A 57671-nucleotide genomic window follows, 5' to 3' on the forward strand; every position below is an offset into this window, starting at 1 on the left:
GATGTGAACGTGCATTCCACGCAGAACACCCACGACAGCAGTTCGACCACCGAGACCCGAGGCTTCGATGCCTACGCCAAAGAGCAAACGCCGGAGCAATACCGCGCCGGAGTGCACTACGAAGACAAGCAGCAGACCGTCACCCGTAACGACGTCAACCAGCAAGGTTCGAGCCTCAGCGGCGCCAGCGTGCAAGTGAAGGCCGGCGGCGACCTGACGATCAAGGGCGGTGAAGTCAAATCCACTGCTGGCGATACCACGCTGGGTGGCAAGAATGTGTCGTTGCTGGCCGAACAGGACAGCCACAAAACTTCGACCGACACCTCCAGCACTGGCGGCGGTTTTTACTACACCGGCGGCCTCGACCGCGCTGGCAGTGGCATTGATTTCGCCCACAGCACCGCGCAAGACAGCAGCAGCAAAACCACCGCGCAAACCACCCACGTGCAGAGCAGCGGCAGCCTGAACATCAACGCCGACAAGCTGGAGACCGAAGGTGCGCAGCTCAAGGCTGGCAACGGTCTGAACGTCGCGGCCAACGCGATCGACAACCGCGCGGCCAGCAACACCGAAAGCACCACGCACAATCAGAGCAACTGGTCGGCGGACATCGGCGCCAACGTCGAGTACAAGGACATCGCCCGGCCGATTGCCGGTGCGGTCAAGGATGTGCTCAACGGCAAGGTGCCGGACAAGGAAGCCCTGAGCAATCTCGGCCAGCCGAACGTCGGCCTCGACGTGGCGATCGGTCACGGCAGCGCCGACAAGACCGAGCAGAGCAGCAACGCCGTGGTCAGCCGTTTCGACGGCGGCAGTGTCGACGTGAAAACCGCCGGCACCCTGCACGACGACGGCACCCAGTACAGCGCCAGCAACGGCAAGGTCAACATCAGCGCTGACAAACTGGTTGCCGATGCCGCGAGCAACACTCACAGCAGCACCGATAACTCGGTGGACGCCAAGGTCGACGTGCGCGTTTACACCAAGACCGGCGAAGACGTGAACGTCGCCGGCAGCGGCGCGGGCGGCAACAGCTACGCCAGCAAGGACAGCAGCACGGCGGTGGTCGGCGGCTATGCCGGCAATCAAGGCGTGAACATCAACGTCGGTGCTGACGCGCAGTTCGCTGGCAGCCGTTTCGACGGCGGGCAAGGCGGTGTGAGCATCAAGGCTGGCGGCGATCTGGCGCTGAATCAGGCCAACGACCGCCAAAGCAGCAGCGACTCCAGCCTGCGCGGCAACGGCTCGCTGACCGTCGGCACCTTGCCGGGCACCGACGGCACCAACGTCGACCTCGGCGCGGGCTTCCAGCTTGATCACACCGGCAAGCAGACCTCTGACACGCAGGCTCACGTGGCGAGCATCAGCGGCAACGGCCCGGTGCAACTGAGCAGCGGTGGCAATCAGGTTCAGCAAGGCACCAAGATCGACAGCGCCGACGCTATCGATCTGCACGCTGACGGCAAACTCGATCTGCAAGCGGCCGTTGATACCCACACCGCGACTGGCAGCAATCTCGGCGGCGGTTTGAAGGGCGGCGGCAGCAAATCCAGCAGCGAGAAGAGTCGTGATCAGGGCGGCAATCTGAGCGGCAACTTCAACATCGGCCGCATCAACGCAAACTCGCAAACCCTGACCGGTGGCCAGCTCAACAGCCAGAGCCAAATCGCCTTGAGCGGTGACGCGGTGCACCTGCAAGGCACGCAAGTCGGCGCGCCGAACGTCAGCATCGATGCGCAGAAGGGCGGTTACGTTCAAGAGTCGGCGCAGTCCACCGAGAGCCGCAACAACTGGAACGTTGCGCTGAATGCCGGTGGCAACCTCAGCAGCAAGACGCCGACCGCAGCCGATGAAAAGGCCAGCAGCGATCACGGCTTCAATGCCGGGGCCAAGGTCGGCGTCGACTACCTGCAAGGCACCACACAGCAGAACAGCCAGATCAAGGCTGACAGCGTGGTGCTCAACAGCGCAGGTGATGCACGGCTGTCGGGCGCGCGGATCGACGCGAAAAATGTCAGTGGCAAGGTTGCCGGTGACCTGACCGTCGAAAGCCGTGAGGACGCGAAGACGCAAGCCAAGGTCGATGTCGATCTGGGCCTGACGGCGAAGAAGAACCCACCGAGCGATAAGGAAAAACTCGCCGGCACTGACTACAAACCAACGTTGAAAGCGCAGGGCGAATACGCGCACAAGGACAGCGTGGCGCAGGCGTCCGGCATCAGTGGCAATCAGGGTGTGAAGTTGAACGTTGGTGGTGGCACGCAGCTGACCGGCGCGCGGATTTCATCGACTGAAGGCAAGTTGGATCTGGGCGGTTCGAAGGTCGGTAGCAGCGATCTGGTCAGTCGTGAGTACGGGGTAAAAGCCGGACTGGATCTGCCGCAGAAAACCGAGGAGAACGCACCGAAGGTGTCGTTCGATAACGGCAATCTGAAAGTCGGTCCGGTGACCCTGAGCGGCAATCTGGACAGCCAGACCCTGCAAGCCGGGATCGACGAAAAAGGCTAAGCATCACCGCTGTAAAAACTGTGGGAGCGGGCTTGCTCGCGAAGGCGGTGATTCAGTCGATAAATTAGCTGACTGAATTGACGCTTTCGCGAGCAAGCCTGCTCCCACATTGGTTTCTGTCTCGACCAGATCCGGCGATCAGTTCGAAGCCTTCGTCTTGCCAGCGCTCATCAGCACGACCACCGCCAACAGCGCGGACAGGATCGAACCCAGCAACACACCCACCTTCACCGAATCGACCAGGTGCGCTGCGCCCGGGAACGCCAGTGCGCCGATAAACAGGCTCATGGTGAAGCCGATCCCGCAGAGCAGGGCGACGCCGTACAGCTGCAGCCAGCTCGCGCCTTGCGGCAGCTGCGCCAGACCACTGCGAATCGCCAGGGCGCCGAGGCCGAGGATGCCGATCTGCTTGCCGAACAACAGCCCGAGCGCCACGCCCAGCGGCACCGGCTCAAGCAGGTTGCTCGGAGAAATGCCGGCCAATGACACACCCGCGTTGGCGAAACCGAAAATCGGCACCACGGCGAACGCCACCCACGGATGCATTTTTTCTTCGAGGTACAGCAGCGGCGAGTTGTGCTCGTCTTCCGGGTTACCCAGCGGAATGCACAGGGCCAGAATCACCCCGGCGAGGGTCGCGTGGATCCCCGATTGCAGCATGAAGAACCACAGGAAGGCGCCGGCGATCAGGTATGGCCAAAGCTTTTTGACACCGCAGCGGTTGAGGATCACCAGCAGTGCAATCACCGCCAACGAGGCCAGCAGCATGCTTATCGACAGGCCGCTGGTGTAGAAAATCGCAATGATCACCACCGCGCCCAGGTCATCGAGGATGGCCAGCGCCGACAGGAAGATTTTCAGCGACACGGGTACTCGTTTGCCCAGCAGCGACAGCACGCCCAAAGCGAAAGCAATGTCGGTGGCTGCGGGGATCGCCCAACCGCTCAGGGTCTGCGGATTGCCCCAGTTGATTGCGACGTAGATCAAGGCTGGCACCAGCATCCCACCCAAAGCGGCGAAACCCGGCAGCGCACGCTGACCCCAAGTCGACAATTGACCGGCGAGCATTTCGCGCTTGATCTCCAGGCCCACCAGCATGAAGAAGATCGCCATCAGGCCATCGTTCACCCAGTGCTCGATCGACAAGCCAGCGACTTTGATATGCAGGGTAGAGAAATACGTGGCCGCCCACGGCGAGTTGGCGACCAACAGTGCGGCGAGGGCCGCGGCCATCAGGATTAGACCACCGGCGGACTCGGCGGCGAAGAATCGGGAGAGAAAGGCCAGGGCAGACGGCGAATCCTGGCGGGCAGGGGCAGCATGCAGGCGTGACGGATCGTGGCTCATAGGCACGGCAACTCCGCGCGGCGGCCCGACCTGCGCTGAATTAAACCTGCCCTGCCGCGTTGTTGCGGTGGCACCCGGGCGGCATTTTACACAATAGGCGGGACGGCTGCGAAAAACTCGACGACGTGGGTCGCTGCCCGGCAATTTCTCGATACGTGGAAATTGGCTTCCTGATGTGTGCTTAGCTGTGCGCCGTCCGTTTCAGCCTCTGACCCTCTATAAAAATGAAAACAACCCTCGTCACCTTATTCGCTTTGTTATCAGTCATTCAGACCTCCCTGTCCGTTGCGGAAAATGTCAACGGCAAAAATCTGTATGTCCAGCGATGTGCTGTGTGCCACGGCGCCGATATCAAGGCAACCGGGCCATTGGCCAATAAAAGCAATCCGCCAACGCCTGACCTGACAACAGCCACCTTCAAGAAACGCCTTAGGGATTATCCGGGCGTCATCGTGTCCTCGATCATCCTTCGTCCCAATGGAAACCTGATTCCAAAAACCTTGCAGGACAACGGCGTGAAGATCGCGCCGCACGCCTGGAGCGTTCAGGATTTTCGCGATCTGCATCAATACATGAGTGAGGTGATTGCAAAAGCACGATGACCTGGAGATGAACGGCGGATCGGGTCTCCAAGGAATGAATTGCCGGGCTTAATAGGAAGCATTACTATTCACGCCCCTTTCCACCGCACGCTGTCATGAACCCCATGCTGCCCCGCAGACCCGGCTTTTTCGAGCATTACGAAGAGTTGATCGGCACCTGGACCCGGCGTCTGCGCAATCGTGCGCAGGCCGAGGATCTGGCGCACGACACCTTTGTGCGGGTGCTTGAATCCGATTCGGCAGCGGTGCAGCAGCCACGGGCGTATCTGCACCAAACCGCACGCAACATCGCGGTCGACGGTTATCGGCGTGAGGATCGGCGGGAAGCCATGGAGTCGCAGGCGATCGATCACAGTGTGTCGTCCACCGGCGACCCGGAGCATTACATGCAGGCGATCCAGCTGGCCGACTCCATCGAACGGGCGCTGCAGGAACTGCCGCTCAACTGCCGGAAGATTTTCGTCTGGCAGAAGATCGAAGGCCTGACCCAGGCGGAAATCGCTGAACGTCTGGGGCTGTCGAGGAACATGGTCGAAAAGTATATGATCCGCACCCTGCGCCACTTGCGCGATCGCCTCGACGGCATGCAGTCATGAGCGGCCGCCGCTTTTCATCCTCAGCCCGACAGGACATTCCATGATGGATACCCGTGATTGCGCGTGCGGGCAAACAACGGTGCGCGATGAAGCGGCAAGCTGGTTTGTGCGTTTACAGGAACCGCTGATCAGTGCCGATGAACAGCAGCGCTTCGACGACTGGCTGAACCAGCATCCGCAACACCGTGACGAATTCCAGTTGCTGCAAGGCTTGTGGACAGCGGCCGATCTGCTGCCGGCGCCACGCCTCAAGGCCCTGGTCGAAACCCAGCCAACCCGCCGCGAACGTCGCCCGCTGCTGCGCTATGCGGTGGCGGCCAGTGTGCTGGCGGTGGCGCTCGGCCTCGGTTTGTTCAGTGGTCTGAATCACCCGGACGGCTATAGCGCCGAGTTCGCGACGGCGTTGGGTGAGCGCAAGCATGTGGCGCTGCCGGACGGATCGGTGATCGACCTGAACAGCCGCAGCCGTCTGCAGGTGCGTTTTGAGAAGGATCGGCGGCTCATCGAATTGAGTGAAGGCGAGGCGATGTTCAGCGTTCAGCACGACACCGCGCGCCCGTTCGTGGTCGAGGCCGGCAGTGGCAAGGTCACGGTCACCGGCACGCGTTTCGATGTGCGCCGCGATGTCACGCAAACCCGGGTCGCGGTGGAGCAGGGCACGGTCAAGGTGCAGGGGCGCAATGCAGCGGACAATCAATTCATCAACCTGACCGCAGGCCTCGGCACCCATGTCGATGCCGAGGGCAAAGTCGCTGCCGCCTACGCGGTCAATCCCGCCGAACTGACGGCCTGGCGCAGCGGCAAACTGGTATTCAACAACGCCAGCCTCGGCGAAGTGGCGGCGGAAGTTTCGCGTTATCGCGACAAGCCACTGACGGTCAGCAACCCGGCCGTGGCCAGTCTGCGCCTGACCAGCGTGTTCAAATCCGACAACACCGACGCCTTGCTCAAGGCCCTGCCAAACATCCTGCCGGTGGCCGTCCGCACCCTGGCCGATGGCAGTCAGGAAATAATTTCAAAATAAAATTCAGGTTTTTTTCGAGTTCATCGTCTTCCTGTTCAACTGCAACTGGTTTGCATTAACAGACGCACACTCTTGCGATCCACAGGACTACGTTCGACGTGAAAAACACCTCAGCCCACAACAAAAAATCCCCTTGGCTGCCGCTGGCCCTCGCGCTGGCGGTCAATGCGGCGATGCCGCTGGCCTATGCCGCCGAGGCCATTCACATCCGCGCCCAGCCGTTGGGCCAGGCCCTGAGCGAGCTGGGTCAGCAAACCTCGCTGCAGGTGTTTTTCAGCCCGGATCTGGTCGCCGGCAAACAGGCTCCGGCGGTCGATGGCGACATTTCTCCCGAGCAGGCGTTGCGCCAATTGTTGCAGGGCAGCGGCCTGGACTATCAGATCAACGAAGGCTCGGTGACCCTGTCGCCGGCCGCAACTGCCGCCAGCAATGGCCCGCTGGAACTGGGCGTGACCGACATCAAAGTGGTCGGCGATTGGCTCGGCGACGCCGATGCCGCCGTGGTGCAGAACCACCCGGGCGCACGCACGGTGATCCGCCGCGAAGCCATGGTCGAGCAGGGCGCGATGAACGTCAGTGACGTGCTCAAGCGCGTGCCCGGTGTGCAGGTGCAGGACTCCAACGGCACCGGCGGCAGCGACATTGCGCTGAACGTCGGCGTGCGTGGCCTGACTTCGCGCCTGTCGCCACGCTCCACGGTGCTGATTGACGGCGTGCCCGCCGCGTTCGCACCGTACGGCCAGCCACAACTGTCGATGGCGCCGATCTCCTCGGGCAACCTCGACAGCATCGACGTGGTACGCGGCGCCGGTTCCGTGCGTTACGGCCCGCAAAACGTCGGCGGGGTGATCAACTTCGTCACCCGCGCCATTCCGGAAAAAGCCACCGGGGAAATCGGCACCACGCTGGAGACCACCCGTTACGGCGGCTGGAAGCACATCGACACGGCGTTCCTCGGCGGCACCGCTGACAACGGCATGGGCGTGGCGCTGTTGTATTCCGGGGTCAACGGCAACGGTTACCGCGAGCGCAATAACGACAACGACATCGACGACGTGCTGCTCAAGACCCATTGGGCGCCGACCGATCAGGACGATTTCAGCCTCAACTTCCATTACTACGACGCCAGTGCCGACATGCCCGGCGGCCTGACGCAAAAGCAGTACGACGACAAGCCGTACGACTCGGTGCGCGATTACGACAACTTCAGCGGCCGGCGCAAAGACGTGTCGTTCAAGTGGATTCGCCAGATCGACGAGCGCACCCAGGCAGAAATCCTCACCTACTACACCGACAGCTTCCGCGGCAGCACCATCGCCGCCCGCGACCAGAAAACCCTCAGCTCGTACCCGCGTTCCTACTACACCCTCGGTGTCGAGCCGCGTGTGTCGCGGGTCTTCGACGTCGGCCCGACCACTCAGGAAGTCAGCGTCGGTTATCGCTACCTGAAAGAGGCGATGCACGAGCAGTCGAGCCGTCTGGCGCTGGTCAACAATCAGCCGGTGGCCACCCCGACGTCCGACGGCCATGTGTTCCAGGACCGCACCGGTGGCACCGAGGCCAACTCGGTGTATGTCGACAACAAGATCGACGTCGGCAACTGGACCATCACCCCGGGCATTCGCTTCGAGCACATCAGCACCGACTGGCACGACCGCGCCGTACTCGACACATCGGGTAAGCGCGTTCCGGAGAAAAACCGCAGCATCGAAAGCAACGAACCGCTGCCGGCGCTGAGCGTGATGTATCACCTGTCGGACGCGTGGAAACTGTTCGCCAACTACGAAACTTCGTTCGGCAGCCTGCAGTATTTCCAGCTCGGCCAGGGCGGCTCGGGTGACCAGACCGCCAACGGCCTGGAGCCGGAAAAAGCCAAGACCTACGAGATCGGTACGCGCTACAACGATGACGTGTGGGGCGGGGAAGTGACGCTGTTCTACATCGACTTCGATGACGAGCTGCAATACATCAGCAACGATGTCGGCTGGACCAACCTCGGTGCGACCAAGCACCAGGGCATCGAAGCGTCGGTGCACTACGACCTGGCGGCGCTCGATCCGCGTCTCGACGGTCTGACCGCCAACGCCGGTTTCACCTACACCCGCGCCACCTACGAAGGCGAGATTCCGGGCTTCAAGGGCCGTGATCTGCCGTTCTATTCGCGGCAGGTGGCGACCGTGGGCTTGCGTTACGACATCAATCGCTGGACCTACAACATCGACGGTTTCGCCCAATCGAAACAGCGCTCGCCGGGCACCGGGGTCAACGCTGATGGCAGCTTCAACGGCAATTACATCACCGAAGGCACGGCCGACGGGCAGTACGGCGACATCCCGGGTTACGTGACCTGGAACGTGCGCGGCGGGTATGACTTCGGGCCGCAGGTGTCGAACCTGAAGCTCGGCGCCGGGGTGAAAAATGTCTTCGACAAGCAGTATTTCACCCGCTCCAGCGACAACAATTCGGGGATGTATGTGGGCGCACCGCGCACGTTCTTTGTACAGGCCAGCGTCGGTTTCTAATGACGCCTGACCCTGTGGCGAGGGAGCTTGCTCCCGCTGGACTGCGCAGCAGGCCCGATTTTTTGGGGTCGCTTCGCAACCCGGCGGGAGCAAGCTCCCTCGCCACAATGATGGGTGTTCAGACCTTGAGGACTTTGCCGCCAATGGCCACCGCCACCAACAACACCGCCATCAAGCCAAACGCAAAACTCAAACTGCTGGCATGCGCGACAAAACCGATCACCGCCGGCCCCGCCAGAATCCCCGCATAACCCAGAGTGGTAATGGCCGGTACCGCAATGCTTTCCGGCATCACCGTCTGCTTGCCCACTGCGGTGTACAGCACCGGCACAATGTTCGAACAGCCGGCGCCGACCAGCGCATAACCCAGCAGCGCGGCTTCCCAGCTCGGGGCGAAGGTCGCCAGAAACAGGCCTGCCGCTGCCAGCAACCCGCCAAACAGAATCACCCGTGTGGCGCCCAGACGCCGGACAATCCGGTCACCCATCAAACGTCCGGCCGTCATGGTCAGGGCAAATGCGGCGTAACCCAACCCCGCATACGCCGTGTCGATCCCGCGTTCCTGCGCAAGGAACACCGCGCTCCAGTCCAGCGCCGCGCCTTCGGTGAGGAACACGATGAAACACATCCCGCCGATGAACAGCACGATACCGTGGGGAATGGCGAATGCCGGGCCGGAACTTTCACTGCCGTAGGGCAACATGTGCGGCACCGCTTTGAACAGTGCGCCGATCAACACCGCCACCACGACCAGCATCGCTGCCAGCGGTGTCAGCCCGAGGCCGAGCAGGGCGCTGACACCGGCCGCGCCGACGATCCCGCCGAGGCTGAACAGGCCATGAAACCCCGACATCATGTGCTTGCCGCTGGCCCGTTCGACGATCACCGCTTGCAGGTTGACGGTCGAATCCACCGTGCCCAAACCGGCGCCGAACATGAACAGCGTGGCGATCAGCGCCGGTATCGACGACACCGTTGCCAGCAATGGCAGCGCCGCGCAAATCAGCAGGGTGCCGCCCGTCGCGACTTTGCGGCAGCCGAAGCGCGTGGCCAGAATCCCCGCCAGCGGCATCGCCAGAATCGAGCCGACTCCCAGGCACAACAGCAACAGGCCCAGCGTGCCTTCATCGAGCCCAGCACGGGCTTTGGCGTACGGCACCAGCGGCGCCCACGCGGCAATCCCGAGGCCGGCGATGAAAAAAGCGATGCGCGTCGACATCTGTTGCAGGCGTCCGGGGACGAGGGTGTCTTGGGGGTTGAGGCTGGTCATATCGATCCTTGGCAAAAAACGTCGCGTCCCCGAATGACAGTGATCGCGCGTCGAGGTTCGATCGCAGGTCTCAGGGCGGTGCAACCGACATCCTAACCTGTAGGGATGAGTCTGCTCGCGATAGAGGTGTGTCAGCCAAAGAATATAGTGACTGACACACTGCCTTCGCGAGCAAGCCCGCTCCCACATTAAATGGCGGGCGCTCACAAATCTGCTGTCATGCGCAGATTACTGTGGGAGCGGGCTTGCTCGCGAAGGCGGTGGCTCAGGCAATGACCAGGGCGCCTGACACCCCGCTCTCGCGAGCAGGCTCACTCCTGCAGGGGATCGCGGTTTACAGTGAGGGCTTCGACAAGGTGAGTGAGGCCGGTGATGACGCAGTTCTACGATGCGCGGGGCAATATTTACGGGGTGATTTCGCCCCAGGCACTTCGTGAGGCGGGGATCGATTTGCCGGTCGGTGCGGCGCAGTGTGCTGTGTCGAGACCGGCATGGAGCCACGCAGCCATTGCGCTGTGCTGCGACTGGCCGGAGGGCCAGCGTCCGGCGGGGAGCAAATCGCACCGCAGCGATGGTCTGTTGATCGGCCCGTTCCAGTCAGCGCCGCCGTTCGACGTGCTGATCGTCAACACCGACGGCACCTTGGCCGAGCGCAGTGGCAACGGCCTGACGATCTTTTCCCAGACGTTGTTGGAGCAGGGGCTGATGCCGGCGGAAGGGGCGTCGCTGCGAGTGCATCACGACAAGGGTGATGCCGTGGAAACCTCGGTGAAACCGGCCGAAGTTGAAGGCGTGAACGGCTTCTGGCTGAACCTCGGTCAACCGGGCTTCGGGCCTTCTGCAGTGGGTGCGCAGCAGGTTGAAAAACGCACCTTCAATGACAAGGACGTCAGCCACGTAGAGCAACTGGCCGGGCTCAACCCAGCGTGGCAGCACAGCCAGTTCGTGCGCATTGGCAATCCGCATTGTGTGACGTTGTTGAGCGACGTCGCCGATCTGCCGAGCAACCCGCAAATGCGCGAACCGCCATGGGCCGAAGGCCTGACCCGAATCGCCTACGCGATGCCGACCGGCGCCGGCCAGCCATGCCCGGCGGGCGTCAATCTGCAATGGGCGGTGCTTGAGTCAGCGCAGCGTATCGTCGCCCGGGTGTTCGAGCGTGGCGAAGGGCCGACGGCGTCTTCCGGCACCAGCGCCAGCGCAGTGGCGTGTGCGGCGTGGGCGGTGGGCTGGGTGTCGAGTGGGGAAGTGCAGGTGGTGATGCCGGGAGGAACGGCGCCGCTGTTGCTTGAAGAAGAGCGGGGCGAATTGGTGCGGGTCAGGTTGTTTGGTACGGCTCGATTGATCGGCTGAAGCGGCAATCGCCTTGGCTGGCAAGCCAGCGCCCACAGGGTTGTGTGGTGAACACAAATCACGCGTTCACTGCTGAATACTGTGGGAGCTGGCTTGCCAGCGATGAGGCCATCAGCCTGACAACAATTTCAGATCTGTCCGCTGCTGAACGCCACTACCGGCATCTGCCGCTGCATCAGCACCTTGCCGCCACGAATCGAATACAGCGGCAGGCCCTGGCTGCGGATCATTTCGTAATCGCTGTCCGCCGACAGAATCAGCAGGTTGGCCGGGCGTCCTTGTTCCAGACCATAACGCTCGCCCAGATGCATGGCCTTGGCACTGTTATCGGTGACCAGATCCAGCGCATTCTGCAGGTTGCGATAGCCGAGCATGTGGCAAATGTGCAACCCGGCTTCGAGCACGCGCAGGATGTTGCCGTTGCCCAGCGGATACCACGGATCGACGATCGAGTCCTGGCCGAAACACACGTTCATCCCGGCCTCCAGCAGCTCGTTGACCCGAGTCACGCCACGGCGTTTCGGGAAGTTGTCGAAGCGCCCCTGCAGGTGAATGCTTTCGGTCGGGCATGAGACGAAACTGATCCCGGAATGCCCGAGCAGGCGGAACAGTTTGGCGCAGTAAGCGTTGTCGTAAGAGCCCATTGCCGTGGTGTGGCTGGCCGTGACCCGCGCGCCCATGTCGCGGCTGCGTGCCTCTTCGGCGAGCACTTCGAGAAAGCGTGAGTGCGGGTCGTCGGTCTCGTCGCAATGCACATCGACCAGGCAACCGGTGCGTTCGGCCAGGTCCATCAGAAACTTCACTGAACTGACGCCCTGATCGCGGGTGTATTCGAAATGCGGAATGCCGCCGACCACATCGGCGCCCATGCGAATCGCTTCTTCCATCAGCTCGCGACCGTTGCGGTACGACTCGATGCCTTCCTGCGGGAAAGCGACGATTTGCAGGTCGATCAGATGCCGGGATTCTTCGCGCACTTCGAGCATCGCCTTGAGCGCGGTGAGCTGCGGATCGGTGACGTCGACGTGGGTGCGCACGTGCTGGATGCCGTGGGCGGCCAGGGCCTGAATGGTTTTCTTGGCGCGGGTCTTGGTGTCTTCTTCGGTGATGGTGACCTTGCGCTCGCCCCAGCACTCGATGCCCTCGAACAGCGTGCCGCTCATGTTCCAGCGTGGCTCGCCGGCCGTCAGCGTGGCGTCGAGGTGGATGTGCGGCTCGACGAAGGGCGGCACCACCAGATTGCCGCCGGCATCGAGGTCGCCGGGGTTGAGGGTCGGGGCTTCGGTCTGGCGACCGATGCTGCGGATCAGACCGTCTTCCAGGTGCAATTCGTGCAAACCTTCCTGGTTGCGCAGTCGGGCGTTGATGATGTGCATCAGGCGAATCCTTCTTATAGGTCTTGTAATGGCACGGTGGCGCGACGGGCGCCGAGCAGGCCGGTGACGATGACATACGTTAGCGCGGCGGCAGCAATCCCTACCAGCGGCGCAACCCACGGCGATTGGAACGCAGCGAGTGTGCCGACCGCGTAGGCCCCCAGCCCTGGCCAGTTGAACGCAGGCAGCCGTGCGTCGGCCAGTCGCGGATAGCGCCCGCGCCAACGGAAGAAAAAGTCAGCCATGATCACCCCGCCAATCGGCGGAATCACCGTACCCAACAGAATCAGGTACGGCACCAGCATGTCGTACATGCCCAGCAGGGCGAGCAGGGTGCCGATCACCGCGCCGGCCAGGGTCACGGTTTTGCGTCGGCCGGTGCGCAGCAGGTTGCAGCCGGCGACGGCGAAGTTGTAGATGGTGTTGTCCTGGGTGCTCCAGATATTCAGCAACAGCATGGCCATCGCGGCCATGGCGAAACCTTGCAGCAGCAACACTTCAACCACGTCCGGCTGCTGATAGACGATTGCGCCGTAGGCGCCGATCAGCACCATCAGGCCATTGCCGATGAAAAAACCGATCAGGCTCGCCAGCACGGCAACCCGTGCCGACCGCGAGAAGCGTGTCCAGTTGGTCGCCTGGGTCGCGCCGCTGACGAAAGTGCCGAACACCAGCGTGATCGCGGTCGACCAGTCCAGCGAACCGCTCGGCACCACGGCCAGCAAACCATCGAAGCCGCCAACTTTTACCGTCGCGACCCACATCGAAAGCATCAGCAGCAACATCATCGCCGGCACCGCGATGTACGACAGGATCTCCAGGCCGCGATAACCGACATACGCCGTGGCGCAGAACACCAGGCCGAACAGCACCATCAGGCCGAGCACCGTGCCTTCGTCGAGATCGAAGTATTTGCCGAGCACCACGGCGGCGGTCGCGGTACCCCAGGCATACCAGCCGATCTGGGTGAAACCGAGGATCAGGTCGCTGAGCTTGCTGCCGACCTCGCCGAAACAGAAGCGCCCCATCAGTACCGAATTCAGGCCACTTTTGAACGCGATGTAACCCAGCCCTGCCGCGTAGAGCCCAAGCAGCAGATTGCCGATGATGATCACCGCGAGCATCTCGCCAAAACTGAACGCGACGCCGAGCTTGCCGCCGGCAAACATGGTGGCGGTGAAGAAGGTGAAACCGAGCAGCACCATGGCGGTTGAGGCCAGGCCTTTGCGTGCATGCATCGGGACTTCGCTGAGGGGGTAGTCGTTGCCGGGATCGTTCTGCGTCATGGGGCGTTCCTTGCTGGATTGGGGAGACGCGGGGTGGGTTGCAGTGGTCGTGCCAAAGACCGTTATGCGGATTATGTATAGCTGAGTCAGGAATTTCGGGGCGAAAGCAGTGCACCAGAACACACACAGGCCCAATGTGGGAGCGGGCTTGCTCGCGAATGCGCCCGGTCAGCCGATGCAGATGGCGACTGATACACCGCTTTCGCGAGCAAGCCCGCTCCCACAGTTTTGAACTGTGTGGGGGTCAGAGGTCGGGGATGTCGCGGTAAGCCAAAAAGCATAGGCATAAAAAAACAGCCGTGAAGGCTGTTCTCTGGCAAATCACTGTTTCCTTGTGGGAGCGAGCCTGCTCGCGAAGAGGGCGTGTCAGTCGATATCAATGTCGGCTGATAAACCGCTTTCGCGAGCAGGCTCGCTCCCACAGGGGAATTCGGGGTGTATTGAGTTATTCACCGCGATAGATGCAACCGCTGGTGCAGGTCTCGTGAATGCGGATCGCGCTGAGTTCCGGCAGCAGGGGCTTCATTTCATTCCAGATGAATTTGGCCAGGACTTCGCTGGTCGGGTTTTCCAGGCCGGGAATGTCGTTCAGGTAGTTGTGATCCAGACGCTCGTACAGCGGCTTGAAAATCGCCTTGATCTCGGAGAAATCGCGGATCCAGCCGGTGTGCGGATCGAGGTCGCCGCTCAGGTGAATCGCCACCTTGAACGAGTGACCGTGCAGGCGCCCGCACTTGTGGCCGTCCGGTACGTGCGGCAGGCGGTGGGCGGATTCGAAAGTAAACTCTTTGAAAATTTCCACAGTATTTTCGGCTCTGTTCAGGTGGCGTTCGCCGCAGCGATTCGGGCAGGCGGCGAGTTTACCAGCTTGTGTTTGGCGATGCGGGAAAACACTGACTAAAGGGTCAGCAAGCGCTCGGCGAGGCGACCGTTGGCAGCCAGTTCAAGAAACTCGTCGCCGAGACGGCGGCTTTCGTCCATCGCCGCGTGCCAGTACTTTTGGCGGCTCGGCGCATCGCCCATGAAGCGCTTGAAGTCGTTACGATCCGGCAGTTTGCCGTAGGGCAGGCGCGCCAGATATTCCTTCGACGGTGCCAGCAACAGCACGTCCTGCAAGCGCTCGACCGAGGCCTTGCGCCAGGGCAGAGTCTTGTCGAACCAGCCCGGAATCACCCGGTCGGTGAAGTGCGGATAGAGCACGATGCCGTCGCCGCTGTAGGGCAGGTCGAGGTGATAGTCGAGCAGCCCGCCGTCGCGGAAGGTGCCGGCACCGGCACCCGGCAGGTCGCGCACGCCTTCCATGACCATCGGGATCGAACCGGACGCCAGCAGCGCCTGGCGCAGGTTGCCGGCATTGAGGGCGACGAAGCGCGACGGGAAGTCGTGCAGCGCATTGACCGGCGGGGCGAGGCGCGGGTCGTGAATGATCAGCCGTTCGAAGTGTCGCGACAGGCGCGCGCGACCGCGCAGGTTATCGGCGATCACCGAGCCCAGCGCCAGGCCGAGGCGGCCACGATGATCGTCGGCCAGGCGTCCGTGGCTTTTGACCACCATGATGTTCAGGCGGTAGTCGGCATTGTTGAGGATGCTGGCGTCGCGGCCGTCGAGCAGGTCATTGAGCATGCGCTGCGAGCTCGCGCTGATCTCGGCCATAGTCACGCCTTTGTTGAAGTTCTGCTCGGCATACAACTGGCCGAGGCGGCGGATGCCTTCGGCGGCATCCGGCAGGCAGGCGCTGGCGAAGCGCCAGGAGCCGACTGAAGCACCGATCAGTGAGCGTTCACGCGGCGCGCTCGGCAGCCATTCGCCGAACAACGCCAGATCAAGCCCCTGAATCCCCAATGCCTTCGGCCCGCCGGCCGCACCGGGCAGGGTGCCGACGTCAGCGGCGTTCAGCCCTTGGGCACGAATGCGCGCCATGGCCCGAGGGCCGGCCTTGAGGGTGAGGGCGGGGAACTTGATGTGGATGGCGGTCATACCGGTCTCGATCGTTAGCAAGCTTTGGATTATAGGCGCACTACTTGACCCTGTGGGAGCGGGCTTGCTCGCGAAAGCGGTGTATCAGTCGCCATCATTATTGCTGACCCACCGCATTCGCGAGCAAGCCCGCTCCCACAGGGTTTTGCATGAATCTGCAAATGAGGTTGGTGCCAGGGGCAATGATGGCAATTCAGTTTCAGTTAAGTTCATCCCGCTAAGGTGCCCACCGTAGCTGCACATAAAAATACGGAGACACCCATGAAAACCCTGACTGCCCTGTCCATTGCCGCGATCATCGGCCTGACCGCCAGCCTCGCCCATGCCCGCGATCTTGGCCCCGATGAAGCCCTGCGCCTGCGCGACGCTGGTACTATCGTGTCCTTCGAGAAGCTCAACGCCACGGCGCTGACCAGACATCCGGGGTCGACCATCACCGATACCGAACTGGAAGAGCAGTACGGCAAGTACATCTACCAGATCGAAATGCGTGACCCGCAAGGGCTGGAGTGGGACCTGGAACTGGACGCGGTCAGTGGGCAAGTGCTCAAGGATCATCAGGATACTTAATGAAGCCGTATTTGTTACAGCCACGCACCGGCAGCCGACTGGCCCTGGTGCTATTGGCATTCTGCTCGGTGGCGGTGGCCCGTGATCTTGGCCCCGATGAAGCACTGCGTCTGCGTCAGCAGGGGGTGATCCTGCCGCTGGAGCAGGTGCTGCAACAGGCGCTGGATCGCTACCCCGGAGCGAAACTGCTGGAAGTCGAGCTGGAGGAAAAGCACGACGTCTACGTTTATGAAGTCGAGTTGCTAACGGTCGAGGGCGTGGCGCGCGAACTGCACCTGAAAGCCGATTCCGGCCAATTACTCAAAGACAAGGAAGATTGATCGATGCGTTTGCTTCTGGTGGAAGACCACGTGCCGCTCGCCGACGAACTGATCGCCGGCCTGCAGCGCCAAGGCTACGCGGTGGACTGGCTGGCGGACGGACGCGATGCGGTCTATCAGGGCAGCAGCGAGCCCTATGACCTGATCATTCTCGACCTCGGCCTGCCCGGCGTTCCCGGTCTGGAGGTGCTGGCGCAATGGCGCGCGGGTGGGTTGTCGACCCCGGTGCTGATCCTCACCGCCCGCGATTCCTGGGCCGAGCGCATCGAAGGCCTGAAGGCCGGTGCCGATGATTACCTGACCAAACCGTTTCATCCCGAAGAGCTGCATTTGCGGGTGCAGTCGTTGCTGCGTCGCTCCAAGGGCCAGGCCAATCAGCCGACGCTGAAAGCGGCCGGCCTGCATCTGGATGAAGGTCGCCAGTGCGTGATTCGCGACGGCAGCGAGATTCAGCTGACCGCCGCGGAATTCCGCCTGCTGCGTTATTTCATGCTGCACCCGGAACAGATCCTGTCGAAAACCCACCTCGCCGAGCACCTTTACGACGGCGAGACCGAGCGTGATTCCAACGTCCTCGAAGTTCACGTCAACCACCTGCGGCGCAAGCTCGGTAAAGCCGTGATCGAAACCCGTCGCGGCCAGGGTTACCTGTTCGGCGGGCAAGCTTCGTGAGGTCGATCCAGCGCCGTTTGAGCCTGGGCCTGATCAGTGTGATGGTGATCGTCGGTCTGGTGCTGGCGCAAACCAGTCTGTGGTTGTTCGAAGTCGGTTTGCAGCGCTATCTCGAAGCCGGACTGCGCAACGACAGCGAAAGCCTGCTGGTGGCGCTGGTGCGCGGCCCGCAGGGTTTGCAGCTGGATGAGCGGCACCTGTCGCCGGCCTATCAGCGACCGTTTTCCGGACATTACTTCCGCATCGATTTTGCCGACAGCCACTGGCGCTCGCGTTCGCTGTGGGATCAGGATCTGCCGCTGCTGGAACACCCCGGTTTGCACAGCAACCTGCAACTGGGGCCGGACGGTCAGCAGTTGCTGGTATTGCGTTCGGACTATCGACGTCTGGGGCAGTCGATCTCGATCAGCGTCGCCCAGGATTACACCCCGGTGCGCGAGAGTTTCCAGCGCATGCGCCAAATCGGCCTCGGTCTGGGGCTGGCCGGATTGCTGCTGATTCTGCTCCTGCAACGGCTGACGGTGCGCCGCGCGTTGAAGCCGCTGGAACGGGCTCGCGAGCAGATTGCCCAGTTGCAGCAGGGCCAGCGCTCGCAACTGGACGATCAGGTGCCGGTGGAACTGGAGCCGCTGGTGGCGCAGATCAACCATTTGCTGGCGCACACCGAGGACAGCCTCAAGCGTTCACGCAATGCGCTGGGCAATCTGGGGCATGCGCTGAAAACGCCGTTGGCGGTGCTGCTCAGTCTGGCGTCGAGCGAAAAACTCGATGCCCATCCGGAGCTGCGCAAGATCCTCAAGGAACAACTGGAGCAGGTGCAACAGCGGCTCAATCGTGAACTCAATCGCGCGCGGTTGTCCGGTGATGCACTGCCGGGTGCGTTGTTCGACTGTGACGCGGAATTGCCGGGCCTGCTGGCGACGCTGAACATGATCCACGGCGAGCATCTGGCATTGAGTTACGTCGCGCCGCCGGGGCTGCAACTGCCGTGGGATCGCGAGGACTTGCTGGAACTGCTCGGCAACTTGCTGGACAACGCCTGCAAATGGGCGGATGCCGAGGTGCGTCTGAGTGTGATCGAACGAACTGACGGCTACGCCCTGAGCGTTGAAGATGATGGGCCGGGGATTCCCGAAGAGCAGCGTAGTCAGGTATTCAGCCGTGGCACGCGGCTCGACGAGCAGACTGACGGGCATGGTCTGGGGCTGGGGATTGTGCGCGATATTGTCGAGACGTGGGGCGGCGTGCTGGTGCTGGGCGAGAGCGAGTGGGGCGGGTTGAAGGTGGTGATCGAGTTGCCCAAACGCTGATTTTCCCAACACCACAAATCCCCTGTAGGAGCTGCCGAAGGCTGCGATCTTTTGACTTTGATCTATTAAAAACCAAGATCAAAAGATCGCAGCCTTCGGCAGCTCCTACAGGGTAGGGTGGGGCAGTCAGACCCGGAACTGATCCATCAGACTCTGCTGCTGATTCGCCAGGCTATTCAGCGACTGGCTCACCCGCGCCGACTCGTTGGCCTGTCCGGACAGCGATTCGGTCACGTCGCGAATGGTTGCCACGTTGTTGTTGATCTCCTCGGCCACCGCGCTCTGTTCTTCCGCCGCGCTGGCGATCTGCAGGTTCATGTCGCTGATCACCGTCACTGCATCGCCGATCTGGCGCAGTGCGGTCACCGCTTGCCCGACCTGTTCGACACTGCCCTGCGCCTGCCGATGGCTGTTGCCCATCGACCCGACCACATCCTGAGTACCGGTCTGCAGTTGTTCGATCACCTGACGGGTTTCTTCCACCGACTCTTGGGTGCGGCGGGCGAGGTTGCGCACTTCGTCGGCGACCACGGCAAAACCGCGCCCGGCTTCACCGGCACGGGCGGCTTCGATCGCGGCGTTGAGGGCCAGCAGGTTGGTTTGTTCGGCGATGGCGCGGATGGTTTCCAGCACGGTGCCGATCTTCTCGCTGTTGGCGGCCAGGCCTTCGACTTGAACCATCGCCGCGCTCATGTCGGCGGCAAGGGTGTCGATGCTCGCGGTGGTGCGGTCGATCACGGTCAGGCCCTGACGGGTGGCGCGGTCGGCGTCCTTCGCCGCTTCGGCGGCTTGCGCAGCACTGCGTGCGACGTCCTGCGCGGTGGCGCTCATTTCGTGGGACGCGGTGGCGACCTGATCGACCTGACGGTATTGCTGTTCCATGCCGGCGCTGGTCTGGGTGGCGATGGCCGAGGACTGGTCGGCGGTGTTGCGCGCGTCCTGCACCGAGCGTTTCACTTCGGCGATGATCGGCTGCAACTTGTCGAGGAACTTGTTGAACCAGCCGGCCAGTTGACCGAGTTCATCCTGCTTGTCATAGGCCAGACGTCGAGTCAGATCGCCTTCGCCGCTGGCAATGTCTTCGAGCATATTGGCCACGCCGAGGATCGGTTTGGTCACGCTGCGCGCCATCAGCCACACCAGCAGCAGGCCGACCAATGCCGCCAGCACGCCGAGGCTCAGCTCGATCAGGGTGCCGGAGTTGTTGCTCGCATCGAGTTGCTGCTTGAGCGCTTCGGCGCGGCTGACCAGCACCTTTTCCGGCACGTCGAGCAACACGCCCCACGACGGGCCGCCGGGGATCGGCTGGAACGGCGACAGCACTTTCAACTGGCCGTTGCTGTGCAGGCTGCTGACGCTGCTGCTGGCGGCGAGTTGACGCAGCAGTTCGGCGCCGCTAACGGTGTCCACGGCATCCAGGCGCTTGCTCAGTTTGCTGGCGTCCGGGCTGTAGCCGGCGAGCAGACCGGTGGGGCTTATGATGCTCACGGCAGTCTGGCCGTCGTAGAGCTTTTTGCTCGCGCCCTGGCTGATCGCTTGCAGGCTGTTGAGGTTGATGTCTACCGACAGCGAGGCGATGACTTTGCCGTTGACCATCAGCGGGAAGACGATGCTGGTCATCAGCACGTTCTGGCCGTCGATCACATAGAAGTACGGCTCGATCACGCACGGCTTGAGCGTAGTGCGCGGGCAGGTGAACCAGGCATTGGCGGCCTGACCGCTTGGGCCGGTGCTGGTGTCGGCCATGTCGCTTTCCGGAAGGGCCATCGAGGTGACTTTGCCGGGCGTCGGCTGCGACCAGTACAGGGCGAAGCGGCCCTTGTCGTTGCTGCCCAGCTCGGCCTGACCGGCGAACAGTTCATCCTTGCCATCCAGCGCGTTGGCTTCGAACACCAGCGACAGACCGAGCAGATCCGGGTTGGCTTGCAGGGCGGACTTGACCTGGCGGGTCATGTCTTCGCGCAGGTCGAAGGCGTCGAGGAAGCGCTTCTCGGCCTGTTCGCGCAGGAACAGCACCTGCCGCGAGAAACCGTGACCGTATTGATAGGCGTCCATGAACTGCTGGCGAATCCCGGCAGCCTGCACTTCGCCTTGGGATTCAATGCGCGCCTGGGCCGACTCGGTCAGCATCTCCATGCTCGAAGCCTTCACCAGCTCGGAGCTGTGCTCCATGCGATACAGCGAAAGACCCACCAGCAGGGTCACGATGCCCGCCAGGCACAGGCCGGCGAGCAGGGTGATTTTCCATTGAATGGAAAGTTGTCTGAGCGACATGGAGACGTCCTTATTCGATAAATATCTGAGACTTTGCACTGTAACGGCCGCGTTTCGGCTTTCTTTATTGTTCAGGCGCAATATGACCAATTGCCGCAGCTGAGTGACATTTAGGCCCCTGTGGCGAGGGAGCTTGCTCCCGCTGGGGTGCGTAGCGCCCCCAAACCCTGCTAATGCGGTCATTCAGGCATAACGCGTCTACCGAGTTTGCGACTGCTGCGCAGCCGAGCGGGAGCAAGCTCCCTCGCCACAGGGATCTCCTGCGCATCACCGGGTTCTGCATTGTCAGTTACATTTCAGTTCAGCCGCTCGCTTTGACACCGCCGCCACTCTGCGGCACAGTGCGCGCCCTTCTAATAAGACCCTCTTTGCAAATCCGCCGGTCAAGCGTTGGCGGACTCATCCTGTCTGGCGGTGATGATTTCATCGCAGTGTTTTTGAGGTAGTGAAATGAATGCAGTGATTGCTGCGGTCGGCGTCATGCTGATCCTCAGCCTGTCCCGCGTGCACGTGGTGATCGCCCTGATCGTCGGTGCGCTGGTCGGTGGCCTGACCGGTGGTCTGGGCATCGACGCCACGCTCAAGGCGTTCAACAGCGGCCTGGGTGGCGGGGCGACGGTGGCGTTGTCCTACGCATTGCTCGGCGCGTTCGCCGTGGCGATTGCCAAGTCCGGACTGGCCCATGCGCTGGCCGACAAGGCCCTGGCGATGGTCGATCGCCAACACTCGACCGGCGGCGGCAGCGTCAAGTGGCTGCTGATCGGCCTGCTGTGGGTGGTGGCGATTGCCTCGCAGAACATCCTGCCGATCCACATTGCGTTCATCCCGCTGCTGGTGCCGCCACTGCTCTATGTACTGACCAAGTTGCAGCTGGATCGCCGGCTCATCGCCTGCGTCATGACCTTCGGCCTGATCACCCCGTACATGGTGTTCCCGGTGGGTTTCGGCAACATCTTCCTCAACCAGATCCTGCTGGCCAACGTCAGCAAGGCCGGGGTCGATATCAGCCAGATCAACGTCATGCACGCCATGGCGATTCCGGCGCTGGGCATGGTCTTCGGCCTGTTGCTGGCGGTGTTTTTCAGCTATCGCAAGAAGCGCGTTTACGATCTGCAGAAGATCGAACAGGTCGAGCAGGTCAGCGTGGCGTACAACCCGAAGACCATTGGCATTGCCGGTCTGGCAATTGCCGCCGCGTTCATCATTCAGTTGCTGCTGGATTCGATGATTATCGGCGCACTGGCCGGGTTCCTGATCTTCTCGGCCTCGGGCATCGTCAAGTGGCGTGAGACCGACGACCTGTTCACCGAAGGCATGAAAATGATGGCGATGATCGGCTTCATCATGATCTCCGCCTCGGGTTTCGCCGAAGTGCTCAAGGCTACTGGCGAAGTGCGCTCGCTGGTCGAAAGTGCGGCGGCGTGGATCGATCACAGTCAGGCGATCGGCGCGCTGTTGATGCTGCTGGTGGGCCTGATGGTAACCATCGGTATCGGCTCGTCGTTCTCCACGGTGCCGATTCTGGCGGCGATTTTCGTGCCGCTGTGCGTGCAGCTGGGCTTCAGCCCGATGGCCATCGTGTGCATCGTCGGCACCGCCGGGGCGCTGGGCGACACCGGCTCGCCGGCCTCGGACTCGACACTGGGCCCGACCTCCGGGCTGAACGTCGATGGCCAGCATCACCACATCTGGGACACCGTGGTCCCGACCTTCCTGCACTACAACCTGCCGCTGCTGGCGTTTGGCTGGGTGGCCGCGATGGTGTTGTAAACGCTGAAACCTGTGGGAGCGGGCTTGCTCGCGAATGCGGTGTATCAGAAACATAAATGTTGACTGACACGACGCCTTCGCGAGCAAGCCCGCTCCCACAGGGGAATGCGGTGAATCCCCCGCTCAACTTTTGCTTGCGCGTGCCGTTAACGCCTTTAACCACGCCAATAAAACCAAAAGAGTGAGCCCCCCCATGCGCTTGAGTCTCAAGGCCAAAGTCCTGTCCCTTGCCGTCCTGCCGGTGCTGCTCTTTGCGCTGGTCATCAGCCTGACCACGCTGTTCATTCTCCAGCAACAGGCGCACACCGAAGTCGAACAGACCCGCGAGCGCCTGCTCGCCGACGCCAAGGCCACGCTGCAAAGTTACGTCGCCGTGGCGATGACCACGATCAAGCCGCTGTACGACGCTGCCGCCCCCGGTGACAACGCGGCGCGGGCGCAGGCGATCAAGCTGTTGTCGGGCATCCGCTACGGCAAGGACGGCTACTTCTTCGGCTACGACTCCGAGACCGTGCGCCTGTTCAAGGCCAACGACCCCGAAGGCGTGGGCAAAAGTTTCAAGGACAACCGTGACCCGAACGGCGTCTACGTCAACCTCGGCCTGGTGAAAGTGGCGAAGGACGGCACCCACTATCTGCAATACAGCTCGCCACTGCCGGGCAATGCCAGCGTGCTGGTGCCGAAACTCGGCTACACCGAGTACCTGGCGAAGTGGGACATGGCGGTCGGCACCTCGGTCAACCTCGACGGCATCGAAGCGCAAGTCGCGGTGGTGCAGGCGCAAGTGCAGGAGCGCATGGAGGGGGTGATCCTCAGCATCGTTGGTGTGGCGCTGGTGGTGTTGTTGGTGATTGCCATCGCGGGGATGCTGCTGGCCAACACCATTCTGCGTCCGCTGAACCTGATGAAAGCCAATCTCGACGACATCGCGGCGGGCGAGGGTGATCTGACCCGCCGGCTGAACATCACCAGCCAGGACGAACTCGGCGAACTGGCTGGCTCGTTCAACCGTTTCGTCGACAAGATCCACGGTCTGGTGCGGCAGATCACCGAGATGACCACGCAACTGACCGGCCTGGTGACCCAGGTTTCCGATCAGGCTCAGCGTTCCGATCAGGCGATGGAGCGTCAGCGTCACGAGACCGATCAGGTCGCCACGGCGATCAACGAGATGTCCGCCGCTGCTCAGGAAGTTGCCAAGAGCGCGCAGAACGCCGCGGTTGCCGCGCAGCAGACCGATGAAGAAGGCCAGAGCGCCAAACGCGTGGTGGCTGGCAGCATCAAACAGATTCATGCGCTGGTGGATGACATTCGCAGCAGCGGCGTGTCGCTCGACAGCCTGCAGCAGGACGTGTCGTCGATTGTCGGCGTGCTCGGGGTGATCCGCTCGATTGCCGAGCAGACCAACCTGCTGGCCCTGAACGCGGCGATTGAAGCGGCGCGCGCCGGGGAGGCCGGGCGTGGCTTTGCGGTGGTGGCGGACGAAGTGCGAGCACTGGCCAGCCGCACGCAGATCAGCACCCAGGAAATTCAGGGCATGATCGATCGCCTGCAGGCCGGCACGCAGTCGGCAGTCGAGGCGATGCGCCGTTCCAGTGAAGCGGGCGATGGCACCTCGGCGCAGGCCAATCAGGCCGGGGCGTCGCTGGACGCCATGGCTGACCTGATCGCGACCATCAACTCGATGAACGCGCAGATCGCCAGCGCAGCCGAGGAACAAACCGCGGTGGCCGAAGAGATCAACCGCAGCGTGCATCAGATCGCGGTGGCGGTGGACAGCGTGGCGGATGAGACCCAGTTGGGCGCGCAGACTTCGCGCAGCCTGGCCGAACTTGGCCAGCGATTGGGCAAACTGGTGGGCCAGTTCCGTATTTAAGGTTGCTGCAAAAACTTTGTGGGAGCGGGCTTGCTCGCGAAGGCGTCGTGTCAGATACAGAATCGTTGACTGACACGACGCCTTCGCGAGCAAGCCCGCTCCCACATTGGGTTTTGTGCAAGGCTCATGGTCTGTCCCAGTAGGGCACTTCGCCGAAGCACTCGACGAAGAAATCAATCACCGTCCGCACCTTGACCGACAGCCGCCGACTCCCCGGCCACAGCACCGCGATCTGCTGCGGTTCGAGGCTGTTCGACACCTGATGGTCCCCCAGCACCGGTACCAGCCTGCCTTCGCGCACCGCTTCACCAATCAGCCATGACGGAAACATCACCAACCCGAGGCCTTGCTCGGCCGCTTGGGTGAGGGTGTCGGCGTGGTTGCCGGTGATCGGGCCTTTGACCGAGTAGGGCGTCCAGTCGCCCTGATCCCGCCGGAAAAACCAGCGTTGCTGACCGGTCGCGCCTTTGTAGGCCAGACATTGGTGTTGCGCCAGATCCTCCGGGTGCTGCGGCGTGCCGTGGCGTTCCAGATAAGCCGGGCTGGCCGCGACCTGGAAACGGTGCGGCGCGAGAATCCGCGCCTGCATGCTCGAGTCGTGCATCGGACCGATGCGAAACAGCAGGTCGGCGCCTTCCTGCAACGGATCGACGTAATGGTCGGTCTGCTGGATGTCCAGTTGCAGCTTCGGATAGCGCGCGCACAACTGACCGAGCCACGGCGTCAGATGGCGTTGGCCGAACACCACCGGCGCGTTGATCCGCACCAGCCCGGTGGGTTCGCTTTGCTGTTCCTGCAACGCCTGCTCGGCTTCTTCCAGTTGCACCAGCACCAGCCGCGCATGGTGGCCGAGCATGCGCCCGGCTTCGGTCGGCGTCACGGCGCGGGTGTGGCGGTAGAGCAATTGCTGGTTCAGCGCCTGCTCCATCAACTGGATCTGCCGCGAGATCGAAGAGGGCGCCACGCCCTCGCGCCGGGCGACTTCGGAAAAACTGCCGTGGTCGAGCACCGCCACAAATAGCCTCAGCGCCTTGAAGCCCAGTTCGTTAAGCCCGTGCATTAATCGTCCTGCTGTGCGAGTTGCGCAAAAGTGTTGTCTGGATGCTCCCATTTATCGCACAGCTACGCCAGCCGATAATCCGCGCCATCGTTTACTTGCGTGGGTTTTGAATGATGCAGACGTTGGAAGAAGTGAGTGTGGCGGCGCCGGCGACCCGGCCGGGGTTGCGCCTGTTGTTGCTGCCGCTGGTGATTCTGGCCGGCATGGGCCTGTCGATGGAGGCCGGGTTGCTGGGGCCGTTGGGGGAGCAGGTCGGGCATCTGTGGGCGACTTTGAGCATCTTCGGCGTGGGTTCGGCGATTCTGTTTTTACTGCTGTTGTTCGCCGGCCCGCAGAAAGGCCCGGCGCTGACTGACCTGCCGCGCTGGCAGTTGATCGGCGGACTTCTCGGGCCGATCTATGTGGTGGTGCTGACCCTGGCGACACCGCATATCGGGATTGCGATGACGATGATCGCGATTTTGTCCGGGCAGGTCGGCAAGAGTGTGCTGATCGACCATTTCGGCTGGTTCGGCGCGACGCGCAAGAAGGTCAATGCCGAGCGGTGGCTGGCATTGGGGTTGATTGTGGTGGCATTGGTTCTGATTGCGCGGGGTTGAAGATGAGTCTGGTTATTTTGTTGGCAGTGGTGGTGTTGGCTGGCGCGGTGCTGAGTGTGCAGGCGGCGATCAATGGACGCCTCGGTGAAAGCGTCGGGGTGTTGCGCAGCAGTTTGCTGACGTTTTTCACCGGGGCGGTGATCACCGGGTTGTTGATTGTGTTTTTTGAGCCGGCCCATGCGGTGAGTTTGCTCGATGTGCCGAAGTGGCAGGTCTGCGGGGCGCTGTTTGGGGTGGTTTACATGATGGTCATGGTCGGTGCGGTGCCTGTTGTCGGGACGGCGGTGGCGACTGTTGCGGTGATTGTTGGTCAACTTGGGATGGGGATGTTGATCGACAATTTTGGCTGGTTGGGGAATCCGGCGATCGAGCTTTCGTCTTCTCGGGTGTTGGCGATGGTTTGTCTGGGGTTGGCTTTGGTCTTTATGTATCGGAGTAGTGTTCGTCGTTCTGATTGAGTTTTGGGTGTATATCCGTTTCTGCGGGGGTTGCTGATTAGGGTTCCGCCCTTACGGCGGGTCACTTTTTCCAGACGCCGAAAAAGTAACCAAAAAGGCTTTACCCTGACGTTCGGCCCTCGCTTAGGCTCGGGTTCCTTCGCTGCGGGATTCATCCGGGGGGCAGCGCCTACGGTTTGCTTCGCTGCACCTCCTCTCGCTGTGTTTGGCTGCGCCAAACGGTCGCTGCGCTCCCACCCCCGGATAAATCCCTCCACTCAGCCTGCCGACGGGCCCTGAGATCAAAAGCTTTACTCGAGCTAACGCTCATTGTGTTGAGTGGGGCGGCTTCGCCGCATGCGGGGCACGCTCTCTGAACTGTAGGAGCCAGCCTGCTGGCGATGGCGGCCTGACAGCCGACCAATTTCTTGCGGATGCACCCGGCCCCACTGTGGGAGCGGGCTTGCTCGCGAAGGCGGCCTGTCAGCCGACCAAACTCCAAATGAAAACACCCAATCCCATGTAGGAACTGCCGAAGGCTGTGATTTTTTGATCTGCTTTGGCTTTGGCTTTGGCTTTGGCTTTGGCTTTGGCTTTGGCTTTGGCTTTTGATCTTCAGCCCCTTCGGCAGGCCGAGCGTAGGTGTTCATCCGGGGGTTAGGCGCGCAGCGCCATGCGGCGAAGCCGCATCCATCGAGAGGAGGTGCAGCGAAGCAAACCGGAGGCGATGCCCCCGGATGGACACCGTAGCGAGGGAACACTGAGCCTAAGCGAAGTGCCGTACGCCGGGGCAAAGCCTTTTGGGTTACCTTTTCGGCGTTTGGAAAAGGTGACTCGCTGTAAGAGCGAAACCGCCAGCGGCAGCACCCGAAAAAACGGATATACACCCAAAAACCAAGTATCCAAATCGCACCCAGGCAAAATCAAAAGATCGCAGCCTGCGGCAGCTCCTACACTGGTATTTACGGCTTATCCCAAAAGCCCAGACAACCACCAAAAAAGGAGTCTGCCCCCATGCCCGATAGAAAATGCGACTGCCCCAACTGCAAATGCACCATCAAAGAAGGCGACCACTCTTACGCCGTACACGGCAAACACTATTGCTGCGAGGCCTGCGCGCACCACCACAAGGGCGGTGAAGAGTGTTCAAGCAAGGGCTGCCATTGCGCCCACCCCAAATAATCGCGCGCAAAAAAAGTGGAGCCTAATCAGGCTCCACTTGCAGTTTCAGGCTTTCATCATCCAGCCGTTCGGTACGGCGTACCGTGCCTTGCAGTCGTCGACCGTCGACCCTGACCACCACGGTTTTCGCCTGGTCGAGATCTTCCGGTAACGGCGCCGGCACGCGCAGGGCGAAGCTATACGGATCGTCTTCGACAGCCTCAAGACCCACCTGACAGTCCACGCTTTTGGTAATACGACCGAACAGAGTGTCCAGACCGTAATCCAGATGCGCCGGGCTGAAGATGCTGGTCATTGTGTACGCCCCCAAAGAGTCCCCATTGCCTGGCGAGAGTCTAGCTCGCCGGTCGCCATGTGACGTTTTCCACGCCGAATTTCTCCGCCATCGGTTTGCTGGTCTTTTGCACTTTTTCCCGGCCGAAGCGCGGGATGCGACCCACGCCGGCGTCGCAGCTTGCCCAGTGCCACGCCTCGGCGTTGTCCATTTTGTCCGAACGGATAATGAACGACTTGGGCGTGCCGTGAAGGGTGTAGTCGATGACAAACAGTTTTGCGTTGTTCATAAAGCCCGTAATCCTCCCTGTGGTATTAGAAGGATCACCGCGCACCGGGAAAATTCACTCGGATTGTCCGACGGTATCTATCGTTGGCGACGCATGGGCGCAGTGGTTAACATGGCCGCTCCGCCAACCCCCAATGATTGCTCGCCATGGCCCTCGCCGCCCCCCCTGATTTGAGTGATACCGATGTACCGGTGCAGCCGCTGGCGCGCACGTATCCGCGTGGCTTGTTCATCGAGCCGCACGAGCATGTCTGGGGGCAGTTGCTGTATGCGATGAGCGGGGTGATGTGGGTCGAGACGCCGCATGAGGCGCTGGTGGTGCCGCCGCAGCGGGCGGTGTGGTTGCCGCCCGGGGTGCCGCATGGGATTCGTGTGGTGTCGGACTTGCAGATGCGCAACATTTACCTGCGACCGGTGCTGGCGGCGACACTGGATTCGACCGTGCAGGTGATCGAGGTTGGTGGGCTATTGCGTGAGTTGATCGTCGGGCTGGTGGAGCAGGGCGACAGCGGCGAGCCGGCCTATTACGAGGCCTTGGTCGGGCTGGCGCTACTGGAACTCAAGCGCGCCCGGCGCTCGCAACTGAAGATCCCGCTGCCGGACGATTCCGACCGGCGTCTGATGAACCTGTGCCAAGCGGTGATGGCCGCACCGTCGCTGGACATTCCTTTCGAACAGCATGCGGAAAATGCCGGGGCGAGTGTGCGCACGCTGGCGCGGTTGTTCAAGGACAGCCTGGGCATGGGCTTCGCCGAATGGCGGCGGCAGGTGCAACTGGCGACGGCGGTGGCCGAGTTGATTCAGGGCGTGCCAGTGAGTGCGATTGCTCGGGAGCTGGGGTATTCGCCAAGCAGTTTCAGTGACATGTTCCGGCGCGAGCTGGGTGTGGCGCCTTCGCAATTCCCCACCACCTGAGTGCAACTCTTGTGGGAGCGGGCTTGCTCGCGAAAGCGGTATGTCTGTGAAGAATAAGAGACTGACCCGCCGCCTTCGCGAGCAAGCCCGCTCCCACAGGGGACAGCAGTGAATTCACGGATTTGGCCGAAATTCAGAAGTCCTTGGCCGACGCCTCTGTCCATCCTTCCCTAGACTCTGCCCATTGTCTTTTCGCGGCGGAGTTTCCCATGAACTACCTGATTTCGCTGGCCATCGGTCTGGGTGTCGGCCTGCTCTATGGCGCGCTGAATTTCCGTTCCCCGGCGCCACCGGCCATTGCGCTGGTGGGGCTGTTGGGCATGCTCGCGGGTGAGCAGCTGTGGCCGATGGGCCGGCAACTGGTCGCCGGTTGGTTGTCCTGAACTGTCCTTTTTTCCTTTGGTGGATGTCCTCATGAAAGCACTGCAATTCGATAAAACCGGCGACCTGTCTTCCTTGCGTTTCGTTGACGTGCCGACCCCGGTGCCTGGCGCTGATGAAGTGCTGGTCGAGATCAAGGCCGCCGGCCTGAACCCCAGCGATGTGAAGAACGTGCTCGGGCGTTTTCCGTACACCACATTGCCGCGGATTCCCGGTCGTGATTTTGCAGGCGTAGTGGTGCAAGGGCCGCAAGCGTTGATCGGTAAAGAGGTCTGGGGCACCGGGCGCGACCTGGGCTTTTTTGCCGATGGCTCCCATGCGCAGTTCGTCAAACTGCCGGCCACTGGAGTGGCAGCCAAACCGGCGCATCTGAGTTTCGCCCAGGCTGCCAGCCTCGGCGTGCCGTACACCACGGCGTGGGATGCGCTGGAGCGCAGCCTGGTGACTGGCGAAACACGTTTGCTGGTGATCGGCGGCGGTGCGGTGGCCACGGCGGCGTTGGCGCTGGCCAAAGTGCGGGGGGCGCAGATTCTGGCGGCCGCGCGGCGGCCGGAGCAGGTCAAGGAGTTGCAGGCGCAGGGTTATTCGACGATTCAGCTGGATAAACCCGAAGACCTCGGCGCGCAGGTCAACGCGGTATACAGCGGCGGCGCCGACGTGATCTTCGATACCACCGGTTTCTGGCTGCCGGCCTCGGTAGCGGCATTGGCACCGTTCGGGCGCATTGCGATCATTGCCGCACCGATCGACGGCCATGTGCAATTGCCAGCGCTGGCGCTGTACCGCAAGGGTGGTTCGGTGGTCGGGATCAACTCGCTGCTGTACAGCGTGCAAGCCTGTGCGGCGATGCTCGAGCAGTTCGGACGCTTCTTCGATGAGGATCGGCTGCCGTTGCCACAAGGCCTGGTGGAGGTGCCGCTGGCGGAGGGGTTGCAGCGCTATGCGGAGGTGAATCAGGGCGGTGGCGACAAGATTATCCTTATCCCCTGACTCAGCCACAAACCCTGTAGGAGTGAGCCTGCTCGCGATAGCGTCAATTCAGTCGACAAATTCGGCGGCTGAATAACCGCCATCGCGAGCAGGCTCACTCCTACAATTGATTGGCGCAGGTTTCAGGATTGCGGGACGCCGTTTTCCCACGCCGACCAGTTTTTCAGGATGTCCTGCACCAGCGGATTGCCGGCGCGATAGAGGTTTTCCAGCGCCGGCACGAAGCCTCCCTGATCGGCGTATTTCAGCAGGTTGTCCACCTCACTGCCGCCCGGAGCCGGGCGATCAAAGTCGGAGCCGGCGCGTATCACGGCCAGACGCTGCACATCCACCAGACCTTCACGACTGGCGCGTAACAAGGCCTCGTAGGTCGAGTTGTCTTCCTGTTGCGTGGTGCAGTACTCGCCCTTGTTGTCGGTCAGCAATTTGGTCCAGACCTCGGCGCGTTCGCTCAGGCGTGTACCGGAGAACCAGGTGTTGCCCGCCAGCGTGTCGCAGCGCGTAACGACCGGCGGCTGGTTGGCCGGGGCGGACGGGTATTTCAGACGCCAGGCCGCTGATTCCTTGCTTTCGCTCAGCTCGACCTTGTGGCTCAGGGCGAAGGCTTTGGCCTGCAGTGTCGGGTTGAGCTCGAAGACTTCGGTCTTGTAGTCCAACGGCGGTTTTTCGTTCGGGCCTTTGGTGTTGATGCCGAGGTAACCGGTCGGCCAGCTCGACGGCGCATCGCGCGAATCCAGCTCCCATTGCGTACCGAATTCCACCAGATAATGCGCCCATGCCGCGGTGCCGATGGTCCCGTGCTTCGGGCTGATCCCGGCGATACCCGCGATCAGGAAGTAGCTTTTGCGTAGATCGAATTTCGGCGACAGCGCCAGGGCCAGGGTCGAAGCCGCGGCGTTGGTCTGGCCCATGCCGGTGGTCAGCAGGCACACCTGCTGGCTGTTGCAGCGAATGCTCGGGTACTCGGCGGACAGCCCCGGCACGCGGATTTCCTGTTTCAGGTTGAGGCGCTCGATCCAGTTCTGCGCCTCGGGGGCGAACATGGTGATCAGCACCACTTTCGGCTGGATCGGCGCTTCAGCCGCCCAAGTAGTGGAAGAGAGCAGGGCCACAGCGGCCAGGGTCAGACGCGTCATTGCTTGCATGAAAATCTCCTTGATTCAGAACTGGTAGCCAATGCCGGCGTAGTAACCCCAACCGTTGGAGCGCGCGCGGAAATTGCCGTCGCCGAAGTTCAGCTCGCTGCCGTCTTCCCAGTTGCCGCCGTTGTGGAAATAACGGCCGACCAGGGTGAAGCGCAAGTGGGTGAATGAGTACAGCAACACGTTGGTCGCCACTGTGGCGTTGGCGGTGCGCGCCGGGTTGTCCTTGTGGATGTCGGAGCCGAAATCGAAATTGGTGAAGCCGATGTAGGTCAGCGACGCGCCGTTGCTGAATTTGTCGATCGGCACGATGTACTTGAGCTGGGCGCGGTAACCGTCCCACGAATATTCATTGCTCGCACCGTAGTTTTCCCACTGGTAGCGCCCGTACAGGTTGGCCGACAGGTTGACCCGCGAATGGGTGTCGATGTCGATGTCGGTGCCGAAGCCGCTGTACAGCGTGTTGGCGCGGTTCTCCTTGCGGCTGCCGTGATCGTAGATCCAGTCGAACGCCACGTACCATTCCTTGAACGGGCCGATGGCCAGGCTGCGGCCGGCGAGGTAGTCGATGGAGATGCGCGGCTCATGCTCCATGAACACTGGCGAGCCGTGATCCCACACACCTTTGTCGTGGCTGTTGCCGATGTTGAAGATCTTCGGAATGTCTATGTAGCCGTACAGCTCGAACGGCCCCTTGCGCCCGAAGTACTCGTATTCCAGATAGATATCGTCGGCCGGTTGCGGCCCGAAGCTGATGTCCTTGCTGCCGATCAGCGTCAGGTCCTGGTTGTACCAGTCCGACAGGTAAGCTCCTTTTTTCGGCGGGGCAGCTTCCGGGCTGAGGGCCTCGCCCTGAGCGGACTCTTCGGGCAGGACCGGTTGCGCCAGTGCGGTATGGCTGAGAACTCCGGTAACGCCGGTCAGTAGCAGGGAAACAGCGAACGTGCGCGCAAATGGGGCGCGGAGAAGGGAAGCGGCGTGCATTCAAAGTCCTTTTTTGCGGATCGAGGCCCGGTTTCTGCGGGTCTGTACGTTTTTGTTACGAAAAAGCCGTTACAGGCAGGTCGCAAACGTTTGCACAAGGCGTACCAGTTTTCCAGATGTCCCCATTTCCCCTTGTGGGAGCGGGCTTGCTCGCGAAAGCGGTGTGTCAGTTGAAACAGCGCTGTCTGACACGACGCCTTCGCGAGCAAGCCCGCTCCCACAGGGGCAGTCAGCTGCCGTCGAATCCAGTGTTTACTGGCCGAAACCCTCGTTCTAGACGGCCCTAGTATTAAAGTATTAACACCATTTAATCAGTGCCCCATCGCGGGGCGTCTACTAGCTTGTCAGCCAAGACGCGGTTTTGTGATGACCGTCGCAGTCTTGATTCGCGTGTGGAATAAGCACGTTTCCCACGCCTTCAAGGAAGAATTTGGCCACGACAAGGAGTAGCCCGTGGAAGCAAGGTTTGGTGTCGCCCTCGTTTCGCGTTTTTCCCCACTTTCCCTTGCTGTGCACCTGAGCGTCGCCGGACTGTTGTTCGGCGGCGTCAGTGCACCTGCACTGGCCACCTGCTCCACGGCCGGTTCCACGGTGACCTGTACCGGGGTGCCGACGCTGCCGCTGTTTCTCAACAATTTCGCCAGTGCCACCAACGGTCTGACGGTCAATGTCAACTCGGGGGCGGCAATGAATGCGACCCTCGGCGGCCATGTGATGGACCTGACCGGCGTCAACATCACTCTGAACAACTCCGGCACCATTGACCCTGCCTTTATCGGGCTTGTGTCGGTCTTGAGCGGCGGTGCGTTCATTGGCACCGGTGCGACCAGTACGGTCAGTGTGCTCAACAACGCCAGCGGGATCATTCGAGGCACTGGCATGTTGCTCGGGCTCAACCTGACCAGCATCGATGGTCTGGGGATTGCGGTGAACAACGCCGCGGCTGGCACAACCACCATCACCAACAACGGCACCATCACCTCGACCGGTCTCTCGGTCGGCGGCATCACCCTGGCGGATACTCCGGTGGTCGGCGTCTACGGCGGCTCGCAGGTCAACATGACCAACAGCAGCACCGGCACCATTACTGGCCGCGTCGCCTTCGAAACCTCGGCGGCGGGTAACACGTTCACCAACGCCGGCGCGATCACCGGTGGCGTGTCGATGGGCGCGGCCAGCACCAACACCTTTACGGCGGTGACGGGTTCTTCGGTGCAGGTCGGTGACGGTGTACAGATCAGCGTCGGTCTCGGCGGGCTGATCGGCATCAACCTGACCTTCGCCCCGACCGGTACTGTCGACGGCGGCGCTGGCGGCACCAACAGTCTGATTCTGCAGAACCCGCTTGGCGTCGGCGGCGGCACCACCGGGGTCGGCACGGCGTCGAGCGCCACCTACGTCAACTTCAACAACCTGACCATCAACAGCGGCACCTGGACCTTGCAGGGGCCACTGGTCAGCGGTGCGACCACGCTCAATGGCGGTGTCGCCCAGTTCAACAACAACGCCACGTTCGGCAGCGGGGTGCTCACCTCCAACGGCGGGATCCTGCAGGCCAGCAATGCCGGGTTGAACATCAGCAATCTGATCTCCCTCGGCGCCGGTGGCGTAACCGTGCAGGGCACCAACGCCACGACCCTGAGTGGGGTGATTTCCGGCAGTGGCGGCCTGACCAAGGTCGGTTCCGGACAACTGAGCCTCAGTGCTGCCAACACCTACCTGGGCAACACTACGCTCAACGGCGGCACCGTGCAGTTGGGCAACAATCTGGCGCTGAGCACCGGTACCCTTAACGTCACCGGCGCGACAACCTTGAGCGCACCCGGCACGATCAATCTGAGCAACGCCATCAGCCTCGGCAGCACATTGACGGCCGGCGGCACCGGCGCACTGACGCTCGGTGGCCTGATCACCGGCAGCAGCGGCTTGACCAAGACTGGCAGCGGCAGCCTGACCCTCAGCGGTGCCAACAGCGGTTACACCGGCACCACCACCCTGAGCGCCGGCAGCTTGCTGGTGACCAACAACAACTCACTCGGCAGCGGCGCGCTGAACACCGCCGCCGGCACCAGCCTCGACAGCACTGCCAACGTCACGCTGGCCAACAACATCGGCATGACCGGCGCGCTCAACGTGCTCGGCAGCAACGCCCTGACCCTGGGCGGCGTGTTGTCCGGCACTGGCGGCATCACCAAGTCTGGCACCGCGAGCCTGACCCTGACCGGTAACAACACCAACAGCGGCAGTACGGCGCTTAACGCCGGTAGCCTGTTCGTTGGCAGCAACACCGCGCTGGGGACCGGTGCGCTGAGCGCGGCGGCCGGCACCACGCTGGATGCGACCACCGCGGTGACCCTGGCCAACGCCGTCGCGCTGGCGGGAGGAGTGACCATCGGCGGCACCCAGGCACTGGGCCTGAGCGGCGTCGTCAGCGGCACCGGCAACCTGATCAAGAACGGCACCGCGAACCTGAGTCTCAGCGGCAACAACACCTTCTCCGGTGGTACCGCGCTCAACGCCGGTACGCTGATTGTCGGCAGCAACACCGCGCTAGGCACTGGCGCATTGACCACGGCGGCAGGCACCACCCTCGACAGCAGCACTGCCGTAGCGCTGACCAACGCGGTCAGTCTCGGTGGCAACCTGAACATCGGCGGCAGCGCCAACCTGACCTTGGGCGGTATTGTCAGCGGCAGCGGCGGACTGACCAAAAACGGCGCAGCCAACCTGATTCTCAATGGCGCCAATACCTTCCTCGGTCCCATCGCGTTGAACGCCGGCACCCTCACGGCGGGCGCCAATGCGGCGCTCGGCAGCGGCGACATCACCGTCGGCGGCGTGGCGACGCTCGACAGCAATGCGGCGGTAACGCTGAACAACAACGTCATTCTCAACAACAGCCTGGGGATTGGCGGCAGCAACGCGCTGACCCTCGGCGGCGTGATCAGCGGTACCAGCCAACTGGTGAAAAACGGCACCGCCAATCTCACGCTCAACGGCAGTAACACCTACAGCGGCGGTACCACGCTCAATGCCGGCAGCCTGACCGTCGGCAACGGCGCTGCGCTGGGCTCGGGCGCCCTGACCGTGGCCGGGGCAGGAACACTCAACAGCAGCTCGGCGGTAACGCTGAACAATGCGATCACTCTCAATGCCAACCTCACCACTGGCGGCGCCAACGCGCTGACCCTCGGCGGGGTGATCAGCGGCGTCAACGGATTGATCAAGACCGGTGCGTCGAGCCTGACCCTCAACGGCAACAACACCTACACCGGCACCACCGCGCTGACGGCCGGTTCGTTGATCGTCGGCTCCAATACCGCACTGGGCACTGGCGCGCTGAATGCGTCGAACGGCACCACGCTGGATGCCGGCACGGCGGCGACCCTGGCGAACAATATCAACCTCGGCGGTAATCTGACCTTGGGCGGGAGCAATGCGCTGACCCTTGGCGGCGTTGTTGCCGGCATCGGTGGTCTGGTCAAGAACGGCGCCGCCGACCTGACCCTCAATGGCGCCAACACCTATTTTGGCAACACCGCATTGAACACCGGCAAGTTGATTGTCGGCAGTAACACTGCGCTGGGCGCCGGTACGCTGAACGCGGCGGCCAACACCACGCTGGACGCCAACACCGCGGTCAGCCTGAACAACGCGGTGGCGCTGGCCGGTGCCTTGAACATCGGCGGCACGGCAGATCTGACCCTGACCGGTCTGGTCAGCGGCGCCGGCAGCCTGGTGAAAAACGGCACGGCCAATCTGATTCTCAATGCGGCCAACAGTTACGGCGGCGGCACCACTCTGAATGCCGGCACCGTGACCGTCGGCAACAGTTCGGCACTCGGTAGTGGCGCCGTGACGGTGGCTGGCGCGGCGACGCTGGATAGCAACTCGCCGCTGGTCAACCTCACCAACGGCATCGGCCTCACTGCTGCGCTGACCATCGGCGGTACGCAGAACCTGAGCCTCAGCGGTGTCACCAGCGGCAGCGGTCAGTTGATCAAGAACGGCGCGGCCAACCTGACGCTCAACGGCAACAACACTTTCAGCGGCGGCACCACCCTCAACGCCGGTACCCTGACCCTCGGCAATGCCAACGGTCTGGGCAGCGGCGGCTTGACCGTCGGCGGCGCGGCGACCCTGGATAACAGCGCCTCGTTCGGCATCGGCAATGCGATCACCTTGAACGCCGGGTTGACGGTGGCCGGCAATAACGACCTGGCCCTCAACGGCATCATCGACGGTGCCGGCAGCCTGACCAAAAACGGTTTGTCCGACCTGACGCTGGCCGGCAGCAACACCTTTACCGGCGCCGTGAATATCATCTCCGGCAGCGTTACCACGCTGAACAGCGCTGCACTGGGCAATACCTCCGGCGTGAACATCAGCGCCGGCGCCGGTCTCAATCTGGGCAGCGATGCCAGCCTGGCCGGGTTGTCCGGCAGCGGCAGTGTGCAACTCACCGGCAGCAACACCTTGACCGTGGGCGGGGTCAGCACCAGCAGCACCTTCGACGGTGATCTCAGCGGCAGCGGTGGCCTGACCAAAATCGGCACCGGCACCCTGAACCTCACCGGGATCAGCGGGCTTACCGGCAACACCACGGTCAATGGCGGTGTCCTCAACCTCACAGGATCGCTGAACAGTACACAGCTCAACGTCAACAATACTGGCACCTTGACCGGTACCGGCTCGGCGATCGGCACGGTGAACATCAACAACGGCGGCCATCTGGCGCTGTCGTCGGGCAACACCCTGTCGGCGAGTAATCTGACCCTCGGTGCGGGCAGCAACGTTGATGTGGCGCTGGCGACACCGTCGACCACGTCACTGATGAACGTCGGCGGCAACCTGACTCTCAACGGCAATCTCAATGTCACTGATGCCGGTGGTTTCGGTGTCGGTGTCTATCGCCTGTTCAACTACACCGGTGCCTTGACGGATCTGGGGCTGGACGTCGCCAGCGTGCCGGTCGGTTACGCTCTCGGCGATCTGCTGGTGCAGACCAGTGTGGCCAATCAGATCAACATTCAAGTGTCGGCCCCGAACAGTAACATCCGGTACTGGGATGGCAGCCAGACCATTGCCAACGGCGTGGTCGACGGCGGCACCGGCACGTGGAACGCGGTCGGCACCAACTGGACCGATGCCAACGGCCTGGTCAACCAACTTTGGGCCGGCGACTTCGCGGTGTTCCAGGGCACCGCCGGCACTGTGACCGTGAATGGCACGCAGCTGTTCACTGGCATGCAGTTCCTCACCGACGGCTACAACCTGGTGAACGGCGCGGCGGGACAACTGACCGTCGTCAATGGCAGTGGTGGGACCACGGCGGTGCGGGTCGATCCGGGTGTGACCGCGACCATCGGCGCCAGCATCAACGGCAGTGGCATCCTCAATAAGCTCGACGCCGGTACCCTGGTGCTCAACGGCGCCAACACCTACAGCGGCGGTACGCAACTGGACGGCGGCAAGATCATCGTCGGCAGCAACACCGCGCTGGGCAGCGGCACGCTGACCGCCAACGCTGGCACACAACTCGATAGCAACACAGCGGTCACTTTGGCGAACGCGGCAACGCTCAACGGCAACCTGACCGTGGTCGGCAGCAATGCGCTGACCCTCAACGGGGTGATCGGTGGTACCGGCGGGCTGATCAAAAATGGCGCGGCGAGCCTGACCCTAGGCGGCAACAACGCCTTCCTCGGGCCGGTGGCGTTGAATGCCGGCGCACTGATTCTGGCGTCGAACTCGGCGCTGGGTTCCGGCACGCTGAACGCGGCTGGCGGCACCACGCTGGATGCGAGCACAGCAGTCTCGGTGAACAACGCGGTGAACCTTGCCGGCAACCTCGGCATTGGCGGCAATGCCGATCTGACCCTGGCTGGCACCATCAACGGTGCGGGTAGCCTGACCAAGAACGGCGCGTCGAACCTGACCCTGAGCGGCAACAACAACTTCCTCGGCGGCACTACGCTGACGGCGGGCACCCTGACCGCTGGCAGCAACTCGGCACTCGGCCTGGGCAACCTGACCGTGGCCGGTACCTCCGCGCTGGACAGCAGCGCTGCGCTGAGCCTGGGCAACAACGTGGTGCTCAACGCCAACCTGAGCAACACCGGCAGCAACAACCTGACGCTCGCTGGCGTGGTCAGTGGCGCGGGCGGGCTGATCAAGAACGGCACGTCGAACCTGACGCTCAACGGCATCAACACCTACAGCGGCGGTACTACGCTGAATGCGGGTACGCTGACCCTCGGCACCGGCGCAGCACTGGGTAGCGGTGTGCTGACAGTGGCTGGCGCTTCGAGTCTCGACAGCAGCTCCCCGCTGGTGCTGGCGAACAACATCAACCTCAATGCCAACCTCGGTCTGACCGGCAACAACAACCTGACCCTCGGCGGTGTGATCGCCGGGGCCGGCACCCTGACCAAAAACGGTCTGGCCGATGTGACGCTGTCGGGCAACAACACCTTCAGCGGCACCTTCGATGTGCTGTCCGGCAGCCTGACCACCCTGAGCAACTCGGCGCTGGGCAACAACGCCACGGTCAATCTCGCGGGCGGCGCGGCGCTGAATCTCGGCGCTTCGGGCAGCCTCGCCAGCCTGACCGGCAGCGGTACCGCGTTGATCGGCACCGGCAGCACCCTGAGCCTCGGTGGCAACAACGTCAGCAGCACCTTCGCCGGCATCCTCAGCGGTGATGGCGGGCTGACCAAACTCGGTAGCGGTACCCTGACCCTCAGCGGCATCAGCGACCTGACCGGCGATACCAACGTCAACGCCGGCACCCTGCAGGTCAACGGTTCGCTGGCCAGCGGCAACGTGCTGGTCAACAGCGGCGGCACTCTCGGCGGCAGCGGCACCTTGACCGGTGCCGTAACCGTGGCCGATGGCGGGCATCTGGCAGCTGTCACCGGCAGCACGCTGTCGGTGGATTCGCTGGTGTTCAACGGCAACGCCAACTTCGATGTCGGCCTGGGTGCACCGGTCTCCGGTGGCGGTAATGCGCTGGTGAATGTCGGCGGCAACCTGACCCTCGACGGCACCTTGAATGTCAGCGATATCGGCGGCTTCGGCAGCGGCGTGTATCGCCTGATCAACTACACCGGCGGCCTCACTGACAACGGCATGCTGATCGGCACGGTGCCGGGCAGCGTCACCCCCGGCGATCTGACCCTGCAAACGGCGCTGGCCAACCAGATCAATCTGCTGGTGAGTGCACCGGGCGTCACCGTGCAGTTCTGGGACGGCAATCAACTGATCGCCAACGGCTCGGTCGATGGCGGCAGCGGCACCTGGGGCACCGGTACCACCAACTGGACCGACGTCAACGGCATCACCAATCAGGCCTGGACCAACAACTTCGCGGTGTTCCAGGGAACGGCGGGCACTGTGACCGTCAACGGTGCGCAAACCATCACCGGCATGCAGTTCGTCACCGACGGCTACAGCCTGCAGAACGGCACGGCGGGTTCGCTGAACCTGGTCAACGGTTCGCTGGGCAATGCCTCGGTACGCGTCGATCCGAACGCCACCGCGACCGTCGGCGTCGCGCTCAACGGCAGCGGCACCCTCGGCAAATACGACACCGGTACGCTGGTGCTCAACGCTGCCAACGGCTACACCGGTGGCACCGCGCTCAATGGCGGCAAGATCGTGGTCGGCAACAATGCCGCGCTCGGCAGCGGCGTGTTGACCGCTGCGGACGGTACCGCACTGGACAGCAACGCCGCGGTCAGCTTGGCCAACAACGTGGTACTCAACGGTGGCCTGACCGTAGCCGGCAGCAACGCCTTGACCCTCGGCGGTGTAGTCAGCGGCAGCGGCAGTCTGATCAAGACCGGGGCGTCGAGCCTGACGCTCAACGGCAGTAACACCTACAGCGGCGGCACTCAACTCGCAGGCGGCACGCTGGTGCTGGGCAACAACAGCGCAATCAGTAGCGGTGCACTCAACGTGACCGGCAACGGCAGCCTCGACAGCACTTCGGCGCTGCAACTGGCCAACGCGATCAATCTGGGCTCGCAACTGACCCTGGCCGGTAACCAGAACACCACACTGCTTGGCGCCGTCACCGGCACAGGCAGCCTGGTGAAAAACGGCAGCGGTGATCTTGTGCTGAGTGGCGCCAATACCTACAGCGGCGGGACCACGCTGACCGGTGGCACGACCACTGGCGACACCAGCAGCCTGCAAGGCGCGATCGTCAACAACGCGGCGCTGACCTTCGCGCAGAACGCCGACGGCAGCTATACCGGCAACCTCACTGGCGCCGGCACCCTGAACAAAACCGGCACCGGCCAATTGCTCCTGACCGGCAATAACACCTTCACCGGCAACACCTCGGTGCAGGCTGGCAACCTGATCGTCAACGGCGTGCTCAACAGTGCCAACGTCAGCGTTGCCAGCGGCGCGAAAGTCGGCGGCAGCGGGCAACTGGGCGGCAACGTGCAACTGGCCAACGGTGCGACGCTGAGCGGTGGCGGCAGTGCCACACCGTTGTCGGTCGGTTCGCTGGCGTTGTCCTCGGGCACCAACCTGGACTTCAGTCTCGGCTCGGCCACCAGCTCAACCACCGTGGTCAACGTCGCCGGCAACCTGACCCTCGACGGCACGCTGAATATCAGCAACGCCGGCGGCTTTGGTACCGGGGTCTATCAACTGTTCCGCTACGGCGGCAGCCTGACCGACAACGGTCTGGTTTACGGCAGCCTGCCGGTATCGGCGGCCAACCTGACGCTGCAAACCGCCATCGCCAATCAGGTCAACCTGCTGGTGCAGGGCACACCGGGCGAAGTGCAGTTCTGGAACGGCGGCACCACCAATCCTGACGGCAGCATTGGTGGCGGTAGCGGCGTGTGGGGACCGGGCACCAACTGGACCGATCCGAGCGGTACTCAGGCCCAGGCTTCAAATGGTCAGTTTGCCGTGTTCAGCGGCCAGGCCGGTACCGTCACCGTGCAGGGCAATCAAAACTTCACTGGCCTGCAGTTCCTCACCAGCGGCTACAGTCTGGTTCCGGGGGCTGGCGGTACGCTGACGCCGGTCAACGGTGCCGACGGCAGTCTGGCGCCGGTGCGGGTCAATGCCGGGGCCAGTGCGGAAATTTCCGTACCGCTGGTAGGCACGGGGGGGATCGAGAAACTTGACTCCGGCACATTGGTGCTCAGTGGCGCCAACACTTACAGCGGGGGTACCACCGTCAGCGGCGGTACGCTGATCGGCAACACCACCAGCCTGCAAGGCAACATCACTGACAACGCTACATTGGTGTTCCAGCAAAACACCGATGGCCAGTTCAACGGTGTGCTCAGCGGTACCGGCGCGCTGTTCAAACGCGGCGTGAGTCGCCTGTTGATGGTCGGCAACCAACCGTTCAGCGGTACGGTTTCCGTCGATCAAGGCGTGTTGCAAGTCGGCAGCCGTGCGGCCCGGGCTTCGTTGGGTGCACAAGTCACGGTCGCCAACGGCGCAGGCCTGAGCGGTAATGGCAGCGTCGGCTCAGTGGTCAACCACGGTGTGGTGGCTTCCGGTGGCGCTGACGGCACCTTGAGCGTGGCCGGCAACCTGACCAACAGCAGTGATGGTGTACTGGCGCTGACCGTCAGCTCGCCAACCGCCACACCGCTCGCGGTGGGTGGTACGGCGGCATTGGGCGGTGGGCTGGTGGTCAACAGCCTGGCGCCGTTCACCGGCAACACCACTTACTCGCTGATCACTGCGGGCGGTGGAGTGACCGGCACCTTCAGTGCCGCCGATCTGCCGCAGTACGCGTTCCTCGACAGCTCGCTGGTCTACGGTGCCGACTCGGTCACCCTGGCCGTGAGCCGCAACGGCAACTCGTTCGCCGATGTCGCTGCCACGGGCAACCAGCGCGGCACCGCCACGGCACTGTCCAATAACGGAGCGGCCGGCGCGGCGTTGCAGAACCAGATCGTCAACCTCAGCGTGGCCGGTGCGCGCAATGCGTTCGACAGCCTGTCGGGTGAAATCCACGCCAGCACCGCCAGCGCCATGCTGGAGGATTCGCGCTTCATCCGCGAGGCGGTCAATGACCGCATGCGCCAGCCGTCTTGCAGCGCCGCGGATGATCCACGCAAAACCCTGGCACCGAGCGACACACAACTGAGCAGCAACGGCTGCCACGGTGAAATGGTCGGTTGGATCCGGGCTATCGGTGCCTGGGGCGACATGGGCGGCGACAGCAACACGGCGAAAGTCGATCGCAACCTCGGCGGTTTCATGCTCGGCACCGACAAGGCCCTGGATGACACCTGGCGTGCCGGGATGGCGGCCGGCTACACCCGCAGCAACCTCAATGCGCACGATCGCAACTCGGATGCCAAGGTCGACAGCTACCACTTGGCCGGTTATCTGAACTCGCAATTCGATGCACTGGCGGTGCGCCTCGGCGCGGCTTACAGCTGGCACAGCATCGAAACCAAACGCGATGTCAGCGTCGGTACTTACAACGATCGCCTGAAGGCCGATTACGACGCACGCAGTGCGCAGGTGTTCGGTGAAGTGGGTTACGCGATCAACGCGGCAGGCGTTGCCATCGAACCGTTCGCAGGGCTGGCCTACGTCAACTACGACAGCGACACCGGCAAGGAAAAAGGTGGAGTGGGGCGCCTGAAGGCCGACGCCGATCAGGACATCACCTACTCGACCCTCGGGGTACGCGTCGGCAAGTTGGTGACCCTGGCCAACGGCAGCCAACTGACGCCACGTGCGGCCATCGGCTGGCGACATGCCTACGGCGACACCAAACCTGACGCCGACCTGACCTTCATCGACGGCGGCGCCTCGTTCAGCACCCAGGGCGTGCCGATTGCCAAGGACAGCGCATTGCTCGAAGCCGGCATCGACTTCCAGGTCACCCCGACCGGCAAGCTGGGCATCGGCTACTCGGGCCAGGTGTCGAGCGACAACAACGACAGCGCGTTCAACATCAGCTTCAGTCAAAGCTTCTGAATCATGGTCGAAGTACTTTAGCCGCCCGAAAGGGCGGTTTTTTTTGGTCCGGACAGAATGTTCGGTCGTGAAATCGTGGTGACCCGTCGATAGCTTTCGCGAGCAAGCCCGCTCCCACAGAGGATCTTCAGTGAAAGCAGGATTTGCGGATGGCAGCGATCAAGTGTGGGAGCGGGCTTGCTCGCGAAGGGGGCCGGACAGTCAGCGCAAAAATCAGCCGGCCCGCGCTCTGCTAGAATCCGCCCCATCAACTGCCAGAGACTCTCCCATGAGCGAGCCGATTCGTCTGACCCAATACAGCCACGGTGCCGGTTGTGGCTGCAAGATTTCCCCGCAGGTGCTGGAAGTGATTCTGGCCGGCAGCGGTGCGCAGAACCTTGACCCGAAACTGTGGGTCGGCAATGCCTCGCGTGATGATGCGGCGGTGTACGAGATCGATGCCGAGCGCGGTGTGGTGTCGACCACTGACTTCTTCATGCCGATTGTCGACGACCCGTTCGATTTCGGCCGTATCGCCGCGACCAACGCGATCAGCGACATCTATGCGATGGGCGGCGATCCGTTGATGGCGATTGCGATCCTCGGCTGGCCGGTGAATGTGCTGGCGCCGGAAGTGGCCCGGGAAGTGATTCGTGGCGGGCGCGCGGTGTGTGACGCCGCCGGCATTCCGCTGGCCGGTGGGCATTCGATTGATGCGCCGGAGCCGATTTTCGGTCTGGCCGTGACCGGTCTGGTGGAAAAGCGCCACATGAAGCGCAACGACACCGCCAGCGCCGGTTGCCTGCTGTACCTGACCAAACCGCTGGGCATCGGCATCCTGACCACCGCCGAGAAAAAGGGCAAATTGCGCCCCGGCGACATTGGTGTGGCCCGCGACTGGATGTGCACCCTGAACAAGCCCGGCAGCCGTTTCGGCAAACTCGCCGGGGTCGCCGCGATGACTGATGTCACCGGTTTCGGTCTGCTCGGGCATCTGGTGGAAATGGCCGATGGCAGCCACCTGACCGCACGCATCGGCTACAACCACGTGCCGCGTCTGGACAGCGTCGAATACTATCTCGAACAGGGCTGCGTGCCGGGTGGCACCCTGCGCAACTTCGACAGTTATTCGAGCAAGCTTGGCCGTCTGCAGGAGCTGCACAAGCGCGTGCTGTGCGACCCGCAGACCAGCGGCGGTCTGCTGATTGCAGTGACTCCCGAAGGCAACGCCGAATTCCTCGCCGTGGCTGCCGAACTGGGCCTGGACCTGGCGCCGATCGGCGAACTGGTCGAGCGACAGACCCACGCAGTCGAGGTGAATTGATGACACTCGACTGCACCGATTACCGCGACATTTTCCTCAACGACCGGCCGATGATGGATGCCCGTGCGCCGGTCGAGTTTCACAAAGGCGCGTTTCCCGGCGTGGTCAACCTGCCGCTGATGAACGACATCGAACGGCAGAAGGTCGGCACCTGCTACAAGCTGCACGGTCAGCAGGCCGCCATCGAACTGGGCCATCAGCTGGTGTCCGGCGCAGTGAAGGCCGAGCGCATTCAGGCCTGGGCCGATTTCGCCCGGGCCCATCCTGAGGGTTATCTCTATTGTTTTCGTGGCGGCCTGCGGTCGCAGATCACTCAACAGTGGCTGCGTGACGAGGCCGGTATCGACTATCCGCGGGTTGGCGGCGGCTACAAGGCGCTGCGCAATTTTCTCATCGACACGCTTGAGCAAGCGATCGGCCAGTGTGATTTCGTGTTGTTGGGTGGCATGACCGGCACCGGCAAGACCGAGGTGCTGGTGCAGTTGCGCAACGGGCTGGATCTGGAAGGTCACGCCAACCATCGCGGCTCCAGTTTCGGCAAACGCGCCACCGGCCAACCGTCGAACATCGATTTTGAAAACCGTCTGGCCATCGACATCCTCAAGAAGCGCGATGCCGGTATCGAGCAGTTTGTGCTGGAAGACGAGAGTCGGGTAGTCGGCAGTTGTGCGCTGCCGTTGCCGCTGTATCAGGGCATGCAGCAGTACCCGATGGTCTGGCTGGAAGACTGTTTCGAAGACCGGGTCGAGCGGATTCTGCGCGATTACGTGGTGGAGCTGTCAGCCGAGTTTGCGGCGGTGCATGGCGAGGACAGTTTCACTTTGTTCGCGGAGCGCTTGCTGGACAGTCTGAACAACGTGCAGAAGCGCCTTGGTGGCGAGCGGCATCGGCGGATGTTGCTGTTGATGGAGGATGCGCTGGCGGAGCAGGAGCGTAGCGGGGCGGTGGATTTGCATCGCGGCTGGATCGAAGGGTTGCTGCGCGAGTATTACGACCCGATGTATGCGTTCCAGCGTGAGAAGAAGGGCGGCCGGATCGAGTTTGCCGGCGAGCGCGGGGCGGTGTTGGAGTATTTGCGCGAGCGGGTGAATCAGCAGGTTTGAGGGTGTTCTTGCGGGCCTCTTCGCGAGCAAGCCCGCTCCCACAGGGGATCTGCGTCAGGCACAAAATTTCTGCCCAGTGAAGATCCAGTGTGGGAGCGGGCTTGCTCGCGAAAGGGCCGGCACAGGCACCGCAAGAATCAAGTCGGACAAGTCACCTTGCCGTTATCCAGCCCCTGCTTGTAGCTGTGGCTCTGCAGACTGGCCTTGCCGTTGTGCCAGGTCAGGGTCAGCACGTACAGCGAATCGAAATCGCCAGCCGCCCAGTCATCGGTGATGGTCTGCTTTTCGCCGACGGCCTTGCCGGCAACCTTGTTGATCAGCTCCGGCAGATAGCCGTGCGACCACGCGGTGTAGATCGTTGCGTTGTGATATTTGTCTTCGGTCAACTCGCGCGCCAGGTCGCTGGTGTCGTTGGCGGAGAACTCGATGTTCACCGGCAGGCCGAGCTTGATCGCCGCGGGACTGATGGTCATCAACGGGCGGATGTAGCTGTAGGAGTTGTCTTGTTCGCCTTCCTCGACATTGCGTGTCGGGTTGGCGGCGAACACGTAATCGGCCTTGCCGAATTTTTCCGGCAGCAGGGTCGACAGTTCGATCGCCCGGTTCAGACCCTGGCAGTTGAGCTGACCGAGACCGCCGGCGGGCTTTTCCGCGTGGCGCAGGAAAATCAGGGTCTGGGTGCCGTCCACCGGTTGCGCGCGAATCTGGCTCGATTCGAGCGACAAGGTCAGCGCACTGACCGCCAGCAGGGAGGGCAGGGCCACGTAGGCGCGATGTTTGAAGCGTTTGGCGAAACTCATGAGGTTCGTCATCGAATAAAGGATTCTTCAGCAGATTCGGTTGGGGTTGACCAACCCTTACACCGCGGGCTCCCAGCACCGGATGTTGTCCATGTCGTGTGTTGCGCTTCCTGTGCGAAAGGCATAGCTCAGAGTCCTCTGAGGCCGGTTTGGTTCAGGCACCTTACCCGCAGGATATTACGGTTCGTGTAGGAGCTGCCGCAGGCTGCGATCTTTTGATCTTGGTTTTTAAAGCCAGATCAAAAGATCGCAGCCTGCGGCAGCTCCTACATTATGATCATTGCTTTCCATGTGACTGGATGCTTCCCATGACCGATCTGTCCGCGTTCCCCATCACCCACAAATGGCCCGCGCAGTACCCTGACTGGATTCAGCTCTATTCCCTGCCGACCCCCAACGGCGTCAAGGTCTCGATCATGCTCGAAGAGATCGGCCTGCCCTACGAGCCGCATCGTGTGGGCTTCGACACGCAGGATCAGCTGTCTCCCAAGTTCCTGTCGCTGAATCCCAACAACAAGATCCCGGCGATCCTCGATCCCCACGGCCCGCAAGACCAGCCGCTGCCGCTGTTCGAGTCCGGCGCGATCCTGATCTACCTCGCCGACAAGAGCGGTCAGTTGCTGGCGCAGGAAGGCGCGCTGCGCTACGAGACGATTCAGTGGCTGATGTTCCAGATGGGCGGTATCGGCCCGATGTTCGGCCAGCTCGGTTTCTTCAACAAATTCGCCGGCAAGGACTACGAGGACAAGCGTCCGCGTGACCGCTATGTCGAGGAGAGCAGACGCCTGCTCAACGTGCTCGACAAACGCCTGGAAGGTCGCGAGTGGATCATGGGCGAGCGTTACACCATCGCCGACATTGCCACGTTCCCGTGGGTGCGTAACCTGATCGGGTTCTATGAGGCAGGGGATCTGGTCGGGATCAGTAATTTCCCGAACGTGACCCAAGTGCTGGAGCGCTTTCTGGCGCGGCCGGCTGTGGTGCGCGGGTTGACCATTCCTTCCTGAGGCCACACATAACCCTGTGGGAGCGGGCTTGCTCGCGAAGGCGTCGTGTCAGTCAACACGTCTTTTTCTGATACACCTCCTTCGCGAGCAAGCCCGCTCCCACAGGAATAGTGATGACGCCCGCAGATTATTGCACCCCCGGTAATGCACTCTTGATTGATCTAGGTTTGTACCTGTGCCCACCGAAGGCATAAGCTTCGCCCCCTACGACTTTCGTCTCATCTGCCGTTTTCAGGAAGATCCATGTCCAGCCAGTTCCCCGAAGCACGTCCCCGCCGTCTGCGCCGCAATGCGAGCCTGCGCAGTCTGTTCCAGGAAACCGAGTTCAGCCTGAATGATCTGGTGCTGCCGATTTTCGTCGAAGAAGAGATCGATGACTTCGTGCCGATCAAGAGCATGCCGGGGGTGATGCGCATTCCCGAGCGCAAGCTGGCCAGCGAAATCGAGCGCTATGCCCGTGCCGGCATCAAGTCGGTGATGACCTTTGGCGTATCCCATCATCTGGACGCCAACGGCAGCGACACCTGGCGCGAAAACGGCCTGGTTTCGCGCATGTCGCGGATTGCCAAGGACGCGGTGCCGGAAATGATCGTGATGTCCGACACCTGCTTCTGCGAATACACCGATCACGGCCACTGCGGTGTGATGCACAACCACGAGGTCGACAACGACCAGACCCTGATCAACCTTGGCAAACAGGCGGTGGCCGCGGCGCGTGCCGGCGCTGACGTGATTGCCCCGTCGGCGGCGATGGACGGTCAGGTGCGGGCGATTCGCCGCGCGCTGGATGACGCAGGTTTCACCCAGATTCCGATCATGGCTTATTCGACCAAATTCGCCTCGGCGCTGTACGGCCCGTTCCGCGAGGCCGGTGGCAGTGCGCTGAAGGGCGACCGCAAAAGCTATCAGATGAACCCGATGAACCGCCGCGAAGCCCTGCGTGAATCGCTGCTCGACGAGCAGGAAGGCGCCGACGCGCTGATGGTCAAACCGGCCGGTGCGTACCTCGACATCATCCGCGACATTCGTGAAGCCTCGAACCTGCCACTGTCGGCGTATCAGGTCAGCGGCGAGTACGCGATGATCAAGTTCGGCGCGCAGGCCGGTGCGATCGACGAGGGCCGTGTGGTGCGTGAAAGCCTGGGCGCGATCAAGCGCGCGGGTGCGGATCTGATCTTCACTTACTTTGCGATGGATCTGGCATTGGCCGGGATCTGATGAATACCGCAGAACCCCCTGTGGGAGCGGGCTTGCTCGCGAATGCGGTGTATCAGCAATGAATAGGTTGACTGACACGACGCCTTCGCGAGCAAGCCCGCTCCCACATTGGGACTGTGTAGGGTCAGGGTCAGGGGCAGTGGAAGTAGGGGCGGATCCCGTGATCCCGAAAGTACCGCTCGATCACCTTCGGATCCGCACTGTTATCGGCAATCGCCACATAGGTATCCGGGCGTAGCAGATAAAACCCGTTACGTGCCAACCCCGCCGTATCAAACGCCGGCCGCCAGTCGAACACGTGCAGCGGCAGGTTGTGTTCATTGCACCAGGCGATCATCTCGTCGCTGGTGTCACCGTACACATGCACCTGCCAGCACGGCTGCCGCAGCGGTTCGTAATTATCCCCCTCACCATCATGCGCCCACGGCAAGCGGTCACCGCCGTGGACGTGGCCGGCCGTGCCCTGACTCAGCGGCATGCCGCGGTAGTTGAGGGTGACTTGCGAGACGGTGCGAAAGAGGAACTCGCGGCTGGTCTCGAATGAGGCCATTTTCGGGATCAGAAACGGTGCCAGGCGCGTGCGCAGCAGATCGGCGATGCGCCCCTCGGCGGTGACGAAACTGAAGACCTTGTCGGTGGTCGATACCAGCCGCCGGGCGAAGGCGATGCGTTCGGTTTCGTACGTGTCGAGCAGCTTCGCCGTGGCGCTGCCGTTGAGCACGGCGGCGAGTTTCCATGCCAGGTTGATCGCATCGCCGATGCCGGTGTTCATGCCCTGACCGCCCGCCGGGCTATGCACATGAGCGGCGTCGCCGAGGAGAAACGCCCGACCGCTGCGAAAGTGCTCGGCCACGCGGTGATGCACACGGTAGGTCGAGAACCAGTTCACATCTTCGATGTGCACTTTCAGGTGTTCGATGGCGCGGCTGCTGACATCGGAGAATTCCAGGCTTTCGGCGCGATCCGCGCGCTCGTCACGCACCGTGCCGATCAAGCGGGCACGGCCTTCGCCGGCCAATGGAAACACGGCGAGGAAGTCCGCTTCATCCAGATCCAGGTGCAGCTCACCGTTCATCGCCGGGCCGCTGGCCTTGACGTCGGCGACGTAGAAAATCTGCTGATAGGTGCCGCCGGGAAAACCGGTGTCGAGGGTTTTGCGCACCACTGAGCGGGCGCCATCACATCCCGCCAGATAGCAGGCCTGGCAGATTTCCTGTTCGCCATCGGGCAGGCGCAAGTGCGCGGTGAGGCCGTCGCCGGTCTCTTCGAAACTTTCCAGCGTGGTGTCGCGTTCGACGGTGACGCCGTAGTCTTCGAGACGCTCGATCAGCAGCCGTTCGTGTTGATCCTGCGGGAAGATTTCGACGAATGCGTACGGCGTCAGGCCTTCGCCGATGCGGTTCAGCGGCAATTGCGCGACTGGTTTGCCGTTGACCCAGAAATTCGCTGCCGCCACCCGATGGCCGTTGCGCACCACGGTGTCGGCCAGGTCCAGTTGCCGGTACAACTCCAGCGTGCGCGCCTGCACCGCCAGCGCTCTTGAGGTGCTGCCGGGGGCGGAGGCCTTGTCGATGATGCGCACGCGCACACCGAGTTTGCTCAGCCACAGGGCCAGCACCAGACCGGTGGGGCCGGCGCCGATGATCAGAACGTCGCTGCGGTTCATGGGCCTGTCCTCCGTTGGCTGTGCAGCAAGTATGGATCAGATGGAAAGGGTAGCCAGTGCCGGCCTCTTCGCGAGCAAGCCCGCTCCCACAGTCGAACGCATTCCAAGGTGGGAGCGGGCTTGCTCGCGAAGGGGGCTTATGACCCGGCGCAAAAAAAGGCCCCGCAACGGCAAAGCTGCGGGGCCCTTGTTACGAAGGGATGACGTTTAGAAATCGATGGTGCCCGACAACTTCGCCACGCGCGGCTCACCCTGGGTCAGATAGCCGCCCTGCGCCGATTCCCAGTATTTCTTGTTGGCCAGGTTTTCGACGCCCAGACGCAACGTCACGTCTTTCTGCGAGATCTTGAACGCGTAACGCGCACCCGCGTCGAAGCGGTTCCAGGTCGGCAGACTGAGGTTGTTGGCTGCGTCGGCATACTGGCCGCCGGTGCGCAGCATCCGCGCATTCAGCGCCACGCCTTGCAGGCCCGGTACATCCCAATCGGCGCCGGCGTTGAACTGGAAGCTCGGCACGCCAATGGCACGGTTACCGTCGTTGGCGCCGTTCTGGGTGTTCTTCAGTTCGGTGTGCATCACGGTCACGCCGCTGAGCAGGCGCAGGCCGCTGATCGGCTCGCCGAAGACGTTCATTTCCACGCCTTTGTTGATCTGCTCGCCTTCACGCACGTAGGTGCAAGTGGTGGCACTGTTGATTTCACAGTAACCATCGCTTGGCTGCTCGATGCGATACACGCCCAGGCTCGCACCGTAAGTGCCCATGTCGACTTTGACTCCGGCCTCGGTCTGCTTGGAGCGTGCCGGCGCGTAGACTTCGTTGCCGTTGGTTACCTGGAAGCCACCGGTGCTGGCCGGCGAGGTCGGACCCTGCGCCAGGCCTTCGATGTGGTTGGCGTAGAACGACACGTGCTCCCACGGCTTGAACACGATGCCGTAGACCGGCGTGGTGATCGATTCGTCGTAGCTCGACTTGCGGCTGCCGCTGCCGTAACTGGCGTAGTTGTAGCCCTGCACCACCAGTTGCTGGCGACGCAGGCCGGCGGTGATCAACAGGCGATCATCGAAGAAACCGAGGGTGTCGGAGAGCGCAAGGCTGCGGTTGAAGGTCTTGCCGACAATGCCCGGATCGCTGACGTCGCCGCCGGAAAAGTTGCCGACCGGCGACGGCGTTTCCACCGGGTGGTAGATGTTGTTGGCGTATTTGGTCAGGTCGAAATCATAGGCGCTGCGCTGCTCGGCCCACAGACCGCTGAGGCCGAAGTTGAGCTTGTGGCTGACAGCACCGGTGTTGAACTTGCCGTTCAGGCCGGCCATCAGGCTGGTGTTGTCTTCATCGTGAGGAATGAACGAGCCGGTGGTGAACGAGGCGCCGTTGTTGCCCACCAGCGTGGTCGAATTGTAGCGCCCGACTTCGCGGGTGTGCTTGGCGCCGCCGGCGACGTATGCGGTCCAGTTGTCGTTCAGGTCGTACTCGGCGCGGAGCATGCCGAAGGTGTCTTCGATGTCGGTGTAACCCCACTTCGGCGCGTAATTGGTGTCGGCCGACGGTGCGTCCGGAATGTGCGTGGCGGTGCCGAGGTTGACCGAGTTGCGGCCACCGTTGACGCGTTCCTTCTGATAGGCGAAGTCGCCGGAAATACGCAGCGCGTCACCGCGATAATCAAGGCCGATGCTGAACAGTTTCGAGCGCTGGTTTTCGTGGTCGATGCCGGTGTCACCTTCGCGCTGGGACAGGTTGATCCGCGCGCCGAAGCGATTGTCTTCGCCGAAACGCTGGCCGATGTCGAAGTGCTGACCGATGCGGCCTTCGCTGTTGATGTCGGTGGTGTAGCGGCGCAGCGGCTCGTCGCCGGCGCGCTTGGGTTGCAGATTGACGCCACCGCCGATGCCGGAGCCGGTCGGGGTCACGCCGTTGATGAAGGCGTTCGGGCCTTTGAACACTTCCACGCGCTCCAGGGCGTCGGTGGAAATGATCTGCCGCGGCAGCACGCCGTACAGGCCGTTATAGGAAATGTCATCACCGTTCAGCGGCAGGCCGCGGATCATGAACACCTGCGCCTGGTTGGAGAAACCCGAGGCCTGACGTACCGAAGAATCGTTGAGCAGCACGTCGGCGACGTCTTCGGCCTGCTGGTCTTGAATCAGCTGTTCGGTGTAGGACGTGGCACTGAACGGCACATCCATCATGTCCTGATTGCCCAGCACGCCGAGCTGACCGCCACGGGCGACCTGACCACCGGAATAAACCGGGGGCAGGGCGCTGGGCGTCGGTGCCTGGGCATTGATGTTGACGTTATCGAGCACCAACGCCTTGGCATCTTCATCGGCAGCGTAGGCAGTGACCGTCAGGGAGCACAGCAAAGCGAGAAGCGTTGGGCGAAAAGGAACACCGGGTCGAGCTGGAGTGGACATGTTTCGTACCTGGCGGCGCGCCGCCGATGAGAAAATTTGAACGGCGCGGGGAACTCCTTGCGCAAATACGACTCCAGGCGCAAATGATAGGAGTTCGCAGTAACGTTTTGCAAACGGTTTATCTTGCTGCAATTCCAGATCCGAATGGAAACCTGTGGTGAGGGGATAAATCCCCTCACCACAAAGGTCACAGTCCTAGCCTGCGTCACACTTTTGATCGTATGGTGAACCCGCCTCAATGCACGCCAAGGAGCGCCATGCACACCCCTCGATTACTGATCACCCTTGCCGCGCTGCTGGTGCTCGCCGGTTGCGCCGGCCAGCGCAGCCAGGCGCCGGCGCCGCGTGCGCCCGCCGAAGTGAAGGCCGAAATCGTGCGGCTGATGCCGGCAAAAGTGCCCGACCGCCAGGGCTGGGCCACCGACATCTACGCCGCGTTCGCTGCGCAGCACATCAGCCCGACCACGCAAAATCTGTGCTCGGTGCTGGCCGTGGCCGAGCAGGAGTCGACTTTTCAGGTCGATCCGACTGTGCCGGGCCTGGGCAAGATCGCCCGCGACGAAATCGACCGCCGTGCCGGCAAGGCACACATCCCCGGAATGCTGGTCAGTGCCGCACTGGCCGTGCGTTCGCCCACCGGCAAAACCTATAGCGAACGCCTCAACGCGGCACGCAGCGAGAAAGAGCTGAGCGCAATCTTCGACGACTTCATCGGCATGGTGCCGATGGGCCGCACCTTGTTCGGCGGCTTCAACCCGGTACACACCGCCGGGCCGATGCAGGTCAGCGTCGAATTCGCCGAGCAGCACGCCAAGGATTATCCGTACCCGGTCAACGGCACGATTCGCCACGAAGTGTTCACCCGCCGTGGCGGCATGTACTTCGGCATCGCCCATTTGCTCGGCTATCCGGTGAGTTATCGCGAGCCGCTGTACCGCTTTGCCGACTTCAACGCTGGTTGGTACGCCAGCCGCAATGCCGCGTTCCAGAACGCCGTCAGCCGAGCCTCTGGCATCCCGCTGGCGCTGGATGGCGATGTGATCCGCTACGACTCGATCATGCCCGGTAGCACTGAACTGGCGGTGCGCACCCTCGGCAAGTCGCTGGGCATGCGCAACCCGACCATTCGCGATCAACTGGAGAAGGGCAAGACTCTGGAGTTTGAAGACACCAAGCTTTATCAACGAGTGTTCGAACTGGCCGAGAAGGCCGAAGGCAAGACTTTGCCGCGCGCGGTGTTGCCGGGGATCGTGCTGCAGAGCCCGAAAATCACCCGCAAATTGACCACGGCATGGTTCGCCAAACGCGTGGATGAGCGCTACAAACGCTGCATGGCGAGGGGCGGGTGAGACGCCGTCACAGCACTTTGACCGCGCGACCAATCGCCTGAATCGGCCCGGTCGGTTTACCGATCGGCGAGCCATTGGCGCCTTCCAGCGTCAGCTCGAACAGCTGATTCGGTTGCAGCGGCGGCAGCTTGTCCAGCGGCACCGACAGCGCCTCGCCCGGTTTGACCAGCCCCAGCGACACCGGCCCTTGCCAGCCGTCAGCCTTGGTCCAGAACTCCAGCGCCTTGTCCGCCGGCACTTCGACCACGCCCAGCGGGATCAACTGAATTTCCCGTGGATTACTGGCCTGAATCACCCAGCCTGGCGCCTTGTCCTGCGGGGCGACCAGCACCACCAGATAATTCGGTTTCGGCGGGGTCTGGGTCAGCAGGATCGAACCCAAAACCAATGTGGCGACCAAGCCGGCCGAACTCAAGCCGCGCCACAGCGGCAGCAGATTCCACCACGAGGTTGACGGCGCAGCCGGCGCTTTTTGCGCGAACCGCTCGACACTGCGCTCGATGCGCGGCCACAAGTGCGGCGAAGGCTGCTGCGTCCCGGCAAATTCGGTCAGGTCGAGCAAGCGTCGCTCCCAGGCATCCACCGCCGCTTGCAATTCGGGGTCGTGGGGCAAGCGCTGTTGCAGCGCTTCACGCTCCGGCGCCGACAGGGTGCCGAGCACGTATTCACTGGCCAGTTCATCACGTTCCTGCGCCGATTCAGTGGTCATCCCATGCACTCCCGCAAAGCGTTGAGGCTGCGTTTGATCCAGGCTTTGACCGTGCCCAGCGGCGTGTCCAGGCGCGCGGAAATCTGTGCATGACTGTAGCCGTCGACATAGGCGTGGAGAATGCAGCTGCGCCGCTGCGGGTCGAGTTGTTCCAGACAACGATGGATCCGCGCCGAATGGCCCTGCACATCGAAGGCGTCCTCGTCAGGCACGGCATCGTGTTCTTCGTTGAACGGCGTCTCCCGGCTTTGATCACGCAGCTGGTTCAACGCCAGATGCCGGGTCACGCTGAACATCCAGCCGCGCGCTGAACCGCGCGCCGGATCGAACTGCGCCGCACCGCTCCAGATCTTGATGAACGCCTCATGCACGATGTCTTCGGCCAGCGCCGCGTCACGTACCAGTCGTTTGGCAACGCCGAGCAGGCGCGGGCCTTCCTGCACGTACAAATCGCGCAGGGCCGACTGCTCGCCGCGGGCACAGGCAGCGAGACGGGCTTCGTAATCAAACACCGGTTCAGGCAAAGACATGGGGTGCAATCTAGCTCACATTCCGCAAACATCCAGACAACCCGGGTGTCCCTGTGGATGCCTGTGTGGGAGGGGGCTTGCTCCCGAATGCAGTGTGTCAGTGAACGAGAGGGTGGCTGACACACCGCCTTCGGGAGCAAGCCCCCTCCCACAAGGAAGATTTGTGCGGGATCGGAAAGTCAGTTCGCCGCCCAGAAAATGTAGTCCGCCTGATACTTCACCACTTCCTGCTTGCCCTTGTTCGCTGCCGTGCATTCGCTGCCTGGCGCTACGCCGCCCTTGAGCGCGACACGCTGGATATAACTCACGCCGCTCATCGCGCCTTTGCCTTCAGCGGGGTTGGCCTTGACCAGTTGATAGGGCAGGTTGCCCGGGCTCGACGGGGCGACTGCCAGTTGCGTGCCGGTGACTTTCGAACCGTCCTTGGCCTGCCAGGTGGCGGGCGGGCCGAAGTAGGTGCCGACCTGCTTGCCGCTGCGATCATTGAGCACCGCTTTAGGGCCGACGAAAGTCCATTCGGTCTGCCCGGCCGCGTTGGGCTTGTCGCGGCATTCGTAAGTGATCTCGCCGACGCCAGTGGTTTCCAGGGCGATCTTGTGACCGTCCGGGACTTTGATTGCGTCGGGATAGTTGCTTTGGGCGAAGGTTGTCGAGGACAGGGCGAGCAAACCGGTGAGGCCAATCAGTTGAGTGATGTTCATCAGTGTTATCTCCGAAAGGGTAGATCGCTGGCAGCCAACAGTGGCTGTTACAGGGACTACCCGTGGCGGAGGCATTTGGATGCAGTGCCTGAAAAATATTCTTCAATCTCTGCAAATCAAAACTGTGGGAGCGAGCTTGCTCGCGAATGCGTAGTGTCAGTCGACTCATTTATATCTGAACCACCGCTTTCGCGAGCAAGCTCGCTCCCACAGGGGGCTTCAGCGGGCTTGAGGCCGGAGGCTTTCAGCAGTTCTTGGGTATAGGGATGCTGCGGTGCGGCAAAAATCTCCCGCGACGACCCTTGCTCAACCACCTTGCCATCCTTGATCACCATCAAGTCATGGGCCAGCGCATGCACCACCGCCAGGTCATGGCTGATAAACAGATACGTCAGTCCATGCTTGATCTGCAATTGCCGCAACAGGTCCACCACTTGTTTCTGCACCGTGCGATCCAGCGCCGAAGTCGGTTCGTCGAGCAGGATCAGCGCCGGCTCCAGCACCAGTGCGCGGGCGATGGAGATGCGCTGGCGTTGGCCGCCGGAGAATTCGTGGGGATAGCGATGGCGACTCTTGGGGTCGAGGCCGACTTCCTCCAGCACGCGAATCACCGCTGCTTCGCGCTCGGCCTCGGTGCCGATGCCGTGGGTCAGCAACCCTTCGGCAATGATCTGCTGCACCGACATGCGCGGGCTCAGGCTGCCGAACGGGTCCTGGAACACCACCTGAATCTGCCGCCGTAATGGCCGCATCAAGCGTTGATTGAGCAGGCTCAACTGCTTGTTGCCGAAGCGGATATCGCCCTCGGATTCCACCAGCCGCAGGATCGCCTGGCCCAGCGTCGATTTGCCCGAACCGGACTCGCCGACAATCCCCAGCGTCTTGCCGCGTTGCAAGCGGAAACTGACCCCGTCCACCGCTTTGATGTACGCCTGCGAACGACTGAACAAGGCCTTGGGCAGGGCAAACCAGACCTTCAGATCATCGACTT

Annotated in this window: 43 protein-coding genes (2 of these 43 running past the window's edge); 24 read left to right on the forward strand and 19 right to left on the reverse strand. The window is 62.3% G+C overall.

Going from position 1 to position 57671, the window contains the following annotated elements; translation table 11 throughout:
• Positions 1-2508: the 3' portion of a hemagglutinin repeat-containing protein gene (locus tag M0814_RS05195; RefSeq protein WP_103484473.1), read on the forward strand. 1962 nt of this gene lie to the left of the window's left edge; only the last 2508 of its 4470 coding nucleotides appear in the window; its start codon lies off the left edge, out of view; its stop codon occupies positions 2506-2508.
• Between the two features lie 138 nt (positions 2509-2646).
• Here M0814_RS05195 and nhaA read toward each other — a convergent pair whose 3' ends face one another.
• Positions 2647-3855 carry a Na+/H+ antiporter NhaA gene (gene nhaA, locus M0814_RS05200; protein ID WP_103484472.1) on the reverse strand — a complete coding sequence of 403 codons (1209 nt, stop codon included), beginning with the start codon at positions 3853-3855 and terminating at the stop codon, positions 2647-2649.
• Positions 3856-4079: 224 nt separating this feature from the next.
• Between nhaA and M0814_RS05205 the strand changes: the two genes are divergently transcribed.
• The 4 genes from M0814_RS05205 (at position 4080) to M0814_RS05220 (ending at position 8599) form a co-directional block, all read left to right on the forward strand.
• Positions 4080-4457, forward strand: coding sequence for a c-type cytochrome (locus M0814_RS05205; RefSeq protein ID WP_103484471.1), 378 nt, complete (start codon positions 4080-4082; stop codon positions 4455-4457).
• 95 nt (positions 4458-4552) lie between these two features.
• The gene (locus tag M0814_RS05210) at positions 4553-5053 is read left to right on the forward strand and encodes a sigma-70 family RNA polymerase sigma factor (RefSeq protein WP_003223490.1); all 501 of its coding nucleotides are present in this window, start codon (positions 4553-4555) and stop codon (positions 5051-5053) included.
• Positions 5054-5093: 40 nt separating this feature from the next.
• Positions 5094-6077: a FecR family protein gene (locus M0814_RS05215; protein ID WP_103484470.1), complete on the forward strand. Its 984-nt coding sequence runs from the start codon at positions 5094-5096 to the stop codon at positions 6075-6077.
• Between the two features lie 98 nt (positions 6078-6175).
• Positions 6176-8599: a TonB-dependent receptor gene (locus M0814_RS05220; RefSeq protein WP_103484469.1), complete on the forward strand. Its 2424-nt coding sequence runs from the start codon at positions 6176-6178 to the stop codon at positions 8597-8599.
• Positions 8600-8717: 118 nt separating this feature from the next.
• Here M0814_RS05220 and M0814_RS05225 read toward each other — a convergent pair whose 3' ends face one another.
• Positions 8718-9869, reverse strand: a complete 1152-nt coding sequence (locus M0814_RS05225; RefSeq protein ID WP_103484468.1) for an MFS transporter — start codon at positions 9867-9869, stop codon at positions 8718-8720.
• A 372-nt stretch (positions 9870-10241) separates the two neighbouring features.
• Between M0814_RS05225 and M0814_RS05230 the strand changes: the two genes are divergently transcribed.
• Positions 10242-11222: a diaminopimelate epimerase gene (locus M0814_RS05230; RefSeq protein ID WP_103484466.1), complete on the forward strand. Its 981-nt coding sequence runs from the start codon at positions 10242-10244 to the stop codon at positions 11220-11222.
• A gap of 128 nt (positions 11223-11350) precedes the next feature.
• On the opposite strand, the gene codA is transcribed toward M0814_RS05230, so the two are convergent.
• From codA to M0814_RS05250, 4 genes are all read right to left on the reverse strand, one after another.
• On the reverse strand, positions 11351-12598 hold the full coding sequence (codA, locus tag M0814_RS05235; RefSeq protein WP_103484465.1) for a cytosine deaminase: 1248 nt from the start codon (positions 12596-12598) through the stop codon (positions 11351-11353).
• 14 nt (positions 12599-12612) lie between these two features.
• Positions 12613-13884 carry a cytosine permease gene (codB, locus tag M0814_RS05240; protein ID WP_103484464.1) on the reverse strand — a complete coding sequence of 424 codons (1272 nt, stop codon included), beginning with the start codon at positions 13882-13884 and terminating at the stop codon, positions 12613-12615.
• 445 nt (positions 13885-14329) lie between these two features.
• The gene (gene queD / locus M0814_RS05245) at positions 14330-14686 is read right to left on the reverse strand and encodes a 6-carboxytetrahydropterin synthase QueD (RefSeq protein ID WP_003223505.1); all 357 of its coding nucleotides are present in this window, start codon (positions 14684-14686) and stop codon (positions 14330-14332) included.
• A 95-nt stretch (positions 14687-14781) separates the two neighbouring features.
• The gene (locus tag M0814_RS05250) at positions 14782-15861 is read right to left on the reverse strand and encodes a patatin-like phospholipase family protein (protein WP_003223508.1); all 1080 of its coding nucleotides are present in this window, start codon (positions 15859-15861) and stop codon (positions 14782-14784) included.
• 261 nt (positions 15862-16122) lie between these two features.
• Between M0814_RS05250 and M0814_RS05255 the strand changes: the two genes are divergently transcribed.
• Genes M0814_RS05255 through M0814_RS05270 form a run of 4 tightly spaced genes read left to right on the forward strand, consistent with a single transcriptional unit; the run spans position 16123 to position 18733 of the window.
• Positions 16123-16431 (forward strand): PepSY domain-containing protein, encoded by a 309-nt coding sequence (locus M0814_RS05255; protein ID WP_003223509.1) that lies wholly within the window; start codon positions 16123-16125, stop codon positions 16429-16431.
• Positions 16431-16751, forward strand: coding sequence for a PepSY domain-containing protein (locus M0814_RS05260; RefSeq protein WP_003223510.1), 321 nt, complete (start codon positions 16431-16433; stop codon positions 16749-16751). The genes M0814_RS05255 and M0814_RS05260 overlap by 1 nt, the downstream gene beginning before the upstream one ends.
• A 3-nt stretch (positions 16752-16754) precedes the next feature.
• Positions 16755-17423, forward strand: a complete 669-nt coding sequence (locus M0814_RS05265) for a response regulator transcription factor (RefSeq protein ID WP_003223514.1) — start codon at positions 16755-16757, stop codon at positions 17421-17423.
• Positions 17420-18733, forward strand: coding sequence for a sensor histidine kinase (locus M0814_RS05270; RefSeq protein WP_103484463.1), 1314 nt, complete (start codon positions 17420-17422; stop codon positions 18731-18733). Before M0814_RS05265 ends, M0814_RS05270 begins: the two co-directional genes overlap by 4 nt.
• Before the next feature lie 126 nt (positions 18734-18859).
• Here the strand turns inward: M0814_RS05270 and M0814_RS05275 are convergent, their stop codons facing one another.
• The gene (locus M0814_RS05275; RefSeq protein ID WP_103484462.1) at positions 18860-21007 is read right to left on the reverse strand and encodes a methyl-accepting chemotaxis protein; all 2148 of its coding nucleotides are present in this window, start codon (positions 21005-21007) and stop codon (positions 18860-18862) included.
• A gap of 450 nt (positions 21008-21457) precedes the next feature.
• Between M0814_RS05275 and M0814_RS05280 the strand changes: the two genes are divergently transcribed.
• Positions 21458-22777, forward strand: coding sequence for a Na+/H+ antiporter NhaC family protein (locus M0814_RS05280; protein WP_027613996.1), 1320 nt, complete (start codon positions 21458-21460; stop codon positions 22775-22777).
• A gap of 193 nt (positions 22778-22970) precedes the next feature.
• The gene (locus M0814_RS05285; RefSeq protein WP_112997790.1) at positions 22971-24653 is read left to right on the forward strand and encodes a methyl-accepting chemotaxis protein; all 1683 of its coding nucleotides are present in this window, start codon (positions 22971-22973) and stop codon (positions 24651-24653) included.
• A gap of 124 nt (positions 24654-24777) precedes the next feature.
• Here M0814_RS05285 and M0814_RS05290 read toward each other — a convergent pair whose 3' ends face one another.
• Positions 24778-25713, reverse strand: a complete 936-nt coding sequence (locus tag M0814_RS05290; protein ID WP_103486568.1) for a LysR family transcriptional regulator — start codon at positions 25711-25713, stop codon at positions 24778-24780.
• 113 nt (positions 25714-25826) lie between these two features.
• Between M0814_RS05290 and M0814_RS05295 the strand changes: the two genes are divergently transcribed.
• From M0814_RS05295 to M0814_RS05305, 3 genes are all read left to right on the forward strand, one after another.
• The gene (locus M0814_RS05295) at positions 25827-26312 is read left to right on the forward strand and encodes a DMT family transporter (protein WP_045122729.1); all 486 of its coding nucleotides are present in this window, start codon (positions 25827-25829) and stop codon (positions 26310-26312) included.
• Between the two features lie 2 nt (positions 26313-26314).
• Positions 26315-26770, forward strand: coding sequence for a DMT family transporter (locus tag M0814_RS05300; RefSeq protein WP_103486567.1), 456 nt, complete (start codon positions 26315-26317; stop codon positions 26768-26770).
• Between the two features lie 993 nt (positions 26771-27763).
• Positions 27764-27931, forward strand: a complete 168-nt coding sequence (locus M0814_RS05305) for a metallothionein (RefSeq protein ID WP_003223525.1) — start codon at positions 27764-27766, stop codon at positions 27929-27931.
• Positions 27932-27953: 22 nt separating this feature from the next.
• Here the strand turns inward: M0814_RS05305 and M0814_RS05310 are convergent, their stop codons facing one another.
• Positions 27954-28226 (reverse strand): hypothetical protein, encoded by a 273-nt coding sequence (locus M0814_RS05310; protein WP_003223526.1) that lies wholly within the window; start codon positions 28224-28226, stop codon positions 27954-27956.
• 40 nt (positions 28227-28266) lie between these two features.
• Positions 28267-28494: a DUF6555 family protein gene (locus tag M0814_RS05315; protein ID WP_003223528.1), complete on the reverse strand. Its 228-nt coding sequence runs from the start codon at positions 28492-28494 to the stop codon at positions 28267-28269.
• Between the two features lie 146 nt (positions 28495-28640).
• On the opposite strand from M0814_RS05315, the gene M0814_RS05320 reads away from it, so the two are divergent.
• From M0814_RS05320 to M0814_RS05330, 3 genes are all read left to right on the forward strand, one after another.
• A complete protein-coding gene (locus M0814_RS05320; protein ID WP_177434677.1) occupies positions 28641-29408 on the forward strand; it encodes a helix-turn-helix transcriptional regulator in 768 nt (255 codons plus the stop codon).
• A gap of 209 nt (positions 29409-29617) precedes the next feature.
• On the forward strand, positions 29618-29791 hold the full coding sequence (locus tag M0814_RS05325; protein WP_103486135.1) for a DUF1427 family protein: 174 nt from the start codon (positions 29618-29620) through the stop codon (positions 29789-29791).
• Between the two features lie 31 nt (positions 29792-29822).
• Positions 29823-30779, forward strand: a complete 957-nt coding sequence (locus M0814_RS05330) for a zinc-binding alcohol dehydrogenase family protein (RefSeq protein ID WP_103486134.1) — start codon at positions 29823-29825, stop codon at positions 30777-30779.
• A gap of 122 nt (positions 30780-30901) precedes the next feature.
• Here M0814_RS05330 and M0814_RS05335 read toward each other — a convergent pair whose 3' ends face one another.
• Together M0814_RS05335 and M0814_RS05340 are read right to left on the reverse strand one after the other, a co-directional pair.
• The gene (locus tag M0814_RS05335) at positions 30902-31924 is read right to left on the reverse strand and encodes a purine nucleoside permease (RefSeq protein ID WP_103486133.1); all 1023 of its coding nucleotides are present in this window, start codon (positions 31922-31924) and stop codon (positions 30902-30904) included.
• Between the two features lie 15 nt (positions 31925-31939).
• Positions 31940-32905, reverse strand: coding sequence for a nucleoside-specific channel-forming protein Tsx (locus M0814_RS05340; protein WP_103486132.1), 966 nt, complete (start codon positions 32903-32905; stop codon positions 31940-31942).
• A gap of 453 nt (positions 32906-33358) precedes the next feature.
• Between M0814_RS05340 and M0814_RS05345 the strand changes: the two genes are divergently transcribed.
• From M0814_RS05345 to mnmH, 3 genes are all read left to right on the forward strand, one after another.
• Entirely contained in the window at positions 33359-43882 is a 10524-nt protein-coding gene (locus M0814_RS05345) for an autotransporter-associated beta strand repeat-containing protein (protein WP_103486130.1), read from the forward strand.
• A gap of 268 nt (positions 43883-44150) precedes the next feature.
• Positions 44151-45185, forward strand: a complete 1035-nt coding sequence (gene selD, locus M0814_RS05350; protein ID WP_103486128.1) for a selenide, water dikinase SelD — start codon at positions 44151-44153, stop codon at positions 45183-45185.
• Positions 45185-46288 carry a tRNA 2-selenouridine(34) synthase MnmH gene (gene mnmH, locus M0814_RS05355; RefSeq protein ID WP_103486127.1) on the forward strand — a complete coding sequence of 368 codons (1104 nt, stop codon included), beginning with the start codon at positions 45185-45187 and terminating at the stop codon, positions 46286-46288. Before selD ends, mnmH begins: the two co-directional genes overlap by 1 nt.
• Positions 46289-46425: 137 nt before the next feature.
• Here the strand turns inward: mnmH and M0814_RS05360 are convergent, their stop codons facing one another.
• Positions 46426-47100, reverse strand: a complete 675-nt coding sequence (locus M0814_RS05360; RefSeq protein ID WP_045122368.1) for a hypothetical protein — start codon at positions 47098-47100, stop codon at positions 46426-46428.
• A 296-nt stretch (positions 47101-47396) separates the two neighbouring features.
• Between M0814_RS05360 and M0814_RS05365 the strand changes: the two genes are divergently transcribed.
• Both M0814_RS05365 and hemB read left to right on the forward strand, forming a co-directional pair.
• Entirely contained in the window at positions 47397-48095 is a 699-nt protein-coding gene (locus tag M0814_RS05365) for a glutathione binding-like protein (RefSeq protein ID WP_103486126.1), read from the forward strand.
• 243 nt (positions 48096-48338) lie between these two features.
• Entirely contained in the window at positions 48339-49313 is a 975-nt protein-coding gene (gene hemB / locus M0814_RS05370; RefSeq protein ID WP_103486125.1) for a porphobilinogen synthase, read from the forward strand.
• Between the two features lie 130 nt (positions 49314-49443).
• Here the strand turns inward: hemB and M0814_RS05375 are convergent, their stop codons facing one another.
• Both M0814_RS05375 and M0814_RS05380 read right to left on the reverse strand, forming a co-directional pair.
• Positions 49444-50979, reverse strand: coding sequence for an FAD-dependent oxidoreductase (locus M0814_RS05375; protein ID WP_103486124.1), 1536 nt, complete (start codon positions 50977-50979; stop codon positions 49444-49446).
• A 207-nt stretch (positions 50980-51186) separates the two neighbouring features.
• Positions 51187-53391: a TonB-dependent siderophore receptor gene (locus M0814_RS05380; protein ID WP_103486123.1), complete on the reverse strand. Its 2205-nt coding sequence runs from the start codon at positions 53389-53391 to the stop codon at positions 51187-51189.
• A gap of 257 nt (positions 53392-53648) precedes the next feature.
• On the opposite strand from M0814_RS05380, the gene M0814_RS05385 reads away from it, so the two are divergent.
• Entirely contained in the window at positions 53649-54740 is a 1092-nt protein-coding gene (locus tag M0814_RS05385; RefSeq protein WP_103486122.1) for a DUF1615 domain-containing protein, read from the forward strand.
• A 7-nt stretch (positions 54741-54747) separates the two neighbouring features.
• On the opposite strand, the gene M0814_RS05390 is transcribed toward M0814_RS05385, so the two are convergent.
• The 4 genes from M0814_RS05390 to M0814_RS05405 form a co-directional block, all read right to left on the reverse strand.
• The gene (locus M0814_RS05390; RefSeq protein ID WP_103486121.1) at positions 54748-55449 is read right to left on the reverse strand and encodes an anti-sigma factor; all 702 of its coding nucleotides are present in this window, start codon (positions 55447-55449) and stop codon (positions 54748-54750) included.
• Positions 55446-55979 carry a sigma-70 family RNA polymerase sigma factor gene (locus tag M0814_RS05395; RefSeq protein WP_103486120.1) on the reverse strand — a complete coding sequence of 178 codons (534 nt, stop codon included), beginning with the start codon at positions 55977-55979 and terminating at the stop codon, positions 55446-55448. The genes M0814_RS05390 and M0814_RS05395 overlap by 4 nt, the downstream gene beginning before the upstream one ends.
• A 179-nt stretch (positions 55980-56158) precedes the next feature.
• The gene (locus M0814_RS05400) at positions 56159-56680 is read right to left on the reverse strand and encodes a DUF3455 domain-containing protein (protein ID WP_003223564.1); all 522 of its coding nucleotides are present in this window, start codon (positions 56678-56680) and stop codon (positions 56159-56161) included.
• Positions 56681-56796: 116 nt separating this feature from the next.
• On the reverse strand, positions 56797-57671 hold the 3' portion of the coding sequence (locus M0814_RS05405; protein WP_103486119.1) for an ABC transporter ATP-binding protein. It continues 811 nt past the right edge of the window; the window shows 875 of its 1686 coding nt (coding positions 812-1686); its start codon lies beyond the right edge, outside the window; it ends in the stop codon at positions 56797-56799.

The sequence above is a fragment of the Pseudomonas sp. MWU12-2020 genome (assembly GCF_023100605.1).
Lineage (GTDB): Bacteria > Pseudomonadota > Gammaproteobacteria > Pseudomonadales > Pseudomonadaceae > Aquipseudomonas > Aquipseudomonas fluorescens_H.

Excerpts from the sequence above, each read along its gene's own strand:
- codB (WP_103484464.1), bottom strand. The coding sequence starts at position 13,884 with ATGACGCAGAACGATCCCGGCAACGACTACCCCCTCAGCGAAGTCCCG.
- M0814_RS05365 (WP_103486126.1), top strand. The coding sequence starts at position 47,397 with ATGACCGATCTGTCCGCGTTCCCCATCACCCACAAATGGCCCGCGCAG.
- M0814_RS05385 (WP_103486122.1), top strand. The coding sequence starts at position 53,649 with ATGCACACCCCTCGATTACTGATCACCCTTGCCGCGCTGCTGGTGCTC.
- selD (WP_103486128.1), top strand. The coding sequence starts at position 44,151 with ATGAGCGAGCCGATTCGTCTGACCCAATACAGCCACGGTGCCGGTTGT.
- codA (WP_103484465.1), bottom strand. The coding sequence starts at position 12,598 with ATGCACATCATCAACGCCCGACTGCGCAACCAGGAAGGTTTGCACGAA.
- mnmH (WP_103486127.1), top strand. The coding sequence starts at position 45,185 with ATGACACTCGACTGCACCGATTACCGCGACATTTTCCTCAACGACCGG.
- M0814_RS05225 (WP_103484468.1), bottom strand. The coding sequence starts at position 9,869 with ATGACCAGCCTCAACCCCCAAGACACCCTCGTCCCCGGACGCCTGCAA.
- M0814_RS05375 (WP_103486124.1), bottom strand. The coding sequence starts at position 50,979 with ATGAACCGCAGCGACGTTCTGATCATCGGCGCCGGCCCCACCGGTCTG.
- M0814_RS05305 (WP_003223525.1), top strand. The coding sequence starts at position 27,764 with ATGCCCGATAGAAAATGCGACTGCCCCAACTGCAAATGCACCATCAAA.
- M0814_RS05315 (WP_003223528.1), bottom strand. The coding sequence starts at position 28,494 with ATGAACAACGCAAAACTGTTTGTCATCGACTACACCCTTCACGGCACG.
- M0814_RS05260 (WP_003223510.1), top strand. The coding sequence starts at position 16,431 with ATGAAGCCGTATTTGTTACAGCCACGCACCGGCAGCCGACTGGCCCTG.
- M0814_RS05265 (WP_003223514.1), top strand. The coding sequence starts at position 16,755 with ATGCGTTTGCTTCTGGTGGAAGACCACGTGCCGCTCGCCGACGAACTG.
- M0814_RS05285 (WP_112997790.1), top strand. The coding sequence starts at position 22,971 with ATGCGCTTGAGTCTCAAGGCCAAAGTCCTGTCCCTTGCCGTCCTGCCG.
- M0814_RS05320 (WP_177434677.1), top strand. The coding sequence starts at position 28,641 with ATGGCCCTCGCCGCCCCCCCTGATTTGAGTGATACCGATGTACCGGTG.
- M0814_RS05380 (WP_103486123.1), bottom strand. The coding sequence starts at position 53,391 with ATGTCCACTCCAGCTCGACCCGGTGTTCCTTTTCGCCCAACGCTTCTC.
- M0814_RS05330 (WP_103486134.1), top strand. The coding sequence starts at position 29,823 with ATGAAAGCACTGCAATTCGATAAAACCGGCGACCTGTCTTCCTTGCGT.
- M0814_RS05310 (WP_003223526.1), bottom strand. The coding sequence starts at position 28,226 with ATGACCAGCATCTTCAGCCCGGCGCATCTGGATTACGGTCTGGACACT.
- M0814_RS05340 (WP_103486132.1), bottom strand. The coding sequence starts at position 32,905 with ATGCACGCCGCTTCCCTTCTCCGCGCCCCATTTGCGCGCACGTTCGCT.
- M0814_RS05400 (WP_003223564.1), bottom strand. The coding sequence starts at position 56,680 with ATGAACATCACTCAACTGATTGGCCTCACCGGTTTGCTCGCCCTGTCC.
- M0814_RS05250 (WP_003223508.1), bottom strand. The coding sequence starts at position 15,861 with ATGACCGCCATCCACATCAAGTTCCCCGCCCTCACCCTCAAGGCCGGC.
- M0814_RS05290 (WP_103486568.1), bottom strand. The coding sequence starts at position 25,713 with ATGCACGGGCTTAACGAACTGGGCTTCAAGGCGCTGAGGCTATTTGTG.
- M0814_RS05300 (WP_103486567.1), top strand. The coding sequence starts at position 26,315 with ATGAGTCTGGTTATTTTGTTGGCAGTGGTGGTGTTGGCTGGCGCGGTG.
- M0814_RS05360 (WP_045122368.1), bottom strand. The coding sequence starts at position 47,100 with ATGACGAACCTCATGAGTTTCGCCAAACGCTTCAAACATCGCGCCTAC.
- M0814_RS05335 (WP_103486133.1), bottom strand. The coding sequence starts at position 31,924 with ATGCAAGCAATGACGCGTCTGACCCTGGCCGCTGTGGCCCTGCTCTCT.
- M0814_RS05390 (WP_103486121.1), bottom strand. The coding sequence starts at position 55,449 with ATGACCACTGAATCGGCGCAGGAACGTGATGAACTGGCCAGTGAATAC.
- M0814_RS05210 (WP_003223490.1), top strand. The coding sequence starts at position 4,553 with ATGAACCCCATGCTGCCCCGCAGACCCGGCTTTTTCGAGCATTACGAA.
- M0814_RS05255 (WP_003223509.1), top strand. The coding sequence starts at position 16,123 with ATGAAAACCCTGACTGCCCTGTCCATTGCCGCGATCATCGGCCTGACC.
- M0814_RS05215 (WP_103484470.1), top strand. The coding sequence starts at position 5,094 with ATGATGGATACCCGTGATTGCGCGTGCGGGCAAACAACGGTGCGCGAT.
- M0814_RS05325 (WP_103486135.1), top strand. The coding sequence starts at position 29,618 with ATGAACTACCTGATTTCGCTGGCCATCGGTCTGGGTGTCGGCCTGCTC.
- hemB (WP_103486125.1), top strand. The coding sequence starts at position 48,339 with ATGTCCAGCCAGTTCCCCGAAGCACGTCCCCGCCGTCTGCGCCGCAAT.
- M0814_RS05280 (WP_027613996.1), top strand. The coding sequence starts at position 21,458 with ATGAATGCAGTGATTGCTGCGGTCGGCGTCATGCTGATCCTCAGCCTG.
- M0814_RS05275 (WP_103484462.1), bottom strand. The coding sequence starts at position 21,007 with ATGTCGCTCAGACAACTTTCCATTCAATGGAAAATCACCCTGCTCGCC.
- M0814_RS05205 (WP_103484471.1), top strand. The coding sequence starts at position 4,080 with ATGAAAACAACCCTCGTCACCTTATTCGCTTTGTTATCAGTCATTCAG.
- M0814_RS05395 (WP_103486120.1), bottom strand. The coding sequence starts at position 55,979 with ATGTCTTTGCCTGAACCGGTGTTTGATTACGAAGCCCGTCTCGCTGCC.
- M0814_RS05295 (WP_045122729.1), top strand. The coding sequence starts at position 25,827 with ATGCAGACGTTGGAAGAAGTGAGTGTGGCGGCGCCGGCGACCCGGCCG.
- M0814_RS05230 (WP_103484466.1), top strand. The coding sequence starts at position 10,242 with ATGACGCAGTTCTACGATGCGCGGGGCAATATTTACGGGGTGATTTCG.
- nhaA (WP_103484472.1), bottom strand. The coding sequence starts at position 3,855 with ATGAGCCACGATCCGTCACGCCTGCATGCTGCCCCTGCCCGCCAGGAT.